Genomic DNA, 56,651 nt, shown 5'->3' on the forward strand with positions numbered 1-56,651 from the left:
AATGTTCTTACTTTTCGGTTGGAACATTAGATGCTCTGGACTATCTATTGGTTAACAATCTCTCAGGGGTCCCCATGGCAGAGCTAAAGAACATCGAAGTCCGCGGCGCGCGCGAACATAACCTCAAAGGGATCGACGTCGATATCCCGCGTGATCAGCTTGTGGTCATTACGGGGCTGTCCGGCTCTGGCAAATCCTCGCTTGCGTTTGACACGATCTATGCCGAAGGGCAGCGGCGCTATGTCGAAAGCCTGTCGGCCTATGCGCGCCAATTCCTTGATATGATGGAAAAGCCCGATGTGGACCACATCAGCGGCCTGTCCCCAGCGATTTCGATTGAACAAAAAACGACCTCTAAGAACCCGCGCTCGACCGTTGGGACGATCACCGAAATCTACGACTATATGCGTTTGCTTTTTGCGCGTGCGGGTACACCGTTTAGCCCGGCGACGGGACTGCCGATTGAGGCGCAACAGGTGCAAGATATGGTGGATCGGGTGATGGCGCTGCCAGAAGGGACGCGTGGTTATCTACTGGCCCCGATCATCCGTGACCGCAAAGGCGAATACCGCAAAGAATTTCTAGAGCTGCGTAAGCAAGGGTTTCAGCGGGTGAAAGTGGATGGTGAATTCTATGAATTGGATGAACCGCCAACATTGGATAAAAAATTCCGCCATAACATCGATGTTGTCGTCGATCGGATCGTCGTGCGCGAAGGGTTGGAAACCCGGCTAGCAGATAGTTTCCGCACCGCGCTTGATCTGGCGGATGGGATTACCGTGCTTGAAACCGCCCCGGCTGAGGGCGACCCAGAGCGCATCACATTTTCAGAGAACTTTGCCTGCCCGGTGTCTGGTTTCACCATTCCCTCGATTGAGCCGCGCTTGTTTTCTTTCAACGCGCCCTTTGGGGCCTGCCCAAGCTGTGACGGTTTGGGGGTCGAACTCTATTTTGACGAAAAACTCTGCGTGCCGGATGCGACGTTGAAAATCGCGGATGGGGCGATTGCGCCTTGGCGCAAGGGCAAGTCGCCCTATTTCTTGCAAACGATTGAGGCGATCGCCAAGCACTATGGCTTTAACAAAAACGCGCGTTGGAAAGATCTCGATCCTAAGATTCAAAACGTGTTTCTGTATGGTTCCGGCAAAGAAGAAATCAAATTCCGCTATGACGAAGGCGGCCGGGTCTATCAGGTCGAACGCGCATTCGAAGGTGTGATCCCGAATATGGAACGCCGCTACCGCGAGACTGATAGCAACTGGATCCGCGAAGATTTTGAACAATACCAAAACAACCGGCCATGCGGCACCTGCGAAGGGTATCGCCTGCGTGCCGAGGCTTTGGCCGTTAAGATTGGCGGTTTGCACGCAGGGCATGTGGTGCAATTGTCAATCAAGGATGCATATGATTGGTGCCTGTCGGTGCCAGATCAACTGAGCAAACAAAAGAACGAAATTGCCACTGCGATCCTCAAGGAGATCCGCGAACGGCTTGGGTTTCTCAATAACGTCGGGCTGGAATATCTGACGCTTGCGCGCAACTCTGGCACGCTATCGGGCGGGGAAAGCCAGCGGATCAGGCTGGCCAGTCAAATCGGATCGGGTCTGCAAGGCGTGCTTTATGTGCTGGATGAGCCTTCAATTGGGTTGCATCAGCGCGACAATGATCGGCTGCTGACGACGCTCAAGAATCTGCGCGATCAGGGGAACACGGTGATCGTGGTCGAACATGACGAAGAAGCGATCCGCGAGGCTGACTATGTCTTTGATATTGGACCGGGGGCGGGTGTACACGGCGGGCAGGTGGTTGCCGAAGGCACCCCGGCTGAAATCATGGCGAATGAAGGCTCAATCACCGGGCAATATCTGACCGGAACCCGTGAAATTGCGGTGCCTGTGAAACGGCGCAAGGGGAATAAGAAAAAGCTGACAGTGGTAAAAGCCACGGGCAACAACCTCCAAAATGTGACGGTTGATTTTCCGCTCGGGCAATTTGTCTGCGTCACCGGCGTTTCGGGCGGCGGGAAATCCACGCTGACGATTGAAACCCTGTTTAAGAACGCTTCGCAAAAGCTCAACGGGTCGCGTCAGGCCCCTGCGCCCTGTGAGACAATCAAAGGATTCGAACATCTTGATAAGGTGATCGACATTGATCAGCGCCCCATCGGGCGCACGCCGCGATCCAACCCCGCGACCTATACAGGCGCCTTCACCCCGATCCGTGATTGGTTCGCTGGCATGCCCGAATCCAAGGCGCGTGGCTATAAGCCGGGCCGCTTTTCGTTCAACGTCAAAGGTGGGCGCTGCGAGGCCTGTCAGGGCGATGGCGTGATCAAAATCGAAATGCATTTTTTGCCGGATGTCTATGTGACCTGCGAAACCTGCAAAGGCGCGCGCTATAACCGCGAAACGCTAGAGATCAAGTTCAAGGGCAAAAGCATAGCGGATGTCTTGGATATGACAGTCGAAGATGCGCAGGCGTTTTTTACGGCTGTGCCCTCGATCCGGTCAAAGATGGACGCGCTCATGCGCGTCGGGCTGGGGTATATTAAGGTCGGTCAGCAGGCCACGACGCTTTCAGGTGGTGAGGCGCAGCGGGTCAAATTATCAAAAGAACTCGCGCGGCAATCCACGGGCCGCACGCTATATATATTGGATGAACCAACCACGGGCCTGCATTTTGAAGATGTGCGTAAACTGTTGGAAGTGCTTCATGAATTGGTCGATCAAGGCAATTCTGTTGTGGTGATTGAACATAATCTGGATGTGGTAAAAACGGCCGATCATATCATCGACATTGGCCCCGAAGGCGGCGATGGCGGCGGGCAAGTGGTCGCGACCGGTACCCCGGAAAAAGTCGCCGAAAATGCGGGTAGCCACACCGGGCGCTATCTTAAAGAGATGCTCAACCCCAACCGCGTCGCGGCCCAATAGGCGGCGCGTTTTCGCACGTTAGCGAAAAATTATGAACCTAGGTGCATAAGCAAATTCCAGATACAAAAGGATGATGCTGTGCCAGGACAAAAACTTGGGGTTGTTGTGATTCATGGCGTCTGGAGCCAAGCTGGCGATTTGCCGATTGATTCCAAAATGCCGAGCTATTCAAAAGGCATGGCCAAACGCGTTGTCCGTAAGTTGGGTAAGCGCGCGGAAGATATCGTCTGGAGAGAGGTGTCTTGGGCCGATATCCTGCAGCGCCGCCAGCGCGAATACCTTGACTTGATCCGGGACAAAACTGGTCATGACCCGGCGCGCGCCTTTATGCTTTCGGCGCTGTCTGACGCCGCGTCTTATCGCAAGGTAACCGATGGGTCCGCGGCAATTTATGAACAGATTCATAACCGGGTTGAACTGACCATGCGCTCGCTCGCCGCTGAAATTGGTCCAGACGGTCCGATACTGATCTTGGCGCATTCGTTGGGGTCACATATTATGTCGAACTATATTTATGACTTGCAGCATTTTGCCCGAATTACCGGCGAACAGCGCTTTGAAACCGGACTCGAAAACATGCAGACCGTCGCTGGGTTCATGACATTTGGATGCAATATACCGGTGTTTCTTTTTGCGCACAGGCGCGACAGCATTGTCTCGATTGATTATCCGGGGGCAGGCCTTCCAGATCATCAGCAAATCGCGCCTTGGTGGCAAAATTTCTATGACAAGCAAGATGTGCTTGCCTATCCGATGGGGCCGTCGGCCCCTTGCTATTCAAAGATGGTCGCAGATCGACATTTGCGCGATGTTCCCATGCATTTGGGCACAACAGAGGTCGCGCAATGGGACCCTATGCGGCACGGCGCCTACTGGGACGATCCTGAAATGATCGCCCCAGTGGTGCATTATATTAACAAGTTCTTTGACGCGCCGCCTATTCCATCGGCTTAAAGTTAAACTCGCCGCCTTCTTTGATCCCTGACGGCCAACGCGATGTGACTGTTTTGGTGCGTGTGTAGAACTTAAATGCATCGGGGCCGTGCTGGTTCAGGTCGCCAAACATGGATTTTTTCCACCCACCAAAGGTGTGATAGGCCAATGGCACAGGGATTGGCACGTTGATCCCAACCATGCCGACGTTGATCCGGCTAGCAAAATCGCGCGCCGCATCGCCATCGCGGGTAAAGATCGCGGTGCCGTTACCGTATTCATGGTCCATCGCATAACCAATTGCTTCTTCGTAGGTTTTCGCACGGACACAGGATAGAACGGGGCCAAAAATTTCTTTTTGGTAGATGTCCATATCCGTGGTGACGCGGTCAAACAGATGAGGACCAACAAAGAATCCATCTTCATAGCCTTGTAGGTTGAAATTGCGGCCATCGACCACGAGTTCGGCACCTTGTGCGACGCCCGTTTCGACCAAGTTCAGAATGTTTGCTTTTGCGGCGGCGGTCACAACAGGACCGTAATCAACGTCTTTGCCTGAAGTGTACGGGCCGACCTTAAGTGCCTCAATCCGAGGGACCAGCTTTTCGACCAAACGATCAGCGGTTTCTTCGCCAACGGGGACAGCAACCGAAATCGCCATGCAGCGTTCGCCGGCCGCGCCAAAGCCTGCACCAATCAGCGCATCCGCAGCTTGGTCCATATCAGCGTCAGGCATGATGATCATGTGGTTTTTCGCGCCACCAAAACATTGCACGCGCTTACCATTGGAACAGCCACGCCCATAGATATATTCGGCAATCGGGGTCGAGCCGACAAAGCCAACAGATTGGATCACATCGTGATCAAGGATCGCATCAACAGCTTCTTTATCGCCATTCACAACTTGGATGATACCTACGGGCAGGCCCGATTCTTCAAGCAATTCGGCCAGCATTAATGGCACCGAGGGGTCACGCTCGGACGGCTTGAGAATAAACGCGTTGCCGCAGGCGATGGCCGGAGCAAACATCCACATCGGGATCATCGCCGGGAAGTTGAACGGGGTGATGCCCGCGCAGACGCCCAACGCTTGCTTCATCGAATACATGTCGATGCCGGGGCCAGCTGCGTCGGTGAATTCACCTTTCAACAGCTGTGGCGCGCCGATGCAATATTCCACAACCTCTAGGCCGCGCTGTACGTCGCCCGCAGCATCGGGCAGTGTTTTGCCGTGCTCGCGGGACAGGGCCTCGGCCAGTTTGTCCATGTCACGGTTCAGAAGATCAACGAATTTCATCATCACACGGGCGCGGCGCTGCGGGTTCACCGCGGCCCAAGAGACCTGTGCTTTTGATGCGATTTCAACGGCTTGCGCCATTTCATCTGCATTGGCGAGCGGCACTTTGGCCTGCACTTCGCCGGTGGCGGGATTATAGATATCCGCGAAACGGCCAGATATGCCTTTGACGTGCGCGCCGCCGATGTAGTGAGTCAGTTCTTGCATGGAAACCTCCGTTGGTTGGCGCCTGTTTAGCCTTGCATTTTTCAACGTAAAAGAATGAATATGTCAAAATCATTTTGCAAAAATGTAGGTATATATTGGAAAACTGGGACGACATGCGGGTGTTTTTGGCTGTGGCCCGCGCCGAGAGCCTCACGGGGGCTGCGCCGATTCTAAAGATGGACCCGGCGACGCTCGGGCGGCGCATCGCGCGGCTAGAACGGTCTTTGGGTGCCGCGTTGTTTGTGAAATCCCCACAGGGCTATGCGTTGACGGATTTGGGCGAACGCATGCGCGATCGCGCGGCGGAGGCAGAGGCCCATCTGATCCTTGCTCGGGAAACGGGGCAGGGGGCGTCGTCGGGGCTGAGCGGGCAAATCAGGATCGGTGCGCCCGATGGGGCCGCGAATTTTCTGCTGCCGCAAGTCTGCGCCGCCGTCCAGGCAGAACACCCTGCGCTTGAAATCCAAATCCTGTCGTTGCCGCGCGTTGTGAACCTGTCGCGCCGCGAGGCGGATATGGCCGTCACCGTGAGCCCGCCCGCGACCGGACGGCTGAGCGTGCAGCGCATTTCCGATTATAAATTGCATCTGGCAACGCGCCAAGATGGACCGCAAATTGCCCGGCGTGCAGATCTGAATGGGCAGCCAATTGTCGGCTATATTTCTGATATGATCTTTGACAAAGAACTGGATTATCTTGGCGAATTGGGGGCCGATGGGGTGCAAATGGCATCGAATTCGGTCGCGGTGCAGTTGCAGATGCTGCGCCAGTCTGGGGTCGGGATCGTGCATGACTTTGCCTTACCGTTCGCACCCGAATTGCACCGGGTCTTGGTCGACGATATCTCATTGACCCGGTCGTTCTATTTGGTGCGGCATACGTCAGATCGGCAATCAGAGCGGCTGAATAGCGTGGCGGATGCAATTATGAGCGGTATTCAGGCAGAGATAACACGCCTTGAGGGTATCGCCCGCTTGACAGATGCCCCTGTGATTTGACAGCCTAGCAAAACGCAAGCCGCTAGAGGAGCCCGCGATGATCGTATCCCAAATTCTGAAATCCAAAGAAAACGCCGGTGTGGTGTCAGTAAGACCTGGCGACCCTGTGTCTGTCGCCGTGGCATTGCTGTCGGAAAAACGAATTGGGACAGTTGTGGTGTCATCTGATGGGGTGGCGCTAGATGGGATTTTATCCGAGCGCGATGTCGTACGCGAATTGGGCAAACGCGGTGCGTCATGTCTTTCGGATAAAGTATCTGATCTGATGACCGCTAAGCTGATCACCTGCACCCCAGACGAACAGACCGATGCGGTGCTGGAAAAAATGACCGCAGGTCGTTTTCGCCATATGCCCGTGCTTGAAGACGGTAAGATGATCGGACTGATTTCAATAGGTGATATGGTCAAGGCCAGACTATCCGAGCTCGCGATGGAAAAAGATGCGCTCGAAGGGATGATTATGGGGCATTAGCGGTCTTGCAATCTGCGCCGTAATAATATTGCGTGCGCGCAACAATATTTGACGAGGTGCGCCATGCGTGTTGGACTTTATCCCGGAACTTTCGACCCTGTCACCCATGGTCATATCGACATTATACGGCGTGCAAGCACTCTCGTTGATCGTCTGGTGATTGGGGTCGCAATTAACCGCGATAAAGGGCCGTTGTTTTCGCTTGAAGAGCGCGTGGCCATGGTGAAAACGGAATGCGTGCCGCTTGGCGAAGCGCATAATTGCGAAATTGTGGTACATCCGTTTGAAAACCTGCTCATTGATTGTGCCCGTGACGTGGGGGCTGGCGTGATTATCCGAGGTCTGCGCGCGGTCGCCGATTTCGAATATGAATTTCAGATGGTTGGCATGAACCGCGCAATGGATGATTCCATTGAAACCGTGTTTTTGATGGCCGATGCAAAGAATCAGGCGATCGCCTCGAAGCTCGTCAAAGAAATCGCGCGGCTTGGCGGGGATGTGTCGAAGTTCGTCACCCCCTCTGTGAATACTGCGCTGAAGGATCGCTTCGGCGAGTGATAGCAAAGGCAGCGGTGATGTATCTTTTGTATGCGCTGATCATGATCGTTTTTCATCCAGCTTTTATCTACCCGTTTGGTGATGAACCCTTTGAAAATTCCCGGTTTGAAACCGTGATCCTTGCGGATACGCAGGCCAGTTTGCGCGTATCCAATCCTTCGCAGGATGGTACCGCCGTCATGTATTTTATGGGAAATGGTGGATCATTGGCCTATTTTGGGGCGCATTTATCGGTTCATATCGATGCAGGTCGACAGGTGCTTGCACTGGACTATCCGAGCGGCGGCGGCATTCCCGGACAAGTGTCAGAGGCACGGCTAAAGGCGCAGGCTCTTGATGCTTATGATTGGTTGTCCGCGTTTCATGGCGGACCGATTATTGTTCATGGCTATTCGTTGGGCACCGGTTTGGCGCTGCATGTTGCGGCCAATCGCGCGGTTGATGGTGTCATTCTGGATGCGCCATATGCGCGGATGTGCGAACTGATGACACGCGCATCGTGGTTACCAGCATGTTACCTGCCGGGTGTGCAGCGGTGGAATTCACTGGGCTATGCGGATCAAATCGACGCGCCGGTGCTTGTATTACAGGGGACTGAAGATGATTTGATCCCGATCTCTGGCGGGCTACGCTTGGTCGTTCATCTTGAGAATGCGGGACAAAATGTGCAATTTGGGATACTTCCTGGCGCGAACCATCATAACACAGCGCTAAACCCGCATTACGCGGCGCATATCAATGATTTTCTGAGCAAATAAAAAAGCCGACCCACTTGGGGCCGGCTTTTTTATTCATATGAGACCACTCATTAGATCAGTTTTCCCATCGCGACGGCTGTGTCGCTCATCCGGTTTGAGAAACCCCATTCGTTATCGTACCAGGTCAGGATACGGACCATGTTTCCGTCGAGCACTTTGGTTTGATCTAGGTGGAAGATCGATGAATGCGGATCATGGTTGAAATCAGAGCTGACCATAGGCAGATCGGTGTAACCTAAAACCCCTTTGAGCGGGCCGTCGGCCGCTGCGATGATGGCGGCATTGACTTCTTCGACGGTGGTCGCGCGCGATGCTTCGAACGTCAGATCCACAACAGAGACATTGGGTGTCGGTACGCGGATCGCAACGCCGTCCAGCTTTCCGTTCAGTTCCGGCAGCACGAGACCAACAGCCTTGGCGGCACCGGTCGAGGTCGGGATCATTGACAGTGCTGCGGCGCGCGCGCGGTACAGGTCTTTGTGCATTGTATCCAGCGTCGGCTGGTCGCCGGTGTAGCTGTGGATCGTTGTCATAAAGCCTTTGGTGATGCCGATCGCATCATTGAGAACTTTGGCAACGGGAGACAGACAATTCGTTGTGCAAGATGCGTTTGACACGATGACGTCATCCGCCGTCAGCGCATTATCGTTCACACCGAAGACGATGGTTTTATCCGCGTCTTTGCCCGGTGCAGAAATCAACACGCGGCTCGCGCCGTTATCAAGATGCGCTTGGCAGGCGTCTTTGCTGGTAAAGATCCCAGTGCATTCCAAAACCACATCGACATGCGCCCAAGGCAGGTCTGCAGGGTTGCGGATCGCGGTCACATCAATCGGGCCACGGCCCGCGTCAATGGTGGTTTCTGTCGTGGTGACAGTGCCGGGAAAACGCCCATGCACAGAATCAAATCGCAACAAATGCGCGTTGGTTTCCACGGGGCCGAGATCGTTGATTGCAACAACTTCGATGTCGGTACGTCCGCTTTCAATGATTGCGCGCAATACGTTACGACCAATACGACCAAATCCGTTAATGGCAACTTTGACGGCCATGATGCTATCTCCTAAGGGATGACTGTTGGCGCTAACATTGCGATTTATGGCAAAAGGTCAACCGTAGATCGGCACTATCGCCAAATTGCGATGTATTCGATCAACGCCAAAAGCTTGCGAAACAGAAATGGAATAGCGCCCCAATGCATCACGTAGAGGTCAATCACCACAAATCCGGTGATCAAAATGGCAAGTATGAGGGCGATCGTATTCGTCATGCAAAACATCTAACTTGAAGGTGTTAAAAACGTAAGACCTTTGAGAAAGCAAATGAGATGCCCAATCCGACGCTGCCGCCCATTTTCGATTTTCGCACAACTCGGCTCAAGGTTACGCATTGGGGGGAAACTTTGGCGGACCCAATTGCGCGGGCAACACTTTTGCTTAATTTGCCCGGTCTCCTGACCGACGAGGTGACCCGCGATTTGCCACCTTCGTATGTCCTGACGGAGGATGCAGCTGCTTGGGTCGCAGCGCGCCAGCATGAGAGCGATGTTTATCTTATCTCGGAGCAGGATCAGCTGGTTGGGCTGCTAATCCTCTTTGTCGACACACAAAGTGCAGCTATTCACATTGGCTACCTATTTGCACAAAGTGCTTGGGGGCAGGGCTATGCGACTGAACTCTTGTTGGGGCTGATCGCCGCCGCGCCGCCGCCCACCACCTTTTTGGCAGGTGTCGCAACGACAAACCCCGCCTCTGCGCATGTGCTACGTAAGGCGGGGTTTAGGTTGGAAGCTGAACAGAAAGAGCAGGGAATGCTGACGTTTTCGCGAAAGGTTGAAGCCTAGTTCAACCGCCCCATTGTTGCCGCCACATCCGCCATACGCGCTGAGAAACCCCATTCGTTGTCGTACCAGGCCAAGACGCGCACGGTTTTGCCGCCGACAACTTTGGTTTGGTCGGGTGCAAAGATGCAGGATTGCGTTGTGTGGTTAAAGTCGATGCTGACCTTGGCTTCATCATCGTATGACATCACCATGCCCATATACCCACCTGCGGCCTCTGCGACGATGGCGTTTACATCTGCAACGGTCACGGATTTTCCGGCCTCAAATGTCAGATCAACGGCGCTGACATTTGGTGTGGGCACGCGCATTGCGGTCCCGTCGAGCTTGCCCGCTAATTCCGGCAGCACATCACCCAATGCTTTGGCTGCGCCCGTCGAGGTTGGGATCATCGCCATGGCGGCGGCGCGGGCGCGGTATAGGTCGCTGTGGCGGCGGTCTAGCGTGGGTTGGTCGCCGGTGTAGCTGTGAATGGTGGTCATGATGCCGCGCTCAATCCCGATCGTGTCATTCAGAACCTTGGCAAGCGGTGCCAGACAATTGGTGGTGCATGACCCGTTGGACACCATCTTTTCACCTGCGACTATATCGCGGTGGTTCACACCGTAAACAACAGTGCGGTCAACGTTTGACGCCGGTGCCGAAATCAGCACCTTTTTGGCGCCGCGCGACAGGTGAACGGCGGATTTTTCACCATCGTTAAACTTGCCCGTACATTCGAGCACAACATCCACGCCGGACCAGTCCAGTTCTTCGGGGTCATAGGTCGACATCACATCAATCGGCCCACGTCCCAGATCCAGCGTGTTGCCGGAAACTTTGATTGGGCTGCCAAAACGGCCATGCACGCTGTCATATTTCAGCAGGTGCGCGTTTGTCTCAATCTGGCCAGTGGCGTTGATCTTGACGACTTGCACATCGTTGCGCGCGGCCTCGGCGATATGTGCCAATGTGCAGCGGCCAATGCGGCCAAATCCGTTGATCCCAATGGTGACAGTCATGTGCCTTGCTCCTATGCGTCGCGTTAGGGGGTCGATAGGCAATGAGAAGGATTCTGAAAAGCCTGAAAATAGCAAGTTTTCAGTATGTTAGCGATAACTTTAGGTGGTTGCGCTAACTGTTTTCGCTAACAGGTATGCACTCGCGGTGATCCGCCGTGGCAACACCATTCCATGACCAGAGGTCAGAATATATGTTTTGCCGCAAATGCAGGTGAGGGGCCGACACCGGCTGGCTTTACGCTGATGTTGGAAAAATGAGACAGTCGACGACCGATTATGCTGCAATAGCAAAAACGGCATTCGCATAAGTATTAAGAATTCATTACCTTTTAAGTCAGGTTAGATAGTTAGCTTTGTGGTCGGTATGGTCGCGAAAATTGTACGCGCAGAATGGGTATCTAACAATGTGCGTTATTAATAGAGAAGTAAAAATCCATGAAACTACAATTGCTCAAGAATTCATTGCTGGCCGGCGCCAGCGTTTTGTTGGTGCAACCTGCATCTGCCGGGTCTTTGGCTGAGCCGATTGCCGAAACTGCTATTGTCGCACCGCAAGCGGCGGCTGTGACCGATTGGTCAGGCGCTTATGCAGGTGGTACGCTTGGGGGCGTTTCGGGCTCATCACTATTTTGTCAGGAAGGCTATGAAGAAACCTGTGAAGACAATCCAAACGACTTTGACCAGCCAACGCCTGCACCTGAGGGTGCAATTTTCGGCCTGACAGCCGGTTACAACTGGCAGCGCGGTAATATTGTCTATGGTGTCGAAGCCGATATTTCCAAGGCGTCTGCCGAAGGCGACACTGGGGACACGGATGACTTCGGCTGTGGTGAAGAATGCCAAACAGATATTTTAGCCGCGGCAACATTGCGTGGTCGCCTTGGATACGCCACGGGACAGTGGCTGCCTTACGTGACCGCTGGTGTTGGCGCATTGGAGGTCGAAGTCGGCTTTCCCATATATGACCCAGCGACGCTGAACACCGCGCGCGTGACTACGCCAGTTGCGGGCCTTGGTGTCGAATACATGATGAATTCGGGCCTTTCTCTAAAAGCAGAGGCGCTGTACTTTTTTGAATCCGACGAGCTTGTCGAGGCCGCAACCGACCCTTGCGGCGATCCCTGCGGTGCAACCAAAATCGACGCTACAGTCGTCCGTTTTGGCGTGAACTATCACTTCTAGTTCCGGCATTGAAAAACGGTAAAATGGGCGCGAAAGCGCCCTTTTTGTTTTTTGAAGTCCCCATCTTGCGCGCCTGGCCGTCGGGAAATCTGTCTTGACCTGCCATGTTGCGCTAACGGTTTGGCGCGCGGTTGCTATATTGCCGAATCCAGAGGCATCTGGTGCCTAAAATTGGCTTGGTTTAGGTAAACGAGCATTCAGGTAAGGAATACTATTGTTGTTGAAGTCGAATCCATATCGCACCGCAGCAGTTGTAACGGTCCTTGCATTTTCTAGCCAGATTGCGTGCGCCGACCCGTTCAACTGGAATCTGGCCGAAATATCCGAAGGCCATGTTACTTTTGATAATGGGGAACGTGTAGACTACCGGGTGGGGTACATCATAGGGGGCAATTATTCTGAAATGTCAGTACTGATTGATCGCGCGCCTTTAGGGTCAAGCCTTTCAGATCAAGTTTTGATGCATGGAATGGCGAACGAGAGGCCCAAGGTATTCGCATTGGAGAACCTTCTCGTTGTAGAAGAAACAGGAACCCCTTGGGGGCAAGAGGCCGCATTAACCTATGTCAGGTGTTGGCAGCCCGGTCCGCTATTTGTAGAGGTAAAATGCCCAAACCCCCTATTGCAACAATAGAGAACGCCGCCATTTAATTTTATTACCCAAACGGTCCGATGCCAGTGCACATTTCCGATGGGACAAGGAAAAGGCGATAGGACACATAAGTATCGGCATCGCCCTCTTGAAGGACGCCAGAGGTGCAGCGACCCGCAGAGTTGTTCACCGAAATACTTTTGGTGTGAAAGAGCAGTTCACCCGGGGCAGGGTACTCGATGAGTACATCAGGGCCGCCGCACTCCAAAGTACATTGCGTAACTTGGTTTGTGTTCGGAAACTGTCCGCCGTAGCAGAACATGCCATCTTCAAAGATTTGATCTGCGATGCCGCGTTCGCGCGTCTCTGACGTGTCTGCAGTCAAGGTCTTGAAATTACCGACTAAGACGTCACCAGAGTGGATCAGTTCGAACCAAAATGTCAGCTCTGCGACGTTTTGTTCGGGGTGGTCGGCCATATGTGCTGCACTGTAAACACGCTGATAACAGGGCAAGTCGTGACCGTTGGCCATCGCTGAATGTGCATAGCCCAACGTTATAGACGTAAAGATAGCCAGCTTTGATGAAAATTTCATAGGCGATGGCCTTTGCTGACATCGAATATCTATATTTCGCATTCTACTGTAAGAAAGGTGGCGCAGTCAGCGCCACCACTAACGACTTATGCGTCGCCCGTGAACTTTGCGAGCAGTTCATCAAGATCCAGCCCAAGCGTATCGAGAATGCTCAGATCGACACCTTTTTCTTCGATAAAGCTTTTTGCGGCGGATAGGTCGAGGCCCTTGAGCATTGATGCATCAATGCCCGCGCCGCTGAGTGTTTCTGCCAAATCAAAATCACTACCGCCCAATGCGCCAGCGGCTTTGCCGATCATGTCTCCGAAATCCATTTTAGTCTCCGTAGCTAAGGCGCGAACAGTGGCGTCGCGCGGTTTAAAAATGGGCTCCGGAAATCATCCCGACGCCCATTGTCTTATTTGATCAGTGATTTGACCATCGCTGCAGTGTCTTCGGCGGTGATGCCAAATTCTTGGAACAGGCGATCCGCCGGGGCAGAGGCGCCAAAGCCGGGCATGCCGACAAAGCCTGCCTTTTTGTTGTTGCCACGCTCGCCCATCAGCCATTTGTCCCAACCCAGACGCACGCCTGCTTCAACAGCGACCCGCACTGGGCCTGCTGGAAGCACTTTGCGACGGTAGGCTTCGTCTTGGGCTTCGAACAGTTCCCAGCAGGGCATGGACACAACGCGGGTCCCGATACCTTCGGCTTGCAGCAGGTCGCGCGCGGCAAGCGCCACTTCGACTTCGGACCCGGTTGCCATCAAGATCGCCTGACGTTTGCCTTCGGCATCTGCAAGGACATAGGCCCCTTGCGCGGTCAGGTTCTTGGTTTTGTGCTCTGTGCGCACAGTGGGCAGCCCTTGGCGTGACAGGCACAGCACAGAAGGCGTGGTGGTCGATGTCAGCGCCATCTCCCATGCCTCAGCTGTTTCCACCGTATCCGCAGGGCGGAATACATGTGTATTAGGCGTCGCGCGCATCATGGCAAGATGTTCAACCGGCTGGTGGGTTGGGCCGTCTTCGCCAAGCCCGATGCTGTCATGGGTCATGACATAGGTTGTGGGCACGCCCATCAGAGCGGACAGACGCATAGAGCCACGCGCGTAATCTGTGAAGCACATGAATGTGCCGCCGTAAGGGCGGGCACCGCCATGCAAGGCCATGCCGTTCATCGCAGCAGCCATGCCATGTTCGCGCACGCCGTAGTAGATGTAGCGGCCTTTGCGGTTCTCAGGTTCAAAGATGCCCATATCCGCTGTCAGCGTGTTGTTTGAGCCGGTCAGATCGGCAGAGCCGCCGATAGTTTCCTGCATGAGCGGGTTCACAACGGCCAAAGTCATTTCTGACGATTTGCGGGTCGCGACCTTGGGGGCGTCTTCGCTGATTTGCTTTTTCAATGCGCGGATAGCAGCAGAGAGTTTCTTTGGCGCTTCGCCAGCGTAGGTGCGGTTGAATTCCGCCTGTTTGGTGCCGGACAGATTGGCAAAGCGGGTTTGCCAATCTGCACGTGTGGCGGCACCGCGCGCGCCGATGGCTTCCCATGCGGCTTTGACATCTGCGGCAACTTCGAAATCGCCCAGTGGCGCACCGTAAAGCTCTTTGGTGGCGCGCAGCTGGTCGGCATTGGTCAATGCGCCGTGCCCCTTGGAGGTGTCTTGCGCGGCATGGCCCAAAGCGATGTGTGTTTTACACGCGATCATAGATGGGCGCGGGTCGGCCTTAGCTGCGGTAATCGCGGCATCAATCGCAACCGGGTCATGCCCATCGATTTCTTGGACATGCCAACCAGAGGCCACGAAGCGCGCAGGCTGATCAGTGATATCAGCCATATCAACGGTGCCGTCGATGGTGATGTTGTTATTGTCCCAAAGCACACAAAGGTGGCCCAGCTTTTGCATACCGGCAAGGCCGATGGCCTCTTGGCTGACGCCTTCCATCAGGCAGCCGTCGCCTGCAATCACATAGGTTTGGTGATCAATGATCTTTTTACCCCATGTGGCGCGCTGAATTTCTTCGGCGATGGCAAAACCAACCGAATTGGCGATGCCTTGGCCCAAAGGACCTGTGGTGGTTTCGATACCGCGCGCATGGCCGTATTCAGGGTGACCGGCAGTTTTTGCGCCCCATTGGCGGAAATCTTTGATCTGTTGCAGCGTGATATCTTCGTAGCCCGTCAGGTACATCAGACCGTAAAGCAACATTGACCCGTGACCCGCAGAGAGAATAAACCGATCACGGTCGGGCCATTCAGGGGTCTTTGGATCGAAATTCAAGTGATTTTCGAACAATACAGTCGCAACATCGGCCATGCCCATCGGCATGCCAGAGTGGCCAGAGTTCGCAGCAGCAACCGCATCAAGTGTGAGCGTACGAAGGGCGGCGGCTTTGTTCCAATGTTCAGGGTTGGCGGCGCGCAGGGCTTTGATATCCAAGGTGGTCACATCCTATTCAAAAGGTAAATGTCTTGCTTGCCTGCGTCATATCAGGGTGAAGCCTAAGATCAAGCGTGACAGTTAAGTCGTTCAAATGAAAAGACAGCTGTGATTTGCGACGCATCGCGTGATGGCATAGTCTGGACTGCAAAAGGCACGATTCGGATTGGTAGCAATTAGACTGGATCAAATTTCAGCACGCACCGGGCGACTGAATACAAACGGTCTCTCGTCGTTGGCAGGACATGTGTTGACGCGCGAGCAGATCAAAAGGACGAGCAGATGAGTGAAATGAGTGCATTGGAAGGTCGGATTACAACGGCTTTGGACCGGATCAGGCAGGGGATTGAAACCCAGCAGGCCAGCGATGGCGACGCAGAATTGCGTGCGGCATTAGAAGCTGAGCGTGCGGCAAATGCAGAGCTGGTCGCGCGTGTCCGTGCGCTTAAAGAGCGTCAAGACACCCAAGTCGCCAGCCTGACAGACCGGGTTGAAAAACAACGTGTGCAATTGGCCGCCTATGACGCGCAAATACAGACACTGCGGGCGTCGAATGCGCAGATGCGTGAAATCAATACAAAGCTGCGCGATGCGGTGACCGAAGGTTTGACCCCTGATCTGGTGAACGCCGCCGTTGCCGCAGAATTGCAAGCCATACAAGACCAGCGCAACGCAGAAGCCGCTGAAATTGATGCGATTTTGACGGAACTGAAACCATTGGTCGAGGAGACATCCCATGCCGCAGGTTGAAATCACAATCGGAGGTCGCAGTTTTGAAGTTGCCTGTCAGACCGGTGAAGAACAGTTTTTGCATTCCGCTGCCGCCATGCTTGATACCGAAGCTGCGCATCTGTCGGGCCAGATTGGCCGGATGCCCGAAGCACGCATGCTGTTGATGGCGGGTCTGATGTTGGCAGATAAAACTGCAGGTCTCGAAGCCAAACTCGAAAAAAGTGCCACTGAATTCGAAGAATTACGCGCCCGGATCGCGTTTCTTGAGGCGCAACCCGCACCAGCGCCCGAACGTATCGAAGTGCCCGTGGTCCCGGCCAGCGTGACAGAAGCGCTTGCTGAAATCGCGGCCCGTGCAGAAGCGCTGGCAGATCAGGTTAGCCCGAAAACCTAAGGCAATTACTTAGAAAAAATTGCCCCGAGGGTCCCGTCTCGGTGCATTTTTTTGATGGTGTCGTAAGATCCGATTTTTTTGCCATGCGCATAGACCATCGGCAGGCTGATTTCGGTGCCGTCTTCTGGAAATGCCAAATGCATAGTCGGGTCTTTGCTGACGTCGACCGTTTTAAAAGCAACGCCAACCTCTTGCAGAAGGGCACGTGTCTTTGCATCTGGGCTAGACGCGTCGAATTCATTCAATTGGCGCATAAATAGGACAACGCCGTTGTGCGTAACAATACCTTTGACGAGCTTTTCTGCGCTCTCTTTTTCGTCATATTCGCGATAATGTGTCGTCTTGCCATCCGCTTGTGGCACCTGCCGATCCATCCAATCATTCATTTCCGTATGAGACATACGTTCGTTGGCAGCAGTGTAGCCTTTATTCGCATCGTTTGCGGTCTTGAAATCGATGGCTTCATCTCCAAGCCGCGGTTTCGTACGTCTATAACCGCCGGGCGGGCGATTATAGCGTAGAAGCACGATGCCGACAGCGAGGAGAAGAAGTGGGCCTATGATATCTGCAATTGCAAAATCATATTCAAGCATTCGCTTCGCGAATTTGGTCGGCTGCGTTTTTGTCGAACGTCACGCCGTTATCCGCAAACAATGTGTCCAATTCGCCTGACAGCATCATTTCGGTGATGATGTCGCATCCGCCGACAAATTCGCCTTTGACGTAAAGCTGCGGGATGGTTGGCCAATCGGAAAAATCTTTGATGCCTTGGCGGATTTCGTCGTCGGCCAATACGTTCACATCGCTATAATCGACGCTCATAAAGTTCAAGACACCAGCCACGCGGGATGAAAACCCACATTGCGGCATGGTTTTTGTGCCCTTCATAAACAGGACAACATCGTTGTTGGTGACGGTGTCTTTGATTTGGGTTTCAGCGGTCATGGGTACTATCCTTTGATTGGCCCCAAAATGGCGTCTAATTGGGGAGCAAATTTTGAGCCTAGAGGTGGCGAATTACGCAGGTGCTTTTGTGGTCAGTGCCAACGCGTGCAATTCGCCGCTATCGATTTTTTCTTTGAGCGTGGCGTTCACCGCGCGTTGCTGCTGAATACGGTTCATGCCACGAAAGCTCTCGTCGATGACTTCGGCGGCGAAATGCGCGCCATCGTCGCCTTGCACGGTGATCGTCGCGTCGGGAAAGTTTTTGCGCAGCAGTGTTTCAATGTCAGTGGCGGTGATTGGCATAAGACGTCCTTTGGTCGGTTCCCTATAATCTAGGGGCAGGGGAGTTGGGCGGCAAGGGGCCGCCCCTGACAGTTTTAGGCCACTGCTGCAGCAAATGCGCTGCGGAAGGTTGCAGACAACGTGTCGAGCGGTGCCTCATGGGCGCCAAAGCTGACGTTTTCGCCGCCCACTTTGCCGACGGTTGTCAATGTCACCCCGGCGCCACCAGCCGCGAGCATCAGCGCCTCAGCCATATCAAAGTTACAGCCGATCAGATAGCGGGCTTGGTCTTCACCAAACAAACTTGCGGTGTCCTCGGCGTCAATGCTGATCCCGACGCCAGCTTTTTCTGCCAGTTCAAATGCGGCAAGCGCCAGCCCGCCATCGCTGAGATCGGTACAAGCCGTGATCATCGCGTGATTTTCGCGGATGAAGTCACCGTTGCGCTTTTCCGCGTCCAGATCGACAGCAGGCGCGTCGCCTTCGGCGCGGTTGAATACCTCGGCCAAGAGGGCGGATTGCCCAAGATGGCCATCGGTGTCGCCAACAAGCAGCAAAACATGACCCTCGCGGATTTGGCCGTTGATCATATCGTCTGACTGACGAATGATCCCGACCGCACCGATTGTCGGTGTCGGCAAGATGCCTGTGCCATCTGTTTCATTGTACAGCGACACGTTGCCTGACACGATGGGCATGTCAAGCGCCGTTACAGCAGCGCCGATCCCTTCGATTGCACCGACAAATTGGCCCATGATTTCAGGCTTTTCTGGGTTGCCAAAGTTCATGTTGTCGGTGGTTGCAAGCGGGGTCGCGCCCACAGCGGTCAGGTTGCGATAGGCTTCGGCGACGGCTTGTTTGCCGCCCTCAATGGGGTTGGCTTTGACGTAGCGCGGGGTCACATCACTGGTGAAAGCCAGCGATTTATCAGTCCCGTGGATGCGCACAATGCCTGACCCTGCGCCGGGGGTGCGGGCCGTATCGCCCATAACCTGTTGGTCATATTGTTCGTAAACCCACTGTTTGCCCGCGTAGTTTGGGCTGCTGATCAGAGCCTTAAGACCATCAATCGGGTTCACGTCGGGCGTGTCTGTCAGCGGTTCGGCCGCTGGTGTCGGCACCCAAGGGCGGTCATATTCTGGCGCAGAGCCTGACAGCGTTGCCAATGGCAGATCCGCTTTCACTTCGCCGTTGTGGACAACGATAAACCGATCTTCGGCGATGGTTTCACCCACAATCGCAAAATCAAGATCCCATTTCTCGAACACGGCGCGCGCTTCGGCTTCGAGTTCAGGCTTGAGCACCATCAGCATACGCTCTTGCGATTCTGACAGCATCATTTCGTAGGCGGTCATGTTCTCTTCGCGCTGGGGCACATTTTCGAGCGTCAGTTTCACGCCAAGCCCGCCTTTGTCGCCCATTTCAACCGCAGAGCAGGTCAGCCCGGCGGCGCCCATGTCTTGGATTGAAATCACCGCGCCCGTGGCCATCAGTTCGAGCGTCGCTTCCATCAGGCGCTTTTCGGTGAACGGATCACCAACTTGGACGGTGGGGCGCTTTTCTTCGATTGTATCGTCGAATTCAGCCGAAGCCATTGTCGCGCCGCCAACACCGTCACGCCCGGTTTTCGCGCCAAGATACACGACAGGCATCCCAATGCCCGACGCCGCAGAGTAAAAAATCTTATCCGTATCGGCCAGCCCAGCCGCAAAAGCGTTCACAAGACAGTTGCCATTATACGCAGGGTCGAACCGCACTTCGCCGCCAACCATTGGCACGCCAAAGCAGTTGCCGTAACCGCCCACACCGGCGACAACGCCGTTCACAAGCTGGCGTGTTTTGGGATGCTCAGGCTGGCCAAACGAAAGCGAGTTCATCGCCGCAATGGGGCGCGCACCCATGGTAAAGACATCACGCAGGATGCCACCAACGCCTGTGGCCGCCCCTTGGTAAGGTTCAATGTAAGAGGGGTGGTTGTGGCTTTCCATTTTGAAAACAACCGCTTGGCCGTCCCCAATATCGACAATGCCTGCGTTTTCACCGGGGCCGCAGATTACCTGTGGGCCTTCGGTAGGCAGGGTGCGTAGCCATTTCTTAGAAGATTTGTAGGAACAATGCTCGTTCCACATGGCCGAAAAAATGCCCAGCTCTGTAAAAGTTGGCTCGCGGCCGATGATCTCGAGGATGCGGGCGTATTCATCAGGGCTGAGCCCGTGTGAAGCGATCAGGTCATCAGTGATCATCGGTTCGGTCATGGTCGTCTCCCAAGCAGCGTTGCGGCCTTGTAAGGCCTTGTTGCGCTGGTTGGAAGGCGGTTTTTCCGGTGCGACGTTAATTCCTGTTGCGCGCTGCGTGCGTATATATTGGGGAAAGGAGGTTGGCAAAAAAAATGCCGGGCGCAGGGCCCGGCGAAGTCCAACAGGGAGGTGAAAGCGATGAGACTGTAAGCATCTTCGCTTTCAAGGGGTCAGATAGGGCGTAAATTTTACGCAATCAAGAAAAAATACCTGCGATTCTTGCAATGCCGTCATGCGTTTTGCGCATGCCTACAGCTTTAGGTGGAATAATAATAACTTACCGTCCTAAGTCGAGTGTCAGGCCAAAGACCAGAATAACATCTGAATGGGCTTTTCCAGAGGGGCCGCCGATTAATCCGCGTCCGGGCATGGCTTGAACATAGAAGGGGCCGCATTCCGTATGTAGGCCGCCGACGGGAATCCATCCATTATATTGATACTGCACTGTGTCGCTTAGTTCGGGGTAATGTGCCGTGCCAATAAATCCGGCAGCGCTGCAGTGGTCCCCTTGCCAAAAATCGCGTGATACCGTCACAAACGCTGCGGTATTGCGAAAACTATTGCGCAAGGAACCGGCGGTGATATCGGCCCAACCGCCGTTCCAAGTCAGTGCGAAACCAGGATTGATTTCGTTTAAATCGACGTCCATTTCATTATTTACATGGCGGCTGCCAAGCGGGACGCGGATTTCGTCGGGGATAATGTCCCATCCCCAAAGCTGCGAAGGCAGCAACAAACAGGCCGCGACAGCGGCACTTTTTAACAGTTTCATCGTTAACATCCATTGAACACGCACAGCGATATGGGCGCACAAAAGGGTGCTCGAAATCGTCGGTGCTGGTTTACTCGTGACGCGATGCCCAACATGGGCGTAGGTTTAACTTACAGCGAACTGATGTTGCAGCCAACAAAATGTTTAACAAATGGTAAACGTCTTAAAGCGGGATTAGTTCCCGCGATAGTTAATCAAGGTATTGTTATCGTAAATAAATCAGCGCTAATGGCGTTATGTGGGTTCACTCGCCGTTTGCGTGTTGTCACGTAATTTGCGGCGGTGGGCAAAGATTTCATCTTGGACAAAATCACGGAATGCGCTGATCCGCTGAGATTGGCGCAGCTCTTCTGGGTAGGCCAGAAAGACGGGAACTTCGCCACTTTCTAAATCGGGCAAAATACGGACTAGCTGCGGGAACCCTTCGACAAGGTAATCCGGCAAAACGCCAACCCCAAGACTATTCACAACCCCTTGCCAAACCCCAAAGTAGTTATTCACGGTAAACAGGCTGTGTACATCGTATGTCATCAGGTGTTGCACCAATGTGGCGCCCGCATTCACTTGGGTTGAATTGGGGCTTTGGCAAATCAAACGGTGGTTTGCGATATCCTCAATATCATTGAGCATCCCGTTTTTCGCGATGTAGTCTTCAGAGGCGTAAAGCCGCATGCGCACCGACATCAACCGTTTGCGGATCAGATCTGCTTGTGATGGCTCTTTCATCCGGATGGCGACATCGGCTTCGCGCATGGGCAGATCAAGTACGCGTTCTTCGAGCATCAGGTCGATTTTTAGATCAGGGTATTTTTCGTAAAGCTTCGGCAGGCGCGGGGCCAACCACATGGTGCCAAACCCGGTGGTCGTTGTGACGCGCAATTCTCCAAAGACTTCTTCTTCACTGTCTTTGATGCGGGCTTCCGCCGCTTCTAGCCGCTTGTTCATAGATTTGGTTGCGTCAAACAGCAGTTCACCCTGTTCCGTTAGGATCAGCCCGCGTGCGTGGCGATGAAATAAGGTCGTGTTGAGCGATTCTTCGAGCGCGCGGATTTGGCGACTGACCGCAGATTGGGACAGGTGCAACGTGTCGCCCGCGTGGGTCAACGACCCTGCATCCGCGACCGCGTGGAAAATCCGTAGTTTGTCCCAGTCCATACTCGCCTACCTGTCGTTGACCAAAGGTAATTACCCCGTCTACCTACGCTATTGCTGCAAAGAGTTGCAAACTGATCGCGGCCCATTTCGACCATTTTGGATCAAATACGCGCTAAATTCGGAGAAATCAGCGGGTTCATGCGCAGATAATCCGGGATTGGCGCTTAGATGGGCGATTCTTAGAACCACATTTGCCCCAGCGCACAAATTGTCATTTTTTTGTTGCCGTGATGTGCTAATCTAAGCGTCACTGAAATCACGGGCCAGATGAATATGTCTAAACTTGAACGCCAAGTCGCGCGCGATATTTCCTATGCGACGGCTGTCAAAGGGCGCAGTGGGCGTGTTCTTGTCCGCGCTATGGAGAATGCGACGGGGCGGTTTTCGCTTATTCGGCGCGCGCGTGGTTATGACGCTGATGTTGCCGCGGGCCAAGACTTTTGGGACGTGATCGTCGCACGCTACGGGCTTGAACTCGATATTATCGCAGGCGCGCTTGAAAATATCCCCGCTTCCGGACCCGTCGTTGTGGTCAGCAATCATCCCTACGGTATCTTAGATGGATTGATGCTGGGGCGCATTCTGTCGCACCGCCGCTCAGGAGATTTTCGCGTGCTCGCACATGAGATTTTTCAGCGTGCACCTGATCTGAAACGGGTGATCTTGCCGATCTCATTTTTGCAATCCAAAGAAGCCGCCAAGTTGAACCTTGAAACACGTGCCGCGGCGGTAAGCTATCTATCGCAGGGCGGCGCGATTGGCGTGTTCCCCGGCGGCACTGTGTCGACTTCTGCGACCCCGTTTTCGGCCCCGCTTGACCCTGGCTGGCGCACGTTCACCGCTAAAATGATCTCAAAATCGGGCGCGACGGTCGTTCCGGTTTTCTTTGAAGGTCGCAACAGCCGTTTTTTCCAACTTGCGAGCCATATCCATGCCAACCTACGCACTGGCCTGTTGATCCGCGAGTTTCGCAAACGGGTGAATAAACCTGTGCGCGTCGTTATCGGAGAGCCCATTTCCCCGGAGACATTGGCAACCTATAAAAAAGACCCCAAAGCATGCATGGATTTCTTGCGCAAAGCCACGTATGACCTAAGCCCAAGCCCGATTGACGCAAATCAATACGGGCATGAGTTTGAAGAAATACACAAGGTGCGTGATGGCGGTCGGGATATTCGATAGCGGTTTGGGTGGGCTGACAGTGCTGGACGCTGTCGCAAAACGCCTGCCTGATGTGCCACTTGTTTATATGGGCGATAGCGCCCATGCGCCATATGGCGTCCGCACGCCAGATGATATTTACAATCTGACCACATCCGCCACCCAACGCCTATTTGACGAAGGCTGCGATCTGGTGATCTTGGCCTGCAACACGGCCTCCGCGGCGGCGCTGCGGCGGATGCAAGAAAGCTGGGTGCCGCAGGGCAAACGCGTGCTGGGTGTATTCGTACCGATGATCGAGGCCCTGACCGAACGGCAATGGGGTGATAATTCGCCACCGCGCGAAGTTGCGGCCAAACATGTCGCGCTTTTCGCGACGCCCGCCACCGTGGCCAGCCGCGCATTTCAACGGGAACTCGCGTTCCGGGCCGTTGGAGTTGATGTCGAGGCACAAGCCTGCGGCGGGGTTGTCGATGCGATCGAAGATGGGGATATGATCCTTGCGGATGCGCTGGTGCGCAGCCATGTGGATGCGTTGATGCGCAAAATGCCGCAACCAGATGCGGCCATTCTTGGCTGCACCCATTACCCGCTGATGGAGACAGAGTTTCAGGCCGCCCTTGGTCCCGACGTCAAAGTCTTCTCTCAGGCCAATCTGGTTGCCGAAAGCCTCGCCGATTATCTGGCCCGGCGTCCTGAAATGGTCGGGCCGGGTCAGGTTTCGACGTTTTTGACAACGGGCGATCCTGACAAGGTCTCTTCACGGGCGACACAGTTCCTGCGACGACAAATCACATTTACCGCAGCTTGAACTTACCTCATTTCCATCCCAAAGGGATAAAACTATGACACATAACGTCGCCATTCTTGGCGCTTCTGGCTATACCGGTGCCGAATTGGTCCGGTTGATTGCCACACATCCGAGCCTCAACATCGTCGGGCTTTCTGGAAACTCAAAGGCGGGTATGGCCATGGCTGATGTTTTTCCGCATCTGCGCCATCTGGACTTGCCTGTCCTGACGACCATCGAAGACATGTCTTTTGATGGGGTCGATCTGGTGTTTTGCGCCTTACCGCACGCCACGTCACAAGCGGTGATTTCAAAATTGCCGATGCATTTGAAAATCGTGGATCTTTCCGCTGACTTCCGGCTGCGTGACCCTGCGGATTACGAAAAATGGTATGGTAAACCCCATGCCGCCGTCGAGATGCAAAAAGAAGCCGTGTACGGGCTGACCGAATTCTACCGCGAAGAGATCAAGAACGCGCGGCTTGTGGCCGGCACCGGGTGCAATGCCGCAACGGGGCAATATGTGCTGCGTCCTTTGATCGCTGCGGGGGTGATTGATCTTGATCAGATTGTGATGACCCTGCTGGCGGCCGTGTCTGGGGCAGGGCGTAGCCTGAAAGAAAACCTGCTGCACGCAGAGCTCTCCGAGGGTGCGCATGGTTATGCCGTGGGCGGCACACACCGGCATTTAGGCGAATTTGATCAAGAGTTTAGCGCAATCGCTGGCCGCCCTGTGCATATCCAGTTCACACCCCATTTGATCCCGGCCAACCGGGGTATTTTGGCGACAACATATGTGCAAGGTGACCCGCAGGTGATCTTTGACACATTGAACGCCGCCTATGCGGATGAACCGTTCATCGAGATGCTGCCAATGGGTCAGGCACCGTCGATCAAACATATCCGGGCATCGAATTTCTGCCACATCGGGGTGACGGCCGACCGGATTGCAGGGCGTGCGATTGTGATTGCGGCTTTGGATAACCTGACTAAAGGGTCATCCGGGCAGGCATTGCAAAATGCGAACCTGATGCTGGGCCTGCCTGAAACCGAAGGGCTGATGATGGCACCGGTATTCCCATGAGCGGGCTTAAGAATCTCAAAAAGCGGCGGCGTATTCAGGTGATCGGCATCGCCGGGGCCTGTGTCGGGGCGATCCTGACGGCACTTTGGTTTTTGCCTGAAGATAGTTTTCAGTACTTCCGCTCACCCAGCGAAGTTGCCGCCGCACCGCCCGCCCCGAACGAATTATTTCGGATCGGTGGGTTGGTTGAAACGGGATCGCTTGTGCGCGGCCAAGGGCAAGAAATCACCTTTGCGGTGACGGATGGCGGTGCTGTGATCAATGTGGCCTACAATGGTATCTTACCTGATCTTTTCGCCGAGGGTCAGGGCGTCGTTGGGCAAGGGCGTTACATTAACGGCACCTTCGAAGCTGTTGAAATTCTTGCTAAGCATGATGAAACTTATATGCCTAAAGAAGTCATTGATGCGCTGAAGGATCAGGGCACCTATGTTGCACCGGACGGTGCCGACGCGACACATTAACCTCTCTCAGGCAGCCTTCATGTCACGCAGACATGAGGGCTACCGATGCAATCCATTACGCAAATCGCCAGTGAAATTGTCGCCCGCGAGGGCGGCTATGTGAACGACCCCGACGATCCCGGCGGAACCACGAATTATGGTGTGACGATCCACACGATGCGCAGGCTCGGTATGGATTTGACTGGGGACAATCAGGTGACAGAAGATGATGTGCGCGTACTGACCCGCGCCCATGCCGTGTCCATTTTTGTCGAACATTATTTCCGCGCGCCCAAAATCGACAAGCTGCCAGAACCGCTGCACGCGACGGTCTTTGATATGTATGTGAACGCGGGCGTCCACGCGGTGCGGATACTGCAACGGCTGCTCAATGAAATGCGGATCGCGGCGACCGTGGATGGCCAGATTGGTCCGCAGACGATTGCTGCAACGGCGCGTGCCTTTGCGGCTGCGCCAGATCATATGGTTGATGCTTATGGGATCGCGCGGCGCAATTACTATTATGATTTGGCCGCAAATCGCCCTGCCAGTCGCAAATATGCGCGCAGGCGTGACGGTGGCAAAGGTGGCTGGATCACCCGCGCCGAAGAATTCATAGACCCGCGCTATCATCTGACGGAAACACAACATAAACAAAGGGTTGCGAAATGGGCTTGATAACCGGGATCATGGGTTTCCTATTTGGTGATGGGCGCAATGTGATCGCTGACACCGCCGAAGTGTTTCGCGAAAACGCCGAAAACGGGGCTGTCCGGGCCGCAGACGCGAAATCGCAAAGCCTGCAACAATTTGCTGCCGAATTTGTGCATCCGCGCCGGGGGCTATTTGACCGCTTGGTGGATGGGCTGAACCGTCTGCCGCGTCCGATGTTGGCGCTTGGCACGATTTGGATGTTCATCGCGGCGATGCGCCAACCAGATGAATTCATCAAAGGTATGGAAGGGCTTGCGCTGGTGCCTGAGCCACTTTGGTGGCTGATGGGGGCAATTGTGAGCTTTTATTTCGGGGCGCGCCATCAAGCCAAAGAGCAAGATTTCCAGCGTGCCGTTGCAGGCACGGTCGCGGCCGTTCAGGCGCATAAAGCCGCGCGCAGCGACAACCCGGCCTTGGATGATTGGCAGGCCCAGAATGGATAGGACATGGTTTGACAAGGTCGAGCAACGGCTAAGTTCGATTGAAACCCGCAACGCCGTGGACGAAGTGCACCGCGATAATGTCGCGGACCGTCTTGGCGCGATAGAAGACACGCTCAAATGGCTTGTGCGTTTGATTATCGGTGGGTTTTTGATGGGGGCGCTGACCTATGCGTTGCAGGGTGGCTTCCGGCTGTGACATGTCGCGTCAATATGTATCGCTGAAATATCCGCGAGCCCATGTCGCACCGTCGAAATTTGGGCTATGACTGCGGGCATGATTACTGAACTTGGACATTTCGCGCTGATTCTGGCCTTTGGTATTGCCATTGTGCAAACAGTCATTCCGATGATTGGCGCCCACCGTAATAACCCCAGTTGGATGGGGGTTGCTGAACCCGCAGCGATCGCACAGTTTTTGCTGGTCTCCTATTCCTTTGGGGCGCTGACCTGGGCCTTTGTAACCTCTGATTTCTCGCTGCAATTGGTCTTTGCCAATTCGCATACCGATAAGCCGATGATCTACAAAATCAGTGGCGTTTGGGGCAACCATGAAGGGTCGATGCTGCTTTGGCTGGTGATTCTTGCGCTGTTTGGCGCGAGCGCGGCTGTGTTTGGCGGCAATCTGCCCGCACGTTTGCGCGCGCGGGTACTGGCAGTGCAGGGTGCGATCGGCGTTGCGTTTTTCGCGTTCATCTTGTTCACGTCGAACCCTTTCTTGCGGCTCGCGGTGCCGCCGCTGAATGGGCAGGATCTGAACCCATTGCTCCAAGACCCCGGTCTCGCGTTTCATCCGCCATTTCTTTACCTTGGGTACGTTGGCCTAAGCATGGCGTTTTCTTTTGCGATTGCAGCCTTGATCGAAGGCAAAGTTGACGCTGCATGGGCGCGTTGGGTGCGCCCATGGACATTGGCGGCGTGGGTGTTTTTGACGCTTGGAATCGCGCTGGGGTCGTGGTGGGCCTATTACGAATTGGGCTGGGGCGGTTTTTGGTTCTGGGACCCGGTTGAAAACGCGTCCTTCATGCCTTGGCTTATTGCTGCGGCCCTATTGCATTCCGCAATCGTCGTCGAAAAGCGCGAGGCGCTGAAAAGCTGGACAGTTTTGCTGGCCATTCTCGCGTTTGGATTTTCGCTATTGGGCACATTTATCGTGCGCTCCGGCGTGCTGACGTCGGTACATGCATTTGCAACAGACCCTGCACGTGGCGTGTTAATTCTGGTTATTCTCGCAGTGTTCTTGGGCGGTGCGCTGACCCTATTCGCAGCCCGCGCAAGCGCGCTAGAATCCAAAGGCGTCTTTAGCGCGGTCAGCCGCGAAAGCGCACTGGTGTTGAATAACGTGCTGCTTGCGGTCTCATGCTTTGTTGTCTTTATCGGGACGATCTGGCCGCTGATTGCGGAAATGCTGTTTGGGCGTACGCTTTCCGTCGGCCCGCCGTTTTTTGAAGCTGCATTCACCCCCTTCATGGTCGCCTTGGCCGTTGTCCTGCCTGTCGGGTCGATCCTTGCGTGGAAACGCGGGAACGTGTCGCGGGCGATCAAGCCGATGGTGCCTTGGCTGATATTGGCAATCGCGCTTGGCGCATTGGCCTATGCAATTCAGACGGAACGCACAGCCTTAGGGCCGATTGGCGTGATCTTGGGTGTTTGGGTCGTGGGCGGTTCTATCGCTGATCTTTGGATGCGCAGCGGGCGCGGTGGCATCAAGGCGCGCCTTGGCCGGATCACACGGTTGCCCCGTGCGGATTGGGGCAAAGGTTTTGCGCATATGGGGATGGGCGTCACAGTCTTTGGCATTGCCGCGATGATGGCTTGGGAAATCGAGGATATTCGCGTGGCCGAGGTTGGCGACCGCTGGGACGTTGGCCAATTCAGCTTTACGCTGGACGAGGTGCGCCAAGTCGAAGGACCCAATTACGTGACCACCATGGCGGATATGAGCATCTGGCGTGGTGATAAGCAGTTGGGCATACTGAGCCCTGAAAAACGGTTCTACCCCGTCGCGAAAATGCCCACCACAGAGGCCGATATCCGCAATGGTATCCTGCGTGATATCTATGTGGTGATTGGTGATCCGCAGGTAAATGGCGGCTATGCGGTACGTGTTTACGTCAAACCCTTTGCAAATTGGATTTGGGGTGGCGCGATCTTGATGGCTTTGGGGGGCTTTATCTCCTTGTCTGACCGTCGTTTGCGGATCGGCGCAGCGGCAGCAAAACACAAACAGATGGTGGCGGCGGAATGAAGCGCTTGGTTCTCATGCTTTGCCTATTGGCGGCACCCGCTTTTGCGGTCGAACCAGATGAAATTCTGGACGACCCAGTATTAGAGGCACGCGCGCGCGAATTGTCACAAGGGCTGCGCTGCCCGGTCTGCCAAAATGAATCCATCGATGAATCGCATGCCCCGGTCGCCCAAGAATTGCGCGTGGTGTTGCGTGAACGGCTTGTGGCGGGCGATACCGATGCGCAGGTCGTCGACTACATGGTGTTCCGCTATGGCGAATACGTTTTACTACGCCCCGATGCGCGGGGGGCAAACCTTATCCTTTGGCTGGCGGCCCCATTGATGTTGCTACTGGCACTGGGCGTTGGCTGGGCCACAATTCGACGCAAGGCTGATGCCGCAGAACCGCTGAGCGCGGATGAAGAAGCGGCGTTGGAAGAAATCCTGAAACAGTGACGCCCCGTCGTGCTTTGCACCGATAGCCAAGGCGTTAGGGTGGCGGCCACGCAGCCCAAGGATACGCAGATGGACTATCAAGAAATTACCTATGACATCACCGATAACGTGGCCACGATCACACTGAACCGTCCAGACGTGATGAACGCACTGAACACGCGCATCCGGCTTGAGATTGCAGATGCGTTCAAACACGCCCAAGACAATGCACGCGCCGCAGTGATGACAGGGGCAGGGGTGTCGTTCTGCTCTGGGCAAGATCTTGCGGATGCATCCGAGGATGGCAAAATCGATATGGAAGCCACCCTGCGCGACGAATACGTGCCGATGCTGAAATCCATTTTTGATTGTAAAATCCCAACAATCTGCGCGGTGAATGGGCCCGCGGCGGGGGCCGGGGCAAACCTTGCGCTTGCGGCGGATGTGGTGATTGCGTCTGAAGACGCGTATTTCGTACAGGCATTCACCCGCATTGGACTGATCCCGGATGCCGGCGGTACCTATTGGTTGCCGCGTCAAATCGGTGCGGCGCGTGCGATGGGGGCCGCTTTGTTTGCTGATAAGATCAGCGCAACACAGGCCCGCGACTGGGGCATGATTTATGAAACGGCGCCAGCGGCTGAATTCCCGGATTACGTCAAAGCACGGGCGCTGCAACTCGCGACCGGACCAACCGTGGCTTACGCACAGCTAAAGACGGCGATCCGTGGATCGTCTGAAAATACACTGGACGACCAATTGGCGCTTGAGGCAAAACTCCAAGCGATTTGCGGCGAGACCCATGATTTCTACGAGGGTGTCGCCGCATTCATGGAAAAACGTGCGCCGAATTACAAAGGGCGCTGAACCGCCGTTAACACGGCAAGTGCGTCGGCGGTTGGTGCCTGTTCAATGCGGCGGTAGATTTTGCCGTCCTTGGTGCGCGTCACAAGGCGGTGGTCAATCAGTGACCGCCGCAAAAGCACATGATCGCCAAAGCTGTGACCCGCTTTCAGCGCTTCGTTCACCTGTTTTTCTGTCAAATCTTGATTTGCGGGCAGGTGTGCCCAAAACACCCAAAGACAAAGCCCTTGCACTGCCGTTTGTTTTGGCCAGCGCGTCATCATCCCATGATCAAAGGCGCGCAATGCCCGTTCAACACTCCGTGACTGTTTTGCTGTGGCCGGGGCGGGGGCATCCGCCTTGAGGTGCTGGTAATTCTCATAGCCGGCCGCCTTGGCCACCAGCGAGAGCATCCGCGCGTGGCTTGGAAAATCCTCTTGCTGTTGCAAGGCGACGCGCAAGGATTTGGTAAATGCAGAAAGGTCGTTGATCGTGATCTGTTGTAATTGGTGTGGCATATCGCGCCCCTGAAATCTGTACCGGCACCGCACGCGGTGTGATGGTCGCCCTTGTCATCCGGCTGATTGCAGCGGATATTCATGTGCCAATGTCAGGTTTAACGAGGTCCGGGATGGACTGGCGACGCCTTGGTGAACTGATGACCAAAGCTAGATTAAGGCAAGTTCTTTGGGCGTGGCAAGGCCAAATATACGCTGTCCGACCAGACACCATTGATGCAATAGGTGTTTTTGGCTGTTTGGGTTTCTACGAAACCAAGCCGACGTAGCAATCCGACCGATGCCGCATTCAGCGGGTCTGCGTCTGCAGTTAATCCGGGGTGAATGGTGATATCAAACAGATATGGGATTACGGCTTGCATGGCTTCAAACACATAACCTTTGCGCCAGTGATCCGGATGTAAAATGAACCCAACCTCACTCCCGCGATAATTCCCGACATTTCCGATGTAGGTGCCATCCAATGTCATTTGGAAATAGGCCGGGCTTTCTTCCCATGAAGCTATCATGCGGTCGAGCAAGGCTTTGGTTACTGAGCGATCTGCATGTGGGGCGGTCGACCAATATTTCATGGCGCGCAGATCGCTATAGAGCGCATACATCGCATTCAGATCGGATGGGCGCGGTTCACGAAGCACAAGGCGATCAGTTTTGAGCGTCACGGATTACTCTTTGATATTTTGCGAGGGGCTGTGGGGTTCATAAGAAAAAGGCCACCCGAAGGTGGCCCAATTTTTAGCGCTTTTCGATGTCGATATAGTCGCGGTGTGTCTCGCCAAGGTAAAGCTGGCGAGGGCGCCCGATTTTCAATTGTGGATCGGCAAGCTGTTCTTTCCACTGAGAAATCCAACCGACGGTCCGGGCCATCGCAAAGATCGGCGTGAACATCGATGTTGGGAAACCCATCGCTTCGAGGATGATACCAGAGTAGAAATCAACGTTCGGAAACAGTTTCTTATCTGCGAAATACGGGTCAGCCAGTGCTTGTTTTTCAAGCTCCATCGCGACCTGCAGCAGCGGGTTGTCTTCAACGCCGAGCAGTTCCAGAACTTCGTCCGCAGACTGCTTCATCACGGTCGCGCGCGGGTCAAAGTTTTTGTAAACGCGGTGGCCAAAGCCCATTAGACGGTAGCTGTCGTTTTTGTCTTTTGCGCGGGCAATGAATTCAGGGATACGGTCAACTGAGCCGATTTCCTTGAGCATTTCAAGGCAAGCTTGGTTCGCGCCACCGTGGGCAGGGCCCCAAAGACACGCGATCCCAGCCGCAATACAGGCGAACGGGTTTGCGCCCGATGATGATGCCAAGCGTACAGTTGATGTTGATGCGTTTTGCTCGTGATCCGCGTGCAGCGTAAAGATGCGGTCCATCGCGCGGGCCAGTACAGGGTTCACGTGATATTCTTCTGCGGGGACAGAGAAACACATGTGCAGGAAGTTTGACGCGTAATCGAGATCATTGCGCGGGTAAACAAACGGCTGGCCGATCGAGTATTTGTAAGCCATCGCCGCGATTGTTGGCATCTTCGCGATCAGGCGGATCGAGGCGACTTCGCGCTGGTGGCTGTCATTAATATCTGTTGAATCGTGATAGAATGCAGACATCGCACCAACAACGCCAACCATTGTCGCCATTGGATGTGCGTCACGACGGAAACCACGGAAAAAATTGTGCATTTGCTCGTGGATCATCGTGTGGTTGGTCACAAGGCGCTCAAACTTTTCGAGCTCAGCTGCGGATGGCAGCTCACCATAAAGCAGCAAATAGCAAACTTCGAGATAGTGTGACTGACCAGCAAGCTGATCAATAGGGTAGCCACGGTGCAGTAAAACGCCTTCGCCACCATCGATGAACGTGATTGTGCTGTCACATGCAGAGGTAGACGTGAAGCCCGGGTCATATGTGAACACATTCGCTTGACCATAAAGCTTGCGAATGTCGATGACGTCAGGGCCAGCCGTCGGGGAATGGATCGGCAATTCGTAAGTTTCGCCCTTAATCGTTAGTTTTGCGGTATCTGTATTTTCAGCCATATATCTTCCCCTTTATGCCGCGCAACGCAGTGTTGCCGGCGCATCTTTGTTCGTCGGTGTTCCAGCTAGCAGCCAATCGTAACGAATTGGTTTCAGTCGCTGGCGTCTTGTATCCGCGCAATTGTTTCCGCTTGCCCTAAGACCAACATCATATCGAACACACTCGGAGAGACCGCACGCCCCGCCAGCGCCGCACGCAGCGGCCCCGCAAGTTTGCCTAGTTTCGTTTCATGAGCTTCGGCAAGCGACGCGACGATCCCTTCTAAGGTGTCACGCGTCCAGCTAGCATTTTGCAGCTGCGGCGTCAATTCCGACAGTATACCACGGGATACATCGTCGAGTAATTTTTGCGCTTTTTCGTCCCGGTCTATAGGGTGATTTACCAGTAAAAACCGAGCTTTTTCAAAAAGATCAGGCATGGTCTTTGCGCGTTCTTTGAGGCAGTACATCGCCCGCAAAAAACGGTCTTTTTGTTGCTCTGTCAGCGCGTCTTCCCCAACGGAAGCCAGATAATCTTGCAGTTCTTGCAGCAGTGCAGCATCGTCCGATGCCGCGATATGTTGCCCGCAAATATTCGTGAGCTTTTTGGTGTCAAAGCGGGCGGGTGATTTTCCGATCCCGCCAAGATCAAACCATTCGCGCGCCTGTGCGTCGGTAAAGAATTCATCATCGCCATGGCTCCAGCCAAGGCGCGTCAAATAATTGCGCATGCCAGCAGCCGGGTAGCCCATCTGCTGGTATTCGGCCGCACCCGTCGCGCCGTGGCGTTTGGACAGTTTTTTGCCATCGGGGCCAAAGATCAACGGAATATGCGCAAGCACGGGTTTCGCCCAGCCCATGGCCTCGTAAATGAGGTTCTGACGAAAGGCATTCGCAAGGTGATCATCACCCCGGATCACATGGGTCACACCCATATCGTGATCATCAACAACAACTGCCAGCATATAAACAGGCGAGCCATCCGAGCGCAGCAAGATCATATCATCTAGCTGATCATTCGCCCATGTGACGTCGCCTTGGACCTCATCATGCAGCGTTGTTTTGCCATCACGCGGTGCCTTGAGACGGATCACATAGGGCAAATCCGGGTGATCGGCGGCGGCCACATCACGCCAAGGCGATTGGAACAGCGTTGATTGCTTGGCCGCACGGGCGGTTTCACGGAAGAATTCGATCTCTTCTTGCGTGCTGAAACACTTATACGCGTGCCCATCTGCCAGCATCTGCTGCGCGACTTCGATGTGACGCGGTGCGTTTTCCGCTTGGCTCACAGGATCGCCATCCCAATCGAGGCCAAGCCAGCTCAGCCCGTCGAGAATAGCCTGCTTATTTTCATCCGTTGATCGTGTCTTGTCTGTATCTTCAATCCGCAACACAAATTTTCCGCCGCGCCCACGGGCATAAAGCCAGTTAAACAGGGCCGTGCGCGCGCCGCCGATATGCAAGGCGCCAGTGGGTGAAGGGGCAAAACGAGTGACGACGGACATGGGGGAATTAACCTTTCGCTAACCAGCATTCCGGTAGGGTCCCGGATGGGGCGGGAATACAAAACTGTGGGGTAAAGAACAAGTGCGCGCAGCTTTGCAAGACACGCTATTGGCGCAACGCGGTGGCTTGATCGGTTGGGTGCCTGTGTGCCTTGCGATTGGAATCGGGACCTATTTTTCATTGCCAGAGGAACCCGGTCGCGCCGTTGTGGTAGCTGTGTGGGGGATTGCGGCGGCTTTGTTTGTTGGTGCGCGCCGGATTACGCCCGCAATTGCGCCCTTTGCAATCGGTATCGCGCTTGTGCTTGCAGGGGGCGGGGTTGCGCAGTGGCGTACGGGGGCAGTGGCCGAACCCGTGCTTGGCTTTCGCTATTATGGCCCGATTCAGGGGCGCGTCGTCAATATCGATCGATCTGCCAGCGATGCGCCACGTTTGACGCTGGATCAGGTGGTGCTTTCGCGCATGTCACCGGCGCGAACGCCTGCACGGGTGCGGGTTTCGGTACATGGTGACCAAGTGATCACCACATATCAACCCGGTGAAACGCTTATTCTAACCGGGCATCTTTCGCCGCCTGCAGGGCCAGCAGAGCCCGGCGGCTTTGATTTTCAACGGCATGCATGGTTTTTGGGGCTCGGGGCTGTGGGGTACACGCGCACCCCCGTTTTGCGACTTTATGCGCCGGATCAAGGATCATTGCAGATGCGCATTTTTGCGATCCGCATGCAGCTTTCCAGTTTTGTGCAAACCGCGATCCCGGGCGACCCCGGCGCCTTTGCAGCGGCGATCATGACGGGGGACCGCTCTGCGATGCGCAAAGAAACGTTGGCGGATTTACGTGCGGCAAACCTTGCGCATCTTTTGGCAATTTCGGGCTTACATATGGGGCTGCTGACCGGGTTTATCTTTGCGCTTGTTCGATATGGGTTGGCGTTAAGTGCGACCATTTCGCTGCGGTTTCATACGAAAAAGATTGCCGCGATCTGCGCTTTGATCGTTGGGGCGTTTTATCTGGCGCTTTCTGGTGGCAATGTAGCAACCGAACGCGCATTTATTATGGTCGCTGTGATGTTGGTGGCGGTGCTTGTGGACCGACGCGCGTTGACGTTACGTGCCGTGGCAATAGCCGCAATCATCGTGCTGCTTTGGCAACCCGAAGCATTGATGGGCCCCGGATTTCAAATGTCGTTCGCGGCGACTACGGCGCTTGTCGCGGTTTTTGGCTGGCTGCGCCAGTTCGATATGTCCGGTTGGCCCAAATGGGCGCGCGGGGTGTTTTCGGTGGTGACCTCATCCTTTGTGGCAGGGCTTGCCACCGCGCCCTTTGCAGCGGCCCATTTCAATCAAATCGCACATTTTGGGTTGATCGCAAATTTGGCGAGCGTTCCATTGATGGGCGTGTTGGTGATGCCCGCTGCGGTTCTGGCGATTTGTCTCGCGCCAGTTGGACTATCTTGGATTGGCTTTACCGTGATGGCTTGGGGCTTGCAGTGGATTTTGTGGGTCGCGCAGACGGTGTCGGGTTGGGATGGGGCTGTGGGACATGTCATCGCACCTAGCAGTGGCGTGGTGCCGTTGCTCGCGTTGGGATTATTGTGGATCATCCTTTGGCAGGGGCGCGGCCGGGTGATCGGCATCGTCCCTGCTTTTATAGCATTTGTGGTATGGGGGCAGGCGACCCGCCCGACACTTTTGGTGGCGGACAATGCGGCGATGATTGGGGTCATGGGGTCAGAGGGGCGGGCGCTGTCCAAAGCCACGGGAAGCAGTTTTATCGCTCAAATTTGGCTCGAAAACGATGGTGGTCCCGTGCCACAAGAAATGGCTGCCAGCCGTCCCGGCTATACGCGCGATGGGCGGGTCGTGCGCACCCATGTTGGGGAATGGCAGATTTTGCAGGTGACCGGGAAAACGGCATTAGCCGCATTACATGGTTGTGGCGGCGCTGATGTCCTCATTAGCAATCAAGAGGATGTCACCGGGCGCCCCTGTATCACGTTCGATATCAACCGGTTGCGGCAAACAGGTGCACTTGCCTTTGATCTTTCTGACGGGGGGGATTTGCGCCTGACAACTGCCCAAGGCGTGGTAGGCAACCGCCCATGGAACGCGCACGCTGATGCCGCGCCCGCGTCAGAGATATTATTACATGCGCCTTAGTAGGTGCGGATCAATCCAACTAAACGCCCTTGCACCTTAACCTGATCATCGCGGAACACACGGGTTTCATAGGCGGGGTTGGCCGCTTCAAGCGCGATGGCGCTGCCGTTGCGGCGGAACCGTTTGAGCGTGGCTTCGTGCCCTTCGACAAGGGCCACGACGATGTCACCATTATCGGCAACAGTTGTTTCACGGATCACAACGACATCGCCGTCGTTGATGCCAGCGTCAATCATCGAATCGCCTTTGACTTCAAGCGCGTAGTGATCGCCAGCGCCGACCATGGATTGCGGAACCGACACATTATGCGACACTTGGCTAATCGCCTCGATCGGGACGCCGGCAGCAATCCGGCCCATCACAGGCAATTCAACCGCGCCATTGTCGATGGGCATTGCGGAAGGTGGGGTGCTGTCCGGCTTGTCGCCATCAATCACACGTGGGGTAAAGCCGGACTTGGCCTGCATTGCATCGGGTAATTTCACGATCTCAAGCGCGCGCGCGCGGTGTGCAAGCCGGCGGATAAATCCGCGCTCTTCAAGTGCTGTGATCAGCCGGTGAATCCCGGATTTTGAGCGCAGATCCAACGCTTCTTTCATTTCGTCAAAACTGGGCGGCACGCCATCACGCTGAATGCGGGTGTTAATAAAGGCCAAAAGATCGAGCTGTTTTTTCGTAAGCATGACTTATCCCCAGAAAGGTTTTGCATATGTTCTAGGCTTGTTCTTGTTTTGTGTCAAGCTGCGCATGGTTTACAGCGGGATAATCTCAATTTTGTCCCCGGCGGCACGGGCCCGGTCTTTGATCGGACGGACGGCCAGACAATTGGCGTCAGCTAAAACGGTGAGCAGCACGGAATCCTGACGCTCAAAAATACGCACGCCATCTGGGCCAAGATGTGCACGCATATAATGTTCGCGCGGCCCGTTTGCCCCAATGGGGGCCGCGAGGTTTGCCATTTGGCGCGGGGCAGCCGCCGCACCTTGGCCCAACATCTTCCGAATGACGGGCGCAAGGAAAACATGCCCGCAAACCATCGCCGACACCGGATTCCCCGGCAGCCCAATCATCACCGCACCGCCCATGCGCCCGGCCATAAGCGGTTTGCCCGGGCGCATGGCGATCTTATAGAACGCCTGCTGCATGCCCTTTTCTTGCGCGACTTGCCCGACAAGATCGTGATCGCCGACCGAGGCGCCGCCAATTGTGACGATTAAATCCGCGTCAGCGGCCAGATCAAAGGTAAGCTCTAGCGCGGGGATATTATCACGTGCAATCGGCAGCAGGCGCGGATGTGCGCCAAGATTTTGCACCAATGCCGCCAGCCCAAAACTGTTAGACGCAATAATCTGATCGGGGCCGGGGGCTTCGCCGGGTTGGACCAATTCATCGCCTGTGGCGATAATTGCGACCACCGGGCGACGTGTGACGGGCACCTGCGCGATATTCATCGATGCAAGCAGCGCAATATCCGCTGGGGATAGAATGCGGGGTGCTTGGATCTGATCGCCATTTCGAAAATCAGCGCCGGCTGGACGGACATAGGGTTTGGTTTCCAATGATGCGCCCAAGGTAATCGTGTCACCGTCGCGGCTCACATCTTCTTGGATCACGACCCAGTCGGTCCCTGCGGGCAACGGGGCACCCGTGAATATCCGCGCAGCTTGGCCCATGGTTACGGGGGCAGCCAATGCATGCCCCGCCGCCGCTTCGCCAATCACCACCAATTTAGCGCCGGGAACAACGTCATTGCGGTGCACCGCATAGCCATCCATCGCCGAAGCAGCAAAGGGCGGCTGATCGCGCGTTGCGGTAACATCTTGCGCCAAAGTGCGGCCAAATGCCTGCGCCAGCGGCACTGTTTCCACCGGTAAAGGGGCGCAAAGCGCAAAAAGATGCGCGAGGGCCGCATCGACAGTGATCATGGGTTTTCAAACCGGCCCGATTTCCCGCCGTCCTTTAGCGTGACCCTCAGCCCTCCAATTTCCATGTCTTTTTGCACGGCCTTGACCATGTCATAAACCGTCAGAGCGGCTGTGCTCGCGGCGGTTAGCGCCTCCATCTCGACGCCCGTTTGCCCACCCGTTTTGACGGTTGCGGCAATGCGGATGCCGGGCAAGCTTTCGTCGGGGGTCAGGTTGAGAGCGACTTTGGTGATCGGCAGCGGGTGACACAATGGGATCAGATCAGCGGTCTTTTTGGCGGCCATGATGCCTGCAATGCGCGCGATGCCCAACACGTCACCTTTGTCAGCGCGCCCGTCAACAATCAGCGCCAAGGTCGTCGCGGTCATTTTAATGAACGCTTCTGCGACAGCCACACGCGCGGTGACAGGTTTATCGGACACATCCACCATATGTGCCTTACCGTCGCTGTCAAAATGGCTCAGTCCCGCCATCACATGCCCCCGGTGGCTGGGTTCGCAAGCAGGGTGCGGGTCGCTGTTGCAACATCGTCTTGCCGCATCAGGCTTTCGCCGATCAGAAATGTGCGGGCGCCATAGCGCGCCATATCAGCCAGATCTTCGGGCGTATTCAACCCACTTTCACAAACAATCGTGCGATCCTCTGGCACGAGTTTTGACAGGGTGCGTGTGGTATCGAGCGTGGTTTCAAAAGTCTTCAAGTTGCGGTTGTTAATCCCCATAAGCGGCGATTTGAGCAGGCTCGCGCGCTCTAATTCTGCGGCGTCATGGACCTCTAACAATACATCCATACCCCATTCAAATGCGGCGGCTTCAAGCTCTTGCGCTTGGCTGTCCGAAACAGAGGCCAAGATGATCAGGATACAATCCGCGTGCAGCGCGCGGGCTTCGGCGACTTGATAGGTGTCATACATGAAATCCTTGCGCAGCGCGGGCAGATCAACGGCGCTGCGCGCGGCGGTCAGATAACTGTCGTCGCCTTGAAACGACGGGCCATCAGTCAGAACTGACAGGCAAGTCGCGCCCCCCGCTTGATACGCCTCAGCCAGTGCGGGCGGGTTAAAGTCTTCGCGGATCAACCCTTTGGAGGGGCTTGCTTTTTTGATTTCAGCGATCAGCCCATACCCTTCGCGCGCGGCCTCTGCCAGACGGTCGGCGAACCCACGTGTCGGGGGCGCATCTTTGGCGCGTGCCTCAATCTCTGATAGGGGCACTGCTTCTTTGCAGGCCGCGACATGCGCGAGCTTATAGGTTTTTATCTTTTCGAGAATATCGGTCATGGGTCCGCCCAATTTATTGGCTCTTGCCCTTGATCAATAAGCCACTGGTTCACCTTTGAAAATGGGCGCGACCCGAAAAATCCACGATGACACGACAATGGCGAAGGGTGCGCAGAGGTTAAGATCAGGTTTTTGGCGCCAATGTGTTTGGCATAGGCCTGTGCAGGCCCACCCCAAAGGATGTAGGCACGCGGAGCATCAGCCAGATGGTCGATCACCTCAACAACCAGTTTTGACCAACCCAATTTGGCATGTGCTTTGGGTTTCCCGGGGGGCACGGTCAGTGCTGTATTGAGTAAAAGAACACCTTGATCGGCCCAATCGGACAGGCCGGTCTTGCTTCGTACCTGCCCAAGATCGCTATCTATCTCTTTGAAGATATTACCAAGACTATCAAGCCGCCCGCCAAAGGCATCAGGGATCGAAAACGCCAAGCCGTCGGCCTTGCCCGGGGTATGGTAAGGGTCTTGGCCGATGATGACGGCGCGGGTCGCATCCGGTTGACAGCGTTCTAGGGCCGTAAATGTCAGCATTGGCGGCGGGAGGATATCCGTGTCCAACTGCGCCGCAATCGCCGGGAGATTGTCGTCAAAAAACGCCAGATCGCGCCATGCACCCAATCGCCCCAGATCAAACATCAGGTGGATGTGATCCGTGCGAGCGTTTCGACAGCGTGCTTGGCTTTGCCGCTATCGATACTGTCGCGCGCGATCTCAACGCCTTCGGGAAGCGCGGCAGCCTTGTCAGCCACGACCAGCGCCGCGGCAGCGTTCAGCAACACCGCATCACGGTAAGCGCCCGTCGCCCCGTCTAAAAGCGCGCGCAATGCGTCAGCGTTTTCAACAGGGGTGCCGCCAATAATGTCGCGGAAATCATGCACAGGCAGCCCGGCGTCTTCGGGGTGGATTTCGCGTGATGTGATGGTGCCATCCTCAAGGGCTGCGACCGCCGTTGGCCCACAAATCGTGATCTCATCTGTGCCATCGCTTCCATGCACAAGCCATGCTTTCTCAGTCCCAAGCTGTTGCAGGGTCTCTGCCATTGGGTGGATCAAATCAACGGCAAAAGCACCCGTCAGCTGGCGTTTCACGCCCGCCGGATTTGTAAGCGGCCCCAAGATGTTAAAGATCGTTTTGCAACCCAACTCAAGCCGCACAGGCCCAACATGCTTCATTGCCGGATGGTGCATTGGGGCCATCATGAAACCAATCCCAGCCTCTGCAATGGCGCGTTCAACAATCTCTGGCGTGACCATAACATTGATACCGAGCGCGGATTGCACATCCGCCGTGCCAGATTTCGACGACAGGTTACGGTTACCGTGTTTGGCAACAGGCACGCCCGCGCCCGCCACGACAAAGGCCGTCGCGGTCGAAATATTCAACGTGTGTTTGCCGTCACCGCCCGTGCCGACGATATCCATCGCACCTTCGGGGGCTTTGACGGGCACACAATGCGCGCGCATCACAGCGGCGGCGGCGGCGTATTCGGACACGGATTCGCCACGTGCGCGCAGGGCCATCAAAAAGCCGCCCGTTTGGGCCGGCGTGGCGTCGCCTTTAAATAAGATTTCAAAAGCCTCTTGCGCCTGTGCGCGCGACAATGGCCCTTCAGAAGCTGCGTAAATCAGCGGTTTCATTGCATCGCTCATGCAGGCACCTTTGCCATCTCAAGAAAATTATTCAGCAATTTATGTCCATGTTCAGACTTGATGCTTTCAGGGTGGAATTGCACGCCGTGGATCGGCAGGGTTTTGTGCTGCAAACCCATGATCGTGCCATCTTCCAGCTCTGCGGTGATTTCCAAGCAATCGGGCAGGGTGGCGCGTTCAACGATCAGCGAATGATAGCGGGTGGCGTCAAACGGGCTGGGCAGGTCTTTGAACAGGCCAACGCCTTTGTGCTTCATCGCACCCATTTTACCATGCACGATTTCATGGCACCGCACGACATTGCCGCCAAAGGCCTCACCAATGGCTTGGTGGCCCAAGCAGACACCCATCAACGGAATTTTTGCTTCGGCTGCCGCATGTACAAGGGCCAGACAAATGCCCGCCTGGGCGGGGTCGCAGGGGCCAGGAGAGAGCATAATCGCATCGGGGCGCATCGCCATTGCTTCTTGGGTATCAAGCGCATCATTGCGCTTCACAACGACGTCCGCCCCGAGCTCACCCAGATAGTGAACAAGGTTATAGGTGAAGCTATCGTAGTTATCTATCAGCAAAAGCATGACAAAATCCCGTTTTGGTCGTATTTAGGGGTACCGCCGCCCTAAAGGGTCACGGTATAATCAATTTCATACATGGGCCGACACGCGGGGCAGCGTCAAGGCCGTACGGCGCGATTTTGCGCGACTGAATAAGGTGAATTGACGATGGCGGGCATTCTACGAGGCAGCATTTGGGCGCTTGGGCTTGGTGGTACGGCTGTAAGTATCGCGTCTCTTGTCGCTGAACAGCCAGCGGGAAACGCCCCGCCGCAAATGCCCTTGGTGGCTGCACCTGAAACAGTGGCGCCCGTCAGCCTCGAAGACGAGACCACCCCGCCAGCGGTTGCGCGTGAATTTGCCGTAAGTGCGCCCCGCGTATCGGCACCTCAAGCAGAAATCATTGCTCCCGCAGCTGATACGGAACCGGCCGTACCGCCGCAAACCTTGGAACTGGAAGCGATTCAGGACGACCCTGCGGTCGCTGACGAATCAACTACTGTAGCCACGCTGGAAGAACCCGCGCTTGAGACCACGACCGCGGCACAGCCAGAGATTCCAATGGCCGAAGAGGAAGCGGTGATCGCAACGCAATCTGCGCCTCCCCGCGCTGAGGTCTCCGAGACTGACTCGCCGACCGTCGCAGGAATCGCCGAAGATGCGTTGGTTGCGAATGCACCTGACGTTGTCGAAGCGCCAGCCGCACCTGTGGTGCCCGCAGAAGATACCCAATCAATTGCGGAGCTCGTACCCGAAGAAACGCCAGAAGAATCTGTCCCACAGGTTGCCGAAATTGCTGAGCCAGAGCCTGCTCCTGAACCCGAAAGCATTGCACCGGCAATTCCGCTAGAGGAACCTATCATTGAGGCGCAAACCCCAGCGCCTGTGATCGTCTCTGACGCGCCGGAAACCCCGGCCGCACCTGAGCTGGCGCAAGCAGAACCGGACACGACCGAACCCGCAGAGCCCGCGCCCGCTCCCCAAGCGAATACTGGTCGCGTTTTGCGGTTGGGGGTGTCGTCTGAGAGCGACGCGCAGGATAGCGATATCGCAGCAGAGGATGATCCATCACAGGGGGACCTAGCAGAAACGGCGTTGCAGCGTTTTGGGACTGCCTTTGAAAACCCGAATGAGGTGCCGCTGCTTTCTGTTTTGCTGATTGATAATGGTGCAAACGCGGATATGGCGACGCAAATTGCGGAACTGGGCTTGCCCGTGACGGTCGTGCTACACGCGCTTGACCCGCAAGCACATGACCGGGCCATGGCGTATCAGGCTGCGGGGGTCGAAGTTGCGGTACAGGTGTCATTGCCCGCCGGTGCGGTGCCAACAGATATTGAGGTCGCATTTGAAGCGGTCTTTGGCCTGATACCAGAAGCCGCGATTCTCTTTGCGGATGAGAGCAGTGTTTTGCGCAATAACCGGGCGGCAACGGCGCAGGTGATGCAGGTGCTTGCGGCTGATGGGCGTGGGCTGATCACCGCACAGCGCGGGTTGAACGCCGCGCAACAAGCCGCAACAGAGGCAGGTGTGCCCGCCGCCGCGATCATGCGAGAGCTCGACGGCGCGGGTGAAGATGAAGCTGCGATCAAACGCCGGCTCGATCAGGCGGCGCTGCGTGCGCGCCAAACTGGGAACGCTGTATTGCTTGGGCTGGTACAAGACACAACGCTTGCGGCGCTCGCGGATTGGTCCGGCGGTGTCGATCAACAGCAATTGGCGCTTGCGCCGGTGTCAGCGGTGCTGCTGGACGTGACGCCATAGGTCTTGGGGTAGGGTGGATCTTGATCCACCTATACGTTTGGATCAGTTGCCACCGGGCTTGAACATCGTGGCATCGGCAGCCGCTTTGCGGATTGCGTTCGATTTATGCACGGTCTCTTGGTACTCGGCTTCAGGATCACTGTCATAGACAACACCGCCGCCCGCTTGGATATAGAGCTTTTCATCTTGTAGCACGGCTGTACGCAGCGCGATGCACATATCCATATCGCCATTGGCGCTGAAATAACCGCAGCCGCCACCATAAACACCGCGTTTTTCGGGTTCGAGCTCATCGATGATTTCCATCGCGCGTACTTTTGGCGCGCCAGAGACTGTGCCCGCTGGCATCCCCGCAAAAAAGGCGGATAGCGCGTCTTGGTCATCGGCCAATTCACCGACGACGTTCGAAACGATATGCATCACATGGCTATAGCGTTCGATGATGAATTCTTCGGTGGGTTTGACCGTGCCGATTTTGCTAACCTTGCCGGTGTCGTTGCGGCCCAGATCCAACAGCATCAAATGCTCGGCCAGTTCTTTTTGATCGGCAAGCAAATCGAGTTCATTCGCTTTGTCTTGCGCGGGCGTTGCACCGCGTGGGCGTGTGCCTGCGATGGGGCGAATGGTCACCTCATTACCGAACACGCGTACCAAAATTTCAGGGCTTGCCCCGATGACTTGGAAACCACCAAAGTTAAAGAAGAACATAAACGGCGACGGGTTCGTGCGCCGCAAGCTGCGATAAAGCGCAAAGGGCGGCTCACGGAAATCTTGGGTCCAGCGCTGCGAGGGGACAACCTGAAAAATGTCACCGGCACGGATATATTCTTTGGCTGTTTCAACGGCGTCAAGATAGGCGCTATGGCTGAAATTCGATTGTGGCGGGGTAACCGGGGCTGGATCTGCCAATGTGCGGCCATCGCCGGGGGTAGGGCGTTCTAGCGCGCGCTGCGCATCCATGACCCGTTCAGCGGCTTGCGCATAGGCTGCGCGCGCATTCAGGTCGGAATTCACATAGGCGGGGGACACAAGGATCACATCGCCTTTCACCCCATCCAGCACGGCAACCACAGACGGGCGCAGCATCACTGCATCTGGCAGGCCCAATGGATCAGGGTTCACATCGGGCAGGTGTTCGACCAACCGGATCATGTCATAACCCAAATACCCAAATAACCCGGCCGAGGCGGCAGGCAGATCATCTGGCAGTGCAATCCGCGATTCTGCGATCAAGGTGCGCAGCGCTGTCAGCGGGTCGCCTTCCATCGGTTGAAAATCAGCATCGTCAAAACGCGCATTGCGGTTCAAGCGCGACGTGGTGCCGCGACATTCCCAAGCCAAATCAGGGTTCATGCCGATAATCGAATAACGGCCACGGACTTCGCCGCCCGTCACACTTTCAAGCATAAAGGCGTTTTTGCCTGCGCCCGACAGTTTGAGCATTAAGGACACAGGCGTGTCCAGATCTGCTGCAATACGGGTATAAACAACCTGATTTTCGCCCGCATCATATGCGCGGGCGAAGCTATCGTAATCGGGTAAAAGCGACATGGTGACCTACTGGAACTGGGCGTTGACCGCGTCCACGGTAGCCTGATTGATATTCACGTCTGTGTCTTCTTGCAGCGCAGTTGCGTAGGCCGCGAAGATGTCTTGCGCGATGGCTTGGGTTGCGTTTTGCGCGATGCTGTCGATTTGTGCCGCTGTCAGTTCATCCGTTGTATCGGGTGCGGCAATCGCATCAAGCCGCAAGATCACGGCGCGGTCGCCCGCGTCTAGTACCGTGACATCACCCACCGCGCTTTCAAACAGGGTTTCGTTGAATGTGGCTGGCGTGCCTTCAACAAAACCGGTGCGGGTCAGGTTTTCGATGATTTCTGGGACCAAACCGACCGTATCGAACCCGGTCAACGGTTGGATGTCCGCAGCCAAAGTTTCTGCAAGTTCAAGCACTGCGTCTTGCTGAATTTTATCTTCGGCGCCTTGTTCGGCATCGGCGCGGACATCATCCAACGGCTGCACAGTCGGCGGGGTGATTCCGTCAAGGCGCAGTGCAAAGACACCGCCATCGGCCAAATCAATCAACTCAGCAAAGGCACCTTCCTGTGCCGCCGCAGCCGCGTCGCGAAAATTGTCGTAGGCTGCGATACCTTCTGCGATATCGGCTGTCCAATTGATGGTGCCAAGTTGCAGATCTGTGCGTTCGGCCAAATCTTCGAGCGTGGCCCCACCCGCGACAAGATCAAGGATCACGTCTGTGCTGTCGGAAATCACGCTGCGCGCGGCATCGGCAGCCAATTCATCGCGCAGTTGCGATGTGGCTTCTTCAAGCGAGGTTTCTTGTGCCGTCAAAACCGCGTTCATTCGGAAAATTGCAGGCCCAAGCGGTGAATTGAACGGGCCAACCACATCGCCTGCGACGGCCGCAAAAACCGCTTCGCCTGCAGCGCGCAGCTCTTCTTGGTCAACATCGCCCATATCAACATCGTTCAACGTCAGACCGCGTTCTGCCACCAGTTCGTCAAATGTGATTTCACCGGCGTCAAGGCGCGTGCGGGCATCATCTGCTTTGGCCGCGTCAAGGTAGACCAAACGCTCAACCAGTCGGCGTTCGGGCTGCATAAATTCCGCGATCCGGTCTTGGTACAGCTGTTCAATGGCGGTGTCGGTGACATCCATCTGATCTTGGATCATGTCAGGCGTGATCCAGACATAGGTAATGTCGCGGGTTTCGGGCAGGGTAAACGCCGCAGGGTTTGCGTCATAATAGGCTTGGATTTGTTCATCGGTTGCGCCGGGCAGGGGTGCAACCAGCATATCGGCGTCAACGACGGCCCATGTGGCGCTGCGTTCTTCTCCAATAAAGCCAATCAGGGTTTCGCCAAAAACATCCATTGTCGGCACGCCGCTCACAACGGCACCTTGCAGTAATGTGCGCGACATCTCATCGCGCAGGCTAGTTTCAAACGCGGCTTCGGATTGACCGGATTGTTGCAGTGACAGGCGGTAGCTATCGGCGTTAAACCCGTTTCCCGCTTGGAAGGCAGGGATCGCTTTGAGCTGATCAAAAACGCGTTCGTCACCAACGGACAGCCCAAGCTGGGTTGCCTCATTGTCAAGGGTTCGGTTGAGGATCACAGATTGTAAGGCCTGACGGTCGATGCCAAAACCAACGGCTTGTTGGAAAGTGATTTGAGCCCCAAATTGTTGGGAAATCGCCGAAATCTGTTGGTTGAGTTCGGTCTGATAGGCGTTGATCGGCACGTCTTTGTCACCAACTGTGCCAAGGCTACTGATGTTTCCGGTGAACCCGCCAGAGCCAAAGCCCGCCATGCCGACAAGCACAACACCAACGATGATCAATGGACCAACCCGATTTTTCTTTTTTTCTGACATGGTTCTTGCGTGCTCCGCCCTTGTGTTGGGCCATGAATACGGCCCCGGGCAGGTGGGTGCAAGGGTCAGTAAGACAGGTTTGACAGGCGATTGAACAAGGTTTCAACGCCCACGCGGTCAATATTGGCAAATGCGACACGGATTTGGGTTTCGCCGCCGGGTAGATCATCGGGCATGAACATCGTGCCGGGCAGCACAAGCACCCCCGCATCACGCACCAAAAGCGGGGCGAGATCGGCCGATGACATAGCAAACGGGTGTTTGAGATAGGCAAAATAGGCGCCACACCCCAAAAGCTCCCATCCTTTTGCAGACATCTGCGCGAAATTGTCGTTAATCGCGGCGCGGCGGTCCAAAATCTCTAAGCGTTCGCCAGCAAGCCATGCGTCAAGGTTTTGCATCCCCCAAAGCGCTGCATGTTGGCCCAATTGGTTGGGACAAATAGCGACCGTATCAAGGAACTTTTCAACCTCAGCCAATCGTGCCGCGCTCGCGACGATTGCACCAACACGGTGCCCGGTCAGGCGGTAGGCTTTGGAAAAGGAATAGAGCTGGATCAGCGTGTCGTCCCAATTTGGATCGACAAACAGATCGTGCGGCGCACCGCTGCGGCTATCAAAGTCACGGTAGGTTTCATCGACGATCAAGGCGATCCCGTGTTTGCGAGCCAGTTCGAGAAAGGCGCGTAGTGTTGCGGCCGGATATTCCACGCCACACGGGTTATTAGGAGAGACCAGTGCGATTGCACGGGTGCGCGGCGTGATCAACGCCGCTGCGGCCTTTGCATCAGGGATCATGCCGGGCCCGGTTTGTAAGGGTACTGTTTTTACGCCTGACATATCTAACCACATACGGTGATTAAAATAATAGGGAACAGGGATGATGACCTCGTCATCCTCGGCGCAGAGCGTGGCAATCGCGGCGGCGAAGGCTTGATTGCAACCAGAGGTGATGGCGACCTGATCCGCCGTGACATGCCCGCCATACGAATGCGACCAGCGCGTCGCGATTTCAGCGCGCAACGCGGGCAGGCCCAGAACCGGCCCATATAGATGTGCATCGGGATTGTTCAAAACAATCAGCGCCATTGCTTCGCGCAGCGGGGCGGGGGGCGGATCAACGGGCGCGGCTTGGCTAACGTTCAAAAGCGGCCGGTCGGCAGGGTGAGTTACCCCATCAAGCCAGCGGCGGGCCTCCATCACGGGCGGGGCAAATGTTGTCGCTGTGCGGGGCTGTGTCATGGTCTGATCCAATTGAGCGGCTGCGCCGCAAGTCATATTTGATTGGCCTGCGCTGCGGGCCTAGTCTGTCCCACGGTAGGGTTCGACATATTGCAACGCCATGTCCCAAGGGAAGAATATCCACGTGTCTTGGCTGACTTCGGTGATAAAAGTGTCAACCTGTGGCCGCCCCTTTGGTTTCGCGTAGACCGTTGCAAAATGCGCGTTTGGGTACATCTCGCGCACCAGTTCAAGCGTTTTGCCGCTGTCGACCAGATCATCGATAATCAAGATACCTGTGCCGTCGCCCATCAATTCGGCGTCCGGAGCTTTCAGGACTTTCGCCTCTGAGCGGTCTTGGTGGTCGTAGCTTTTGACGCTGATTGTATCGATTGTACGGATATCCAATTCGCGCGCCGCAATCATCGCTGGGGCCATACCGCCACGTGTAATTGCGACAATGGCTTTCCACGCCCCATCATCGGGCCCTTTGCCATCAAGACGCCATGCCAACGCCCGACTGTCGCGGTGGATTTGATCCCAGCTGATGTGAAAGCCTTTTTCATGCGGCAGGCGTGTGTCGGTCATCGTTACTTTCCTTATGGGCGGCGGCTATGTGGCAGCGATCTTGACACCAAGCAGGGCCAAAGTCGCGCCAAAACAGCGATCAATGATAGATTTGAGGCTTATGTAGCCTTGGCGCGATCTTTCAAGCGAAAAAATGCGCGCGACAAGAATGTTCCAAAGGGTTTCATTGGCAAAGATGATCAACAAGATCGCCAGATAGGCCCATAGACTTGTGCCCGCAGGGACCGTCCCCAATAGAATCGCGCTAATCAGAACCGCAGGTTTCGGATTTGCGAGCTGCGTGATCACGCCAAGTCGAAGCGCAGAGGCAGTGCTGCGCGGCGGGGCGTCTTGAACCCCGATATCCAAGGGCGCATCGGCCGTGCGCCACAGATTCCAAGCCATCCAAATCAAATAGGCGCCGCCGCAGATTTTTAGCAAGACGAGCAATGCGGGCGCGGTCTGAAACACAAACGACAACCCGCAAAGTGCCAAGAGCGCCCAAATCGCCCCGCCGATCCCGATTCCCACTGCGAGCATGGCACCGGTGCGCATGCCTTCGATAACACCCGTGCGCGCAGACATCACCACGGCGGGACCGGGGCTGATCGCGGCCAGCGCATGCAAAAGCCAAATCGTACCGAAGGCCGCGAATGTCATCGTTAGTCCTTCGAAATGTCCGGCGCGTCGACCGCTTTCATGCCAACCACATGATAGCCAGCGTCGACGTGCAACACCTCGCCGGTTACAGCGCTCCCCAAATCAGACAGGAGATAGAGCGCGGACTTGCCGACTTCTTCTTGGGTCACAGTACGACGCAATGGCGCGTTATACTCGTTCCACTTCATAATGAGCCGAAAATCGCCGATGCCGGATGCGGCCAAAGTCTTGATCGTACCTGCGCTGATTGCGTTCACGCGGATGTTGTCTTTGCCCAGATCTTCGGCAAGGTAACGCACCGATGCTTCAAGTGCTGCTTTCGCGACGCCCATGACATTATAGTGCGGCATGACTTTTTCGGCGCCGTAATATGTAAGTGTCAGGCATGATCCGCCATCGTTCATCATCTTTTCGGCGCGGTTCACGACAGCAGTGAACGAATAAACCGAGATATCCATTGACATGAGGAAGTTGTCGCGGCTGGTATCAACATAGCGTCCGCGCAGCTCATTTTTGTCCGAAAAGCCAATGGCATGTACGACGAAGTCCAGCTTGCCCCAACGTTCTTCCAGCGCGGCGAACAATGTATCGATCGACGCTTCATCACCAACATCACAGGGCAAGACAATGTCGGACCCCAAGGAGGCGGCCAGCGGATCTACGCGCTTTTTCAGGGCATCCCCTTGGTAGGAAAATGCAAGCTCAGCCCCGGCGTCAGCACATGATTTTGCGATCCCCCAAGCGATGGATTTATCGTTGGCAAGACCCATAATAAGCCCGCGTTTGCCCTTCATCAGCTGTGACGTCATTGCTGCAATTCCTTTGGCTGCATAAATAAAAAGTTAGCCTCGTTTAGGCGATTGCACAGTTGGCAGCAAGCTTTTGAGCAATTGGTCTAAAGAGGTTGCCAGACCGTCGGATTGACCCTAAGCCTATCGAGGTGATTTTTGGAGTGTGTTTCGACATGGCAGACAGGGACGGCATTTTTGCGGGCGAAGACCCGTTTGTTATTGCACGTCAATGGCTTGATACCGCACGCGTGAGCGAACCGACCGATCCGAATGCGATTGCACTTGCGAGCGTGGATGCAACAGGTTTACCTAACGTCCGTATGGTCTTGCTTAAGGAGATTGAGCCGGCTGCATTTGTGTTTTACACCAACTATGAAAGCCGCAAGGCGCAAGAGATTGAGCAGGCAGGAAAAGCCGCGTTTGTTCTGCACTGGAAGTCGCTCGCGCGGCAGATTAGGGTACGTGGAACAGTCGTTCGTGAGGACGGCGAAATTGCTGACGTATACTATAAGTCTCGGTCGCTCAAAAGTCGGCTAGGGGCTTGGGCATCGCATCAGTCGCAGCCTTTGTCATCGCGGACTGCGTTGATGGCGCAGGTCGCGAAAGTTACAGCGCAACAGGGGGCGGACCCGGGACGACCGCCTTTTTGGGGCGGGTTTCGGATTGTGCCAGTTGAGATCGAGTTTTGGTCTGATGGCGCATTTAGGTTGCATGACCGGTTTCGCTGGTCGCGCAATACGGTTAAGGAGCCGTGGAACATAGAAAGATTATGCCCATAGATTTTGGGCTGAATGAAATGTATGGTTAAAGCTAGTTTGGTATTTGGTTGCGATCGGGACAAAAAATTAAGAATGAACAGGGGCAACGTGAGTTGTGCCTGAGGGGAAGACGAATGGAAACGCAGGGCACAACGGACCAGCAACGTGTCATAGGATTGGTAAAGTGGTTTGACCCAGCAAAGGGATTCGGCTTTGTTGTTTCTGACCAAGGCGGGTCCGATATTTTGCTGCACGCCAATGTTTTGCGCAACTTTGGGCAAGGGTCCGTTGTTGACGGGTCGGTGATCGAGATTGCCGTGCAAGATACGCAACGTGGGCTGCAAGCGACCGAGGTGTTATCGATTACGCCGCCAGAGATGGAAACTGCGGTGCCGCTCAAAGACATGGAAGAATTTTCGCCAGAAGACATTGCATTGCGTGCCATAGAACCCGCGCGCGTGAAATGGTTCGACAAGGCCAAAGGATTTGGCTTTGCGAATATCTTTGGCAATGACGATGATGTCTTTATCCATATCGAGGTATTGCGCCGGTCAGGCCTATCCGATCTTCAATCGGGCGAGGCGATCGGGCTGCGGCTCGTTGATGGCGAACGTGGCCGGATGGCAATAGAAGTCGTCGGCTGGGAAGTTGCGGCCCGGTGAGAGCTGCGTTTGCCGTTATTGGATTAGCCTTCTGCGCCCAAGCAGCATCGGCGGCTTGTTCGCCTGATCGCGTCACCGTAGGTGGCGATTGGGGGCAGGCGCATTTCCACGTCACAGTCGCTGACGACAATGCGGAACGCGCCCAAGGCCTCATGTTTGTTGAACAGATGCCCATTATGACGGGCATGTTGTTTGTCTATGAACATCCTCAAAGCGTTAGCTTTTGGATGCGTAACACATTGATTCCCCTTGATATGCTATTTGTCGCCCCAGACGGTGAAATCCTCGCGATTCACGAAAACGCGGTGCCGCTTGATACGACACCGATTCCCGGTGGTGACGGCGTGCAGATGGTTCTTGAGATAAACGGGGGGCTTTCTTCGCGTTTAGGGATCGTGGCGGGCGATGTTTTGCAGCATCCCAGCTTTGGCGCACAAGCAATTTTGCCTTGTGATGAAAAGAGTGACGATTAGGTCTTTTCAAATCAGTTCACCGCGTTTAGAGAAAGCGCAGTCGGGGCGTAGCGCAGCCTGGTAGCGCATCTGTTTTGGGAACAGAGGGTCGGGAGTTCGAATCTCTCCGCCCCGACCACTAAGTCCAAGTTTGGACCTGAACGTCGGATCGCCGCAAGGTCGTCCGGCGGTTCCATTTTCGCCCCATATTTACGCGCAGTATCGCCCCGCCATGGATGGTTCCGGGGGATATGCTTCATTTGATTTGTTAAGAATTTTTACTAAGTCAGCCGAACCAAACGGCTTTCTGGTTTTGCACAGCAATTAAGATTCTGTGGACAAAACGGGGGATGAATCGGTGCACCATTTTCCAATGTGGCGGAAAGGGGCCGTCAACTATTTTAATCTGTATTTTGTGTTAAAAATGCGTTGACCCACTAGGGCTAGATGCGCCAGTTTGTGCGGGCAGATCGATGGTGCACAATATGTGGTGTCGATTTAACCGGGGGCGGTTCTTCAGGCGGGCGTCATGCCATTTGCAAATATATGCGTGTTTCAGGCTTCGGCCTGACAGGATTTTTGCGGCCAATTGGACCCCCGGATGCATGTTTTAGGTACCGCGTAAGTGGTTGGGATCAAGTTTTTTGCTGCAACGTCAGCATGTCGATAAAATCAGGGGCAGACAGATGAAAATCGAACGTAATTTCACACAATCAGATCAAGATGCATATGCGGCGCTGGAGTTCAAATCCACGACGTCAGAGATTCGCAATCCTGACGGCACAATTGTGTTTAAACTTGATGACTGTGAAATTCCGGGCGGTTGGAGCCAGGTTGCCTCTGACGTGATTGCGCAGAAATACTTCCGTAAAGCGGGTGTGCCTTCTGTACTCAAAAAGGTGAAAGAAAAGGGCGTGCCCTCTTTCCTTTGGCGGTCTGTTCCTGGCAAAGACGCGACGTTTGGCGGCGAAACATCGGCCAAGCAAGTTTTCGACCGTCTGGCCGGCGCTTGGACCTATTGGGGCTGGAAGGGCGGCTATTTCTCATCCGAGGAAGACGCGCGCACCTATTTCGATGAAATGCGTTATATGTTGGCGACGCAGCGCGCGGCACCCAACAGCCCGCAGTGGTTCAACACGGGTCTGCACTGGGCATATGGTATCGATGGGCCAGCACAGGGCCACTACTACGTGGATTATCAAACGGGTGAGCTGACAAAATCTGCCTCTAGCTACGAGCACCCGCAGCCGCATGCCTGTTTTATCCAATCAGTCGAAGACGATTTGGTCAACGAAGGTGGCATCATGGATCTTTGGGTCCGCGAAGCGCGTCTGTTCAAATATGGATCCGGCACCGGCACCAACTTCTCATCTCTGCGCGGCGCAGGAGAGCCCCTGTCAGGGGGCGGTAAGTCATCTGGCTTGATGGGGTTCCTCAAAATCGGTGACCGCGCCGCAGGGGCGATCAAATCTGGCGGCACGACGCGCCGGGCTGCCAAAATGGTCATCGTCGATTCCGATCACCCTGATATCGAAGAGTTCATCAACTGGAAGGTCATCGAGGAACAAAAAGTTGCCAGCATCGTGGCCGGGTCTAAGATGCACGAACGCTACCTGAATGACATCTTTGCGGCGATCCAAGCGTGGGATGGTACCGCAGATGGCGCTTATGATACCAAGTCGAATGACGCATTGGCCAAGGCTGTGCGCGCGGCGAAAAAATCGGCGATCCCAGAGACATACATCAAACGTGTGCTGGATTACGCAAAGCAGGGCCACACCAGCATTGAATTCCCAACCTATGACACCGATTGGGATTCGGAAGCCTATTCATCGGTCTCTGGTCAAAACTCCAACAACTCGATCCGCGTCACCGATGCTTTTTTAAAGGCTGTCGAAGACGACGCCGATTGGAAGCTGATCAACCGCAAAAATGGTGAGGTCGCCAAGATCATCAAAGCCCGCGATCTGTGGGAACAAGTGGGTCATGCCGCATGGGCCTGTGCCGATCCGGGCATTCAGTATCACGACACGGTCAACGCCTGGCACACATGCCCCGCAGATGGCGAAATTCGCGGTTCAAATCCTTGTTCCGAATATATGTTCTTGGACGACACGGCTTGTAACCTTGCGTCGATGAACCTGCTGACATTCTACAAAGACGGTGAATTCCAAGTCGAAGACTACATGCACGCCACACGCCTGTGGACAGTGACATTGGAAATCTCTGTGATGATGGCGCAGTTCCCATCCAAAGAAATCGCGCAGCGGTCTTATGACTTCCGCACGCTTGGCCTTGGCTATGCCAACATCGGCGGGCTCTTGATGAACATGGGCTTTGGTTATGACAGCGACGAAGGACGGTCTATGGGTGCGGCGCTGACGGCGATTATGACAGGTGTGTCTTATGCAACTTCCGCCGAAATCGCTGGCGAATTGGGTGCATTCCCGGGCTATGCGAAAAACGCGAAACATATGCTGCGCGTCATCAAAAACCACCGTCAGGCGGCCTTGGGTAAAACGACAGGTTACGACAATCTGGACGTCAAACCTGTTCCACTCGACCATAAAAACTGCCCCGATCAGCGTTTGATCGCATTGGCCGTGTCTGCATGGGACGAAGCATTGGAGCTGGGCGAACAGCACGGCTACCGCAACGCCCAAGTATCGGTGATCGCGCCAACTGGCACCATCGGTTTGGTCATGGATTGCGATACAACAGGGATTGAACCTGACTTTGCACTGGTGAAATTCAAAAAGCTCGCAGGCGGCGGCTACTTTAAGATCATCAACCAATCTGTGCCCGCAGCGCTTGAGAAAATCGGTTATGGCCCGGCGCAGATCGAAGAGATCATTTCATACGCAGTCGGTCACGGCACCATCGGTCAAGCGCCCGCGATTAACCATACCTCGTTGATTGGACACGGCTTTGGCCAAGAAGAAATTGACAAGGTCGAAGCGGCGCTTGCCTCTGCTTTCGATATTCGTTTCGTGTTCAACCAATGGACCTTGGGCGAAGATTTCTGCACCAAGACGCTGGGCATCCCGGCTGAAAAGCTGAACGACCCAACATTCGATTTGCTACGTCACCTTGGCTATTCCAAGCAAGACATTGAGGCCGCAAACGACCACGTCTGTGGGACAATGACGCTCGAAGGTGCGCCATTCCTCAAAGAAGAGCACTACAACATCTTTGATTGCGCCAACCCATGCGGCAAAAAAGGTAAACGTTATCTGAGCGTTGATAGCCACATCTATATGATGGCCGCAGCGCAGTCGTTTATCTCTGGTGCGATCTCTAAAACGATCAACATGCCAAACGACGCGACAATCGAAGACTGCCAAAAGGCCTATGAATTGTCATGGTCTTTGGGTGTAAAGGCAAACGCACTGTACCGCGATGGATCAAAACTGTCGCAGCCTTTGGCCTCTGCCTTGGTCGAAGATGATGATGAGGCAGCGGAAACACTTGAAACCGGGACACCGCAGGAAAAGGCTGCCGTTCTGGCCGAAAAGGTGATTGAAAAGGTCATCATCCAAGAGGTCCGCAACCGCGAACGCGAAAAGATGCCACAACGCCGCAAAGGCTATACGCAAAAGGCGATCGTTGGCGGCCACAAAGTATACCTGCGCACCGGTGAATACGAAGACGGTAACCTTGGTGAAATCTTCATTGACATGCACAAAGAAGGTGCCGGGTTCCGCGCGATGATGAACAACTTTGCCATCGCGGTATCGGTTGGGCTGCAATACGGTGTGCCGCTCGAAGAGTTCGTCGATGCGTTCACATTCACCAAGTTTGAACCAGCGGGCATGGTCCAAGGCAACGACAGCATCAAAAACGCGACCTCGATCCTTGATTACATCTTCCGCGAATTGGCGGTGTCTTATCTGGATCGCACCGATTTGGCGCATGTGAAACCCGAAGGGGCGGCGTTTGACGACATCGGTCGCGGCGAGGAAGAAGGGGTATCAAACGTACAAACCCCAACAGAAACCGCGGCGTCACGGTCATTGGAAGTGCTCAAGCAGATTTCATCGACAGGCTACCTGCGTAAGCGGATGCCAAATGATCTGGTCGTTATGCGCGGAGCGAGCGAAGAAACCGCAGAGATTTCTGTGCAGACAATCGCCACCGAAACCACCTCTGAAACCGCAATCAGCACAGGGACTGTCAGCATTTCGGCCCGTGATAAGGCAAAAATGCAGGGCTATGAGGGTGATCCTTGCGGCGAATGCGGCAACTACACATTGGTGCGCAACGGGACTTGCATGAAA

56 protein-coding genes and 1 tRNA gene (1 of these 57 only partly in view) are annotated in these 56,651 nt (G+C 55.1%); 27 read left to right on the top strand and 30 right to left on the bottom strand.

What is annotated here, in order from left to right; all coding sequences use genetic code 11:
- The first annotated feature begins 74 nt into the window (after positions 1–74).
- Both uvrA and Yoon_RS07185 read left to right on the top strand, forming a co-directional pair.
- On the top strand, positions 75–2,933 hold the full coding sequence (gene uvrA / locus Yoon_RS07180; RefSeq protein ID WP_238111435.1) for an excinuclease ABC subunit UvrA: 2,859 nt from the start codon (positions 75–77) through the stop codon (positions 2,931–2,933).
- Between the two features lie 78 nt (positions 2,934–3,011).
- Positions 3,012–3,887 carry a hypothetical protein gene (locus Yoon_RS07185; protein WP_238111436.1) on the top strand — a complete coding sequence of 292 codons (876 nt, stop codon included), beginning with the start codon at positions 3,012–3,014 and terminating at the stop codon, positions 3,885–3,887.
- Here Yoon_RS07185 and Yoon_RS07190 read toward each other — a convergent pair.
- Positions 3,871–5,370 (bottom strand): CoA-acylating methylmalonate-semialdehyde dehydrogenase, encoded by a 1,500-nt coding sequence (locus tag Yoon_RS07190; RefSeq protein WP_238111437.1) that lies wholly within the window; start codon positions 5,368–5,370, stop codon positions 3,871–3,873. The two genes, Yoon_RS07185 and Yoon_RS07190, sit on opposite strands and share 17 nt — an antisense overlap.
- 95 nt (positions 5,371–5,465) lie before the next feature.
- Between Yoon_RS07190 and Yoon_RS07195 the strand changes: the two genes are divergently transcribed.
- The 4 genes from Yoon_RS07195 (at position 5,466) to Yoon_RS07210 (ending at position 8,156) form a co-directional block, all read left to right on the top strand.
- Complete coding sequence (locus Yoon_RS07195) at positions 5,466–6,368, top strand: LysR family transcriptional regulator (RefSeq protein WP_238111438.1); 903 nt, start codon at positions 5,466–5,468, stop codon at positions 6,366–6,368.
- Between the two features lie 37 nt (positions 6,369–6,405).
- Positions 6,406–6,840 carry a CBS domain-containing protein gene (locus Yoon_RS07200; RefSeq protein ID WP_238111439.1) on the top strand — a complete coding sequence of 145 codons (435 nt, stop codon included), beginning with the start codon at positions 6,406–6,408 and terminating at the stop codon, positions 6,838–6,840.
- A 63-nt stretch (positions 6,841–6,903) separates the two neighbouring features.
- A complete protein-coding gene (gene coaD, locus Yoon_RS07205) occupies positions 6,904–7,398 on the top strand; it encodes a pantetheine-phosphate adenylyltransferase (RefSeq protein ID WP_238111440.1) in 495 nt (164 codons plus the stop codon).
- A 17-nt stretch (positions 7,399–7,415) separates the two neighbouring features.
- Positions 7,416–8,156 (top strand): alpha/beta hydrolase, encoded by a 741-nt coding sequence (locus tag Yoon_RS07210; protein ID WP_238111441.1) that lies wholly within the window; start codon positions 7,416–7,418, stop codon positions 8,154–8,156.
- Between the two features lie 50 nt (positions 8,157–8,206).
- On the opposite strand, the gene gap (Yoon_RS07215) is transcribed toward Yoon_RS07210, so the two are convergent.
- Positions 8,207–9,208: a type I glyceraldehyde-3-phosphate dehydrogenase gene (gene gap, locus Yoon_RS07215; protein WP_238111442.1), complete on the bottom strand. Its 1,002-nt coding sequence runs from the start codon at positions 9,206–9,208 to the stop codon at positions 8,207–8,209.
- A gap of 74 nt (positions 9,209–9,282) precedes the next feature.
- A complete protein-coding gene (locus Yoon_RS07220; RefSeq protein WP_238111443.1) occupies positions 9,283–9,426 on the bottom strand; it encodes a hypothetical protein in 144 nt (47 codons plus the stop codon).
- 57 nt (positions 9,427–9,483) lie between these two features.
- Here Yoon_RS07220 and Yoon_RS07225 point away from each other — a divergent pair, with 57 nt between their 5' ends.
- Positions 9,484–9,999: a GNAT family N-acetyltransferase gene (locus tag Yoon_RS07225; RefSeq protein WP_238111444.1), complete on the top strand. Its 516-nt coding sequence runs from the start codon at positions 9,484–9,486 to the stop codon at positions 9,997–9,999.
- Here Yoon_RS07225 and gap (Yoon_RS07230) read toward each other — a convergent pair.
- Positions 9,996–10,997, bottom strand: a complete 1,002-nt coding sequence (gene gap / locus Yoon_RS07230; protein ID WP_238111445.1) for a type I glyceraldehyde-3-phosphate dehydrogenase — start codon at positions 10,995–10,997, stop codon at positions 9,996–9,998. The genes Yoon_RS07225 and gap (Yoon_RS07230) overlap by 4 nt on opposite strands.
- Before the next feature lie 435 nt (positions 10,998–11,432).
- Here gap (Yoon_RS07230) and Yoon_RS07235 point away from each other — a divergent pair, with 435 nt between their 5' ends.
- Positions 11,433–12,179 (top strand): outer membrane protein, encoded by a 747-nt coding sequence (locus tag Yoon_RS07235; RefSeq protein WP_238111446.1) that lies wholly within the window; start codon positions 11,433–11,435, stop codon positions 12,177–12,179.
- 656 nt (positions 12,180–12,835) lie between these two features.
- On the opposite strand, the gene Yoon_RS07240 is transcribed toward Yoon_RS07235, so the two are convergent.
- From Yoon_RS07240 to tkt, 3 genes are all read right to left on the bottom strand, one after another.
- Positions 12,836–13,366, bottom strand: coding sequence for a hypothetical protein (locus Yoon_RS07240; protein ID WP_238111447.1), 531 nt, complete (start codon positions 13,364–13,366; stop codon positions 12,836–12,838).
- 86 nt (positions 13,367–13,452) lie between these two features.
- On the bottom strand, positions 13,453–13,680 hold the full coding sequence (locus Yoon_RS07245; protein WP_238111449.1) for a hypothetical protein: 228 nt from the start codon (positions 13,678–13,680) through the stop codon (positions 13,453–13,455).
- 83 nt (positions 13,681–13,763) lie between these two features.
- Positions 13,764–15,782, bottom strand: coding sequence for a transketolase (gene tkt, locus Yoon_RS07250; RefSeq protein WP_238111727.1), 2,019 nt, complete (start codon positions 15,780–15,782; stop codon positions 13,764–13,766).
- Positions 15,783–16,064: 282 nt separating this feature from the next.
- Between tkt and Yoon_RS07255 the strand changes: the two genes are divergently transcribed.
- Together Yoon_RS07255 and Yoon_RS07260 are read left to right on the top strand one after the other, a co-directional pair.
- Positions 16,065–16,532, top strand: a complete 468-nt coding sequence (locus tag Yoon_RS07255) for a hypothetical protein (protein WP_238111450.1) — start codon at positions 16,065–16,067, stop codon at positions 16,530–16,532.
- Positions 16,519–16,908: a cell division protein ZapA gene (locus tag Yoon_RS07260; protein WP_238111451.1), complete on the top strand. Its 390-nt coding sequence runs from the start codon at positions 16,519–16,521 to the stop codon at positions 16,906–16,908. The genes Yoon_RS07255 and Yoon_RS07260 overlap by 14 nt, the downstream gene beginning before the upstream one ends.
- Positions 16,909–16,913: 5 nt before the next feature.
- Here Yoon_RS07260 and Yoon_RS07265 read toward each other — a convergent pair whose 3' ends face one another.
- From Yoon_RS07265 to Yoon_RS07290, 6 genes are all read right to left on the bottom strand, one after another.
- On the bottom strand, positions 16,914–17,501 hold the full coding sequence (locus tag Yoon_RS07265; protein ID WP_238111452.1) for a hypothetical protein: 588 nt from the start codon (positions 17,499–17,501) through the stop codon (positions 16,914–16,916).
- Positions 17,494–17,853, bottom strand: a complete 360-nt coding sequence (gene grxD, locus Yoon_RS07270) for a Grx4 family monothiol glutaredoxin (protein WP_238111453.1) — start codon at positions 17,851–17,853, stop codon at positions 17,494–17,496. The genes Yoon_RS07265 and grxD overlap by 8 nt, the downstream gene beginning before the upstream one ends.
- A gap of 72 nt (positions 17,854–17,925) precedes the next feature.
- Complete coding sequence (locus Yoon_RS07275) at positions 17,926–18,156, bottom strand: BolA family protein (protein ID WP_238111454.1); 231 nt, start codon at positions 18,154–18,156, stop codon at positions 17,926–17,928.
- A gap of 74 nt (positions 18,157–18,230) precedes the next feature.
- On the bottom strand, positions 18,231–20,390 hold the full coding sequence (gene purL, locus Yoon_RS07280) for a phosphoribosylformylglycinamidine synthase subunit PurL (RefSeq protein WP_238111455.1): 2,160 nt from the start codon (positions 20,388–20,390) through the stop codon (positions 18,231–18,233).
- 319 nt (positions 20,391–20,709) lie between these two features.
- The gene (locus tag Yoon_RS07285) at positions 20,710–21,204 is read right to left on the bottom strand and encodes a hypothetical protein (protein ID WP_238111456.1); all 495 of its coding nucleotides are present in this window, start codon (positions 21,202–21,204) and stop codon (positions 20,710–20,712) included.
- 234 nt (positions 21,205–21,438) lie between these two features.
- Positions 21,439–22,359 (bottom strand): LysR family transcriptional regulator, encoded by a 921-nt coding sequence (locus tag Yoon_RS07290; RefSeq protein WP_238111457.1) that lies wholly within the window; start codon positions 22,357–22,359, stop codon positions 21,439–21,441.
- A 273-nt stretch (positions 22,360–22,632) separates the two neighbouring features.
- Here Yoon_RS07290 and Yoon_RS07295 point away from each other — a divergent pair, with 273 nt between their 5' ends.
- The 10 genes from Yoon_RS07295 (at position 22,633) to Yoon_RS07340 (ending at position 30,522) form a co-directional block, all read left to right on the top strand.
- A complete protein-coding gene (locus Yoon_RS07295; RefSeq protein WP_238111458.1) occupies positions 22,633–23,541 on the top strand; it encodes a lysophospholipid acyltransferase family protein in 909 nt (302 codons plus the stop codon).
- Positions 23,519–24,331, top strand: a complete 813-nt coding sequence (locus tag Yoon_RS07300) for a glutamate racemase (RefSeq protein WP_238111459.1) — start codon at positions 23,519–23,521, stop codon at positions 24,329–24,331. Before Yoon_RS07295 ends, Yoon_RS07300 begins: the two co-directional genes overlap by 23 nt.
- Positions 24,332–24,365: 34 nt before the next feature.
- The gene (gene argC / locus Yoon_RS07305; protein WP_238111460.1) at positions 24,366–25,394 is read left to right on the top strand and encodes an N-acetyl-gamma-glutamyl-phosphate reductase; all 1,029 of its coding nucleotides are present in this window, start codon (positions 24,366–24,368) and stop codon (positions 25,392–25,394) included.
- On the top strand, positions 25,391–25,858 hold the full coding sequence (gene ccmE, locus Yoon_RS07310) for a cytochrome c maturation protein CcmE (RefSeq protein WP_238111461.1): 468 nt from the start codon (positions 25,391–25,393) through the stop codon (positions 25,856–25,858). Before argC ends, ccmE begins: the two co-directional genes overlap by 4 nt.
- A gap of 45 nt (positions 25,859–25,903) precedes the next feature.
- Positions 25,904–26,515, top strand: a complete 612-nt coding sequence (locus tag Yoon_RS07315; protein WP_238111462.1) for a holin-associated N-acetylmuramidase — start codon at positions 25,904–25,906, stop codon at positions 26,513–26,515.
- Positions 26,506–26,994: a holin family protein gene (locus Yoon_RS07320; RefSeq protein ID WP_238111463.1), complete on the top strand. Its 489-nt coding sequence runs from the start codon at positions 26,506–26,508 to the stop codon at positions 26,992–26,994. Before Yoon_RS07315 ends, Yoon_RS07320 begins: the two co-directional genes overlap by 10 nt.
- Entirely contained in the window at positions 26,987–27,190 is a 204-nt protein-coding gene (locus tag Yoon_RS07325; protein WP_238111464.1) for a hemolysin XhlA family protein, read from the top strand. Before Yoon_RS07320 ends, Yoon_RS07325 begins: the two co-directional genes overlap by 8 nt.
- 78 nt (positions 27,191–27,268) lie before the next feature.
- Complete coding sequence (locus tag Yoon_RS07330; RefSeq protein ID WP_238111466.1) at positions 27,269–29,239, top strand: heme lyase CcmF/NrfE family subunit; 1,971 nt, start codon at positions 27,269–27,271, stop codon at positions 29,237–29,239.
- The gene (locus tag Yoon_RS07335) at positions 29,236–29,676 is read left to right on the top strand and encodes a cytochrome c-type biogenesis protein (RefSeq protein ID WP_238111468.1); all 441 of its coding nucleotides are present in this window, start codon (positions 29,236–29,238) and stop codon (positions 29,674–29,676) included. Before Yoon_RS07330 ends, Yoon_RS07335 begins: the two co-directional genes overlap by 4 nt.
- Positions 29,677–29,745: 69 nt before the next feature.
- Positions 29,746–30,522 (top strand): enoyl-CoA hydratase-related protein, encoded by a 777-nt coding sequence (locus Yoon_RS07340; protein WP_238111470.1) that lies wholly within the window; start codon positions 29,746–29,748, stop codon positions 30,520–30,522.
- Here the strand turns inward: Yoon_RS07340 and Yoon_RS07345 are convergent.
- The 4 genes from Yoon_RS07345 to gltX all read right to left on the bottom strand — a co-directional run bounded on the left by Yoon_RS07345 (position 30,507) and on the right by gltX (position 34,534).
- The gene (locus Yoon_RS07345; RefSeq protein ID WP_238111472.1) at positions 30,507–31,016 is read right to left on the bottom strand and encodes a DUF2087 domain-containing protein; all 510 of its coding nucleotides are present in this window, start codon (positions 31,014–31,016) and stop codon (positions 30,507–30,509) included. The two genes, Yoon_RS07340 and Yoon_RS07345, sit on opposite strands and share 16 nt — an antisense overlap.
- 155 nt (positions 31,017–31,171) lie before the next feature.
- Complete coding sequence (locus Yoon_RS07350) at positions 31,172–31,678, bottom strand: GNAT family N-acetyltransferase (protein WP_238111474.1); 507 nt, start codon at positions 31,676–31,678, stop codon at positions 31,172–31,174.
- Between the two features lie 73 nt (positions 31,679–31,751).
- Positions 31,752–33,047 carry a citrate synthase gene (gene gltA, locus Yoon_RS07355; RefSeq protein ID WP_238111475.1) on the bottom strand — a complete coding sequence of 432 codons (1,296 nt, stop codon included), beginning with the start codon at positions 33,045–33,047 and terminating at the stop codon, positions 31,752–31,754.
- 92 nt (positions 33,048–33,139) lie between these two features.
- Positions 33,140–34,534, bottom strand: coding sequence for a glutamate--tRNA ligase (gene gltX, locus Yoon_RS07360; protein WP_238111476.1), 1,395 nt, complete (start codon positions 34,532–34,534; stop codon positions 33,140–33,142).
- A gap of 82 nt (positions 34,535–34,616) precedes the next feature.
- Between gltX and Yoon_RS07365 the strand changes: the two genes are divergently transcribed.
- Entirely contained in the window at positions 34,617–36,695 is a 2,079-nt protein-coding gene (locus tag Yoon_RS07365) for a ComEC/Rec2 family competence protein (RefSeq protein ID WP_238111477.1), read from the top strand.
- Here Yoon_RS07365 and lexA read toward each other — a convergent pair.
- From lexA to Yoon_RS07400, 7 genes are all read right to left on the bottom strand, one after another.
- A complete protein-coding gene (lexA, locus tag Yoon_RS07370; protein ID WP_238111478.1) occupies positions 36,692–37,378 on the bottom strand; it encodes a transcriptional repressor LexA in 687 nt (228 codons plus the stop codon). The genes Yoon_RS07365 and lexA overlap by 4 nt on opposite strands.
- A 69-nt stretch (positions 37,379–37,447) precedes the next feature.
- On the bottom strand, positions 37,448–38,620 hold the full coding sequence (gene glp / locus Yoon_RS07375) for a gephyrin-like molybdotransferase Glp (protein ID WP_238111479.1): 1,173 nt from the start codon (positions 38,618–38,620) through the stop codon (positions 37,448–37,450).
- On the bottom strand, positions 38,617–39,093 hold the full coding sequence (moaC, locus tag Yoon_RS07380) for a cyclic pyranopterin monophosphate synthase MoaC (RefSeq protein WP_238111480.1): 477 nt from the start codon (positions 39,091–39,093) through the stop codon (positions 38,617–38,619). The genes glp and moaC overlap by 4 nt, the downstream gene beginning before the upstream one ends.
- Positions 39,093–39,899 carry an indole-3-glycerol phosphate synthase TrpC gene (gene trpC / locus Yoon_RS07385; RefSeq protein ID WP_238111481.1) on the bottom strand — a complete coding sequence of 269 codons (807 nt, stop codon included), beginning with the start codon at positions 39,897–39,899 and terminating at the stop codon, positions 39,093–39,095. The genes moaC and trpC overlap by 1 nt, the downstream gene beginning before the upstream one ends.
- Positions 39,896–40,537, bottom strand: a complete 642-nt coding sequence (locus Yoon_RS07390; protein ID WP_238111482.1) for a uracil-DNA glycosylase — start codon at positions 40,535–40,537, stop codon at positions 39,896–39,898. Before Yoon_RS07390 ends, trpC begins: the two co-directional genes overlap by 4 nt.
- Positions 40,537–41,550 (bottom strand): anthranilate phosphoribosyltransferase, encoded by a 1,014-nt coding sequence (gene trpD / locus Yoon_RS07395; RefSeq protein ID WP_238111483.1) that lies wholly within the window; start codon positions 41,548–41,550, stop codon positions 40,537–40,539. The genes Yoon_RS07390 and trpD overlap by 1 nt, the downstream gene beginning before the upstream one ends.
- A complete protein-coding gene (locus tag Yoon_RS07400) occupies positions 41,547–42,128 on the bottom strand; it encodes an aminodeoxychorismate/anthranilate synthase component II (RefSeq protein ID WP_238111484.1) in 582 nt (193 codons plus the stop codon). The genes trpD and Yoon_RS07400 overlap by 4 nt, the downstream gene beginning before the upstream one ends.
- Before the next feature lie 144 nt (positions 42,129–42,272).
- Here Yoon_RS07400 and Yoon_RS07405 point away from each other — a divergent pair, with 144 nt between their 5' ends.
- A complete protein-coding gene (locus Yoon_RS07405; RefSeq protein ID WP_238111485.1) occupies positions 42,273–43,868 on the top strand; it encodes a divergent polysaccharide deacetylase family protein in 1,596 nt (531 codons plus the stop codon).
- 42 nt (positions 43,869–43,910) lie between these two features.
- Here Yoon_RS07405 and trpE read toward each other — a convergent pair whose 3' ends face one another.
- The 6 genes from trpE to fabI form a co-directional block, all read right to left on the bottom strand.
- Positions 43,911–45,419, bottom strand: a complete 1,509-nt coding sequence (trpE, locus tag Yoon_RS07410) for an anthranilate synthase component I (protein ID WP_238111486.1) — start codon at positions 45,417–45,419, stop codon at positions 43,911–43,913.
- A gap of 6 nt (positions 45,420–45,425) precedes the next feature.
- Complete coding sequence (locus Yoon_RS07415) at positions 45,426–47,264, bottom strand: peptidylprolyl isomerase (protein WP_238111487.1); 1,839 nt, start codon at positions 47,262–47,264, stop codon at positions 45,426–45,428.
- Positions 47,265–47,329: 65 nt separating this feature from the next.
- Complete coding sequence (locus tag Yoon_RS07420) at positions 47,330–48,505, bottom strand: aminotransferase (RefSeq protein WP_238111488.1); 1,176 nt, start codon at positions 48,503–48,505, stop codon at positions 47,330–47,332.
- 60 nt (positions 48,506–48,565) lie between these two features.
- The gene (gene gpt / locus Yoon_RS07425) at positions 48,566–49,072 is read right to left on the bottom strand and encodes a xanthine phosphoribosyltransferase (RefSeq protein WP_113775965.1); all 507 of its coding nucleotides are present in this window, start codon (positions 49,070–49,072) and stop codon (positions 48,566–48,568) included.
- A gap of 24 nt (positions 49,073–49,096) precedes the next feature.
- Entirely contained in the window at positions 49,097–49,711 is a 615-nt protein-coding gene (locus tag Yoon_RS07430) for a LysE family translocator (protein ID WP_238111490.1), read from the bottom strand.
- A gap of 2 nt (positions 49,712–49,713) precedes the next feature.
- Positions 49,714–50,520 carry an enoyl-ACP reductase FabI gene (gene fabI / locus Yoon_RS07435; RefSeq protein WP_238111491.1) on the bottom strand — a complete coding sequence of 269 codons (807 nt, stop codon included), beginning with the start codon at positions 50,518–50,520 and terminating at the stop codon, positions 49,714–49,716.
- A 155-nt stretch (positions 50,521–50,675) separates the two neighbouring features.
- Here fabI and pdxH point away from each other — a divergent pair, with 155 nt between their 5' ends.
- The 5 genes from pdxH to Yoon_RS07460 all read left to right on the top strand — a co-directional run.
- On the top strand, positions 50,676–51,281 hold the full coding sequence (gene pdxH / locus Yoon_RS07440; protein WP_238111492.1) for a pyridoxamine 5'-phosphate oxidase: 606 nt from the start codon (positions 50,676–50,678) through the stop codon (positions 51,279–51,281).
- Between the two features lie 113 nt (positions 51,282–51,394).
- A complete protein-coding gene (locus Yoon_RS07445) occupies positions 51,395–51,922 on the top strand; it encodes a cold-shock protein (protein ID WP_238111493.1) in 528 nt (175 codons plus the stop codon).
- A complete protein-coding gene (locus Yoon_RS07450) occupies positions 51,919–52,395 on the top strand; it encodes a DUF192 domain-containing protein (protein WP_238111494.1) in 477 nt (158 codons plus the stop codon). The genes Yoon_RS07445 and Yoon_RS07450 overlap by 4 nt, the downstream gene beginning before the upstream one ends.
- A gap of 41 nt (positions 52,396–52,436) precedes the next feature.
- A tRNA-Pro gene (locus Yoon_RS07455) sits at positions 52,437–52,513 on the top strand.
- 547 nt (positions 52,514–53,060) lie between these two features.
- Positions 53,061–56,651, top strand: the 5' portion of a protein-coding gene (locus Yoon_RS07460; protein ID WP_238111495.1) for a vitamin B12-dependent ribonucleotide reductase. 36 nt of this gene lie beyond the right edge of the window; only the first 3,591 of its 3,627 coding nucleotides appear in the window; it begins with the start codon at positions 53,061–53,063; its stop codon lies beyond the right edge, outside the window.

This window comes from Yoonia sp. I 8.24 (assembly GCF_022096995.1).
Lineage (GTDB): Bacteria > Pseudomonadota > Alphaproteobacteria > Rhodobacterales > Rhodobacteraceae > Yoonia.

What these genes read in the sequence shown, in the direction of transcription:
- lexA (WP_238111478.1), bottom strand. Translation starts at nt 37,378, where the DNA reads ATGCTTACGAAAAAACAGCTCGATCTTTTGGCCTTTATTAACACCCGC.
- moaC (WP_238111480.1), bottom strand. Translation starts at nt 39,093, where the DNA reads ATGGCGGGACTGAGCCATTTTGACAGCGACGGTAAGGCACATATGGTG.
- Yoon_RS07290 (WP_238111457.1), bottom strand. Translation starts at nt 22,359, where the DNA reads ATGGACTGGGACAAACTACGGATTTTCCACGCGGTCGCGGATGCAGGG.
- grxD (WP_238111453.1), bottom strand. Translation starts at nt 17,853, where the DNA reads ATGACCGCTGAAACCCAAATCAAAGACACCGTCACCAACAACGATGTT.
- trpD (WP_238111483.1), bottom strand. Translation starts at nt 41,550, where the DNA reads ATGAGCGATGCAATGAAACCGCTGATTTACGCAGCTTCTGAAGGGCCA.
- argC (WP_238111460.1), top strand. Translation starts at nt 24,366, where the DNA reads ATGACACATAACGTCGCCATTCTTGGCGCTTCTGGCTATACCGGTGCC.
- Yoon_RS07240 (WP_238111447.1), bottom strand. Translation starts at nt 13,366, where the DNA reads ATGAAATTTTCATCAAAGCTGGCTATCTTTACGTCTATAACGTTGGGC.
- trpC (WP_238111481.1), bottom strand. Translation starts at nt 39,899, where the DNA reads ATGACCGATATTCTCGAAAAGATAAAAACCTATAAGCTCGCGCATGTC.
- Yoon_RS07235 (WP_238111446.1), top strand. Translation starts at nt 11,433, where the DNA reads ATGAAACTACAATTGCTCAAGAATTCATTGCTGGCCGGCGCCAGCGTT.
- Yoon_RS07245 (WP_238111449.1), bottom strand. Translation starts at nt 13,680, where the DNA reads ATGGATTTCGGAGACATGATCGGCAAAGCCGCTGGCGCATTGGGCGGT.
- Yoon_RS07285 (WP_238111456.1), bottom strand. Translation starts at nt 21,204, where the DNA reads ATGAAACTGTTAAAAAGTGCCGCTGTCGCGGCCTGTTTGTTGCTGCCT.
- pdxH (WP_238111492.1), top strand. Translation starts at nt 50,676, where the DNA reads ATGGCAGACAGGGACGGCATTTTTGCGGGCGAAGACCCGTTTGTTATT.
- Yoon_RS07315 (WP_238111462.1), top strand. Translation starts at nt 25,904, where the DNA reads ATGCAATCCATTACGCAAATCGCCAGTGAAATTGTCGCCCGCGAGGGC.
- Yoon_RS07390 (WP_238111482.1), bottom strand. Translation starts at nt 40,537, where the DNA reads ATGTTTGATCTGGGGCGATTGGGTGCATGGCGCGATCTGGCGTTTTTT.
- purL (WP_238111455.1), bottom strand. Translation starts at nt 20,390, where the DNA reads ATGACCGAACCGATGATCACTGATGACCTGATCGCTTCACACGGGCTC.
- Yoon_RS07255 (WP_238111450.1), top strand. Translation starts at nt 16,065, where the DNA reads ATGAGTGAAATGAGTGCATTGGAAGGTCGGATTACAACGGCTTTGGAC.
- Yoon_RS07190 (WP_238111437.1), bottom strand. Translation starts at nt 5,370, where the DNA reads ATGCAAGAACTGACTCACTACATCGGCGGCGCGCACGTCAAAGGCATA.
- Yoon_RS07340 (WP_238111470.1), top strand. Translation starts at nt 29,746, where the DNA reads ATGGACTATCAAGAAATTACCTATGACATCACCGATAACGTGGCCACG.
- gap (WP_238111442.1), bottom strand. Translation starts at nt 9,208, where the DNA reads ATGGCCGTCAAAGTTGCCATTAACGGATTTGGTCGTATTGGTCGTAAC.
- Yoon_RS07295 (WP_238111458.1), top strand. Translation starts at nt 22,633, where the DNA reads ATGTCTAAACTTGAACGCCAAGTCGCGCGCGATATTTCCTATGCGACG.
- ccmE (WP_238111461.1), top strand. Translation starts at nt 25,391, where the DNA reads ATGAGCGGGCTTAAGAATCTCAAAAAGCGGCGGCGTATTCAGGTGATC.
- Yoon_RS07325 (WP_238111464.1), top strand. Translation starts at nt 26,987, where the DNA reads ATGGATAGGACATGGTTTGACAAGGTCGAGCAACGGCTAAGTTCGATT.
- gpt (WP_113775965.1), bottom strand. Translation starts at nt 49,072, where the DNA reads ATGACCGACACACGCCTGCCGCATGAAAAAGGCTTTCACATCAGCTGG.
- Yoon_RS07445 (WP_238111493.1), top strand. Translation starts at nt 51,395, where the DNA reads ATGGAAACGCAGGGCACAACGGACCAGCAACGTGTCATAGGATTGGTA.
- Yoon_RS07225 (WP_238111444.1), top strand. Translation starts at nt 9,484, where the DNA reads ATGCCCAATCCGACGCTGCCGCCCATTTTCGATTTTCGCACAACTCGG.
- coaD (WP_238111440.1), top strand. Translation starts at nt 6,904, where the DNA reads ATGCGTGTTGGACTTTATCCCGGAACTTTCGACCCTGTCACCCATGGT.
- Yoon_RS07210 (WP_238111441.1), top strand. Translation starts at nt 7,416, where the DNA reads ATGTATCTTTTGTATGCGCTGATCATGATCGTTTTTCATCCAGCTTTT.
- Yoon_RS07220 (WP_238111443.1), bottom strand. Translation starts at nt 9,426, where the DNA reads ATGACGAATACGATCGCCCTCATACTTGCCATTTTGATCACCGGATTT.
- Yoon_RS07420 (WP_238111488.1), bottom strand. Translation starts at nt 48,505, where the DNA reads ATGACACAGCCCCGCACAGCGACAACATTTGCCCCGCCCGTGATGGAG.
- gltX (WP_238111476.1), bottom strand. Translation starts at nt 34,534, where the DNA reads ATGTCCGTCGTCACTCGTTTTGCCCCTTCACCCACTGGCGCCTTGCAT.
- Yoon_RS07300 (WP_238111459.1), top strand. Translation starts at nt 23,519, where the DNA reads ATGGCGGTCGGGATATTCGATAGCGGTTTGGGTGGGCTGACAGTGCTG.
- Yoon_RS07405 (WP_238111485.1), top strand. Translation starts at nt 42,273, where the DNA reads ATGGCGGGCATTCTACGAGGCAGCATTTGGGCGCTTGGGCTTGGTGGT.
- Yoon_RS07415 (WP_238111487.1), bottom strand. Translation starts at nt 47,264, where the DNA reads ATGTCAGAAAAAAAGAAAAATCGGGTTGGTCCATTGATCATCGTTGGT.
- Yoon_RS07275 (WP_238111454.1), bottom strand. Translation starts at nt 18,156, where the DNA reads ATGCCAATCACCGCCACTGACATTGAAACACTGCTGCGCAAAAACTTT.
- trpE (WP_238111486.1), bottom strand. Translation starts at nt 45,419, where the DNA reads ATGTCGCTTTTACCCGATTACGATAGCTTCGCCCGCGCATATGATGCG.
- gap (WP_238111445.1), bottom strand. Translation starts at nt 10,997, where the DNA reads ATGACTGTCACCATTGGGATCAACGGATTTGGCCGCATTGGCCGCTGC.
- Yoon_RS07260 (WP_238111451.1), top strand. Translation starts at nt 16,519, where the DNA reads ATGCCGCAGGTTGAAATCACAATCGGAGGTCGCAGTTTTGAAGTTGCC.
- Yoon_RS07345 (WP_238111472.1), bottom strand. Translation starts at nt 31,016, where the DNA reads ATGCCACACCAATTACAACAGATCACGATCAACGACCTTTCTGCATTT.
- Yoon_RS07265 (WP_238111452.1), bottom strand. Translation starts at nt 17,501, where the DNA reads ATGCTTGAATATGATTTTGCAATTGCAGATATCATAGGCCCACTTCTT.
- Yoon_RS07400 (WP_238111484.1), bottom strand. Translation starts at nt 42,128, where the DNA reads ATGCTTTTGCTGATAGATAACTACGATAGCTTCACCTATAACCTTGTT.
- uvrA (WP_238111435.1), top strand. Translation starts at nt 75, where the DNA reads ATGGCAGAGCTAAAGAACATCGAAGTCCGCGGCGCGCGCGAACATAAC.
- Yoon_RS07430 (WP_238111490.1), bottom strand. Translation starts at nt 49,711, where the DNA reads ATGACATTCGCGGCCTTCGGTACGATTTGGCTTTTGCATGCGCTGGCC.
- Yoon_RS07335 (WP_238111468.1), top strand. Translation starts at nt 29,236, where the DNA reads ATGAAGCGCTTGGTTCTCATGCTTTGCCTATTGGCGGCACCCGCTTTT.
- fabI (WP_238111491.1), bottom strand. Translation starts at nt 50,520, where the DNA reads ATGACGTCACAGCTGATGAAGGGCAAACGCGGGCTTATTATGGGTCTT.
- Yoon_RS07200 (WP_238111439.1), top strand. Translation starts at nt 6,406, where the DNA reads ATGATCGTATCCCAAATTCTGAAATCCAAAGAAAACGCCGGTGTGGTG.
- Yoon_RS07320 (WP_238111463.1), top strand. Translation starts at nt 26,506, where the DNA reads ATGGGCTTGATAACCGGGATCATGGGTTTCCTATTTGGTGATGGGCGC.
- gltA (WP_238111475.1), bottom strand. Translation starts at nt 33,047, where the DNA reads ATGGCTGAAAATACAGATACCGCAAAACTAACGATTAAGGGCGAAACT.
- Yoon_RS07330 (WP_238111466.1), top strand. Translation starts at nt 27,269, where the DNA reads ATGATTACTGAACTTGGACATTTCGCGCTGATTCTGGCCTTTGGTATT.
- glp (WP_238111479.1), bottom strand. Translation starts at nt 38,620, where the DNA reads ATGATCACTGTCGATGCGGCCCTCGCGCATCTTTTTGCGCTTTGCGCC.